Annotated in this window: 60 protein-coding genes and 2 pseudogenes (1 of these 62 running past the window's edge); 34 read left to right on the forward strand and 28 right to left on the reverse strand. The window is 66.3% G+C overall.

Annotated elements, in window-relative coordinates:
- The coding region (locus ASG77_RS21095; RefSeq protein WP_235564321.1) for an Ig-like domain-containing protein at positions 1–1749 on the reverse strand (1749 nt) is incomplete at its 3' end.
- 724 nt (positions 1750–2473) lie between these two features.
- On the opposite strand from ASG77_RS21095, the gene ASG77_RS21100 reads away from it, so the two are divergent.
- From ASG77_RS21100 to ASG77_RS22430, 3 genes and pseudogenes are all read left to right on the forward strand, one after another.
- On the forward strand, positions 2474–2765 hold a 292-nt coding region (locus ASG77_RS21100; protein WP_156380180.1), incomplete at its 3' end, for a glycosyltransferase family 2 protein.
- Between the two features lies 1 nt (position 2766).
- Positions 2767–3293, forward strand: a pseudogene (locus ASG77_RS04570) (glycosyltransferase family 2 protein); the annotation flags it as partial.
- Between the two features lie 276 nt (positions 3294–3569).
- Positions 3570–3902: pseudogene (locus ASG77_RS22430) on the forward strand (glycosyltransferase family 2 protein); the annotation flags it as partial.
- On the opposite strand, the gene ASG77_RS22435 reads toward ASG77_RS22430, so the two are convergent.
- Positions 3828–4010, reverse strand: a complete 183-nt coding sequence (locus ASG77_RS22435; RefSeq protein WP_235564336.1) for a hypothetical protein — start codon at positions 4008–4010, stop codon at positions 3828–3830. The pseudogene ASG77_RS22430 and the gene ASG77_RS22435 sit on opposite strands and share 75 nt — an antisense overlap.
- Between ASG77_RS22435 and ASG77_RS22440 the strand changes: the two genes are divergently transcribed.
- Positions 4001–4507, forward strand: coding sequence for a glycosyltransferase family 2 protein (locus ASG77_RS22440; RefSeq protein ID WP_235564337.1), 507 nt, complete (start codon positions 4001–4003; stop codon positions 4505–4507). The two genes, ASG77_RS22435 and ASG77_RS22440, sit on opposite strands and share 10 nt — an antisense overlap.
- A gap of 99 nt (positions 4508–4606) precedes the next feature.
- On the opposite strand, the gene ASG77_RS04580 is transcribed toward ASG77_RS22440, so the two are convergent.
- The 3 genes from ASG77_RS04580 to ASG77_RS04590 form a co-directional block, all read right to left on the reverse strand.
- Positions 4607–5242, reverse strand: coding sequence for a NeuD/PglB/VioB family sugar acetyltransferase (locus ASG77_RS04580; RefSeq protein ID WP_056341684.1), 636 nt, complete (start codon positions 5240–5242; stop codon positions 4607–4609).
- Positions 5239–6402 (reverse strand): DegT/DnrJ/EryC1/StrS family aminotransferase, encoded by a 1164-nt coding sequence (locus tag ASG77_RS04585; RefSeq protein ID WP_235564323.1) that lies wholly within the window; start codon positions 6400–6402, stop codon positions 5239–5241. The genes ASG77_RS04580 and ASG77_RS04585 overlap by 4 nt, the downstream gene beginning before the upstream one ends.
- Positions 6403–6644: 242 nt before the next feature.
- Positions 6645–9338 carry a LuxR family transcriptional regulator gene (locus ASG77_RS04590; RefSeq protein WP_056341687.1) on the reverse strand — a complete coding sequence of 898 codons (2694 nt, stop codon included), beginning with the start codon at positions 9336–9338 and terminating at the stop codon, positions 6645–6647.
- 425 nt (positions 9339–9763) lie between these two features.
- Between ASG77_RS04590 and rpsF the strand changes: the two genes are divergently transcribed.
- The 4 genes from rpsF to rplI all read left to right on the forward strand — a co-directional run bounded on the left by rpsF (position 9764) and on the right by rplI (position 11562).
- Positions 9764–10069, forward strand: a complete 306-nt coding sequence (gene rpsF, locus ASG77_RS04595) for a 30S ribosomal protein S6 (RefSeq protein WP_011693941.1) — start codon at positions 9764–9766, stop codon at positions 10067–10069.
- 73 nt (positions 10070–10142) lie between these two features.
- Positions 10143–10724 (forward strand): single-stranded DNA-binding protein, encoded by a 582-nt coding sequence (locus ASG77_RS04600; protein WP_056341689.1) that lies wholly within the window; start codon positions 10143–10145, stop codon positions 10722–10724.
- A 128-nt stretch (positions 10725–10852) separates the two neighbouring features.
- Positions 10853–11092, forward strand: coding sequence for a 30S ribosomal protein S18 (rpsR, locus tag ASG77_RS04605; protein ID WP_003800144.1), 240 nt, complete (start codon positions 10853–10855; stop codon positions 11090–11092).
- A gap of 17 nt (positions 11093–11109) precedes the next feature.
- Positions 11110–11562, forward strand: a complete 453-nt coding sequence (gene rplI / locus ASG77_RS04610) for a 50S ribosomal protein L9 (protein ID WP_056341694.1) — start codon at positions 11110–11112, stop codon at positions 11560–11562.
- A gap of 100 nt (positions 11563–11662) precedes the next feature.
- On the opposite strand, the gene ASG77_RS04615 is transcribed toward rplI, so the two are convergent.
- The 8 genes from ASG77_RS04615 to ASG77_RS04650 form a co-directional block, all read right to left on the reverse strand.
- Entirely contained in the window at positions 11663–12085 is a 423-nt protein-coding gene (locus tag ASG77_RS04615) for a DUF1801 domain-containing protein (RefSeq protein ID WP_056341698.1), read from the reverse strand.
- A 115-nt stretch (positions 12086–12200) separates the two neighbouring features.
- The gene (locus tag ASG77_RS04620; protein ID WP_056341702.1) at positions 12201–13253 is read right to left on the reverse strand and encodes a hypothetical protein; all 1053 of its coding nucleotides are present in this window, start codon (positions 13251–13253) and stop codon (positions 12201–12203) included.
- Positions 13250–13465, reverse strand: coding sequence for a hypothetical protein (locus ASG77_RS04625; protein WP_056341705.1), 216 nt, complete (start codon positions 13463–13465; stop codon positions 13250–13252). Before ASG77_RS04625 ends, ASG77_RS04620 begins: the two co-directional genes overlap by 4 nt.
- Positions 13462–13803 (reverse strand): hypothetical protein, encoded by a 342-nt coding sequence (locus ASG77_RS04630; protein WP_056341709.1) that lies wholly within the window; start codon positions 13801–13803, stop codon positions 13462–13464. Before ASG77_RS04630 ends, ASG77_RS04625 begins: the two co-directional genes overlap by 4 nt.
- Positions 13800–15578 carry a hypothetical protein gene (locus tag ASG77_RS04635; RefSeq protein ID WP_056342130.1) on the reverse strand — a complete coding sequence of 593 codons (1779 nt, stop codon included), beginning with the start codon at positions 15576–15578 and terminating at the stop codon, positions 13800–13802. Before ASG77_RS04635 ends, ASG77_RS04630 begins: the two co-directional genes overlap by 4 nt.
- Before the next feature lie 8 nt (positions 15579–15586).
- Complete coding sequence (locus tag ASG77_RS04640; RefSeq protein WP_056341713.1) at positions 15587–16870, reverse strand: lipopolysaccharide biosynthesis protein; 1284 nt, start codon at positions 16868–16870, stop codon at positions 15587–15589.
- On the reverse strand, positions 16860–17690 hold the full coding sequence (locus ASG77_RS04645) for a glycosyltransferase (protein WP_056341717.1): 831 nt from the start codon (positions 17688–17690) through the stop codon (positions 16860–16862). The genes ASG77_RS04640 and ASG77_RS04645 overlap by 11 nt, the downstream gene beginning before the upstream one ends.
- 1 nt (position 17691) lies before the next feature.
- Complete coding sequence (locus tag ASG77_RS04650) at positions 17692–18783, reverse strand: hypothetical protein (RefSeq protein ID WP_056341721.1); 1092 nt, start codon at positions 18781–18783, stop codon at positions 17692–17694.
- A 452-nt stretch (positions 18784–19235) separates the two neighbouring features.
- Between ASG77_RS04650 and ASG77_RS04655 the strand changes: the two genes are divergently transcribed.
- Together ASG77_RS04655 and ASG77_RS04660 are read left to right on the forward strand one after the other, a co-directional pair.
- Complete coding sequence (locus ASG77_RS04655; RefSeq protein WP_056341725.1) at positions 19236–19862, forward strand: CE1759 family FMN reductase; 627 nt, start codon at positions 19236–19238, stop codon at positions 19860–19862.
- A gap of 103 nt (positions 19863–19965) precedes the next feature.
- Positions 19966–20346: a TFIIB-type zinc ribbon-containing protein gene (locus tag ASG77_RS04660; RefSeq protein WP_056341728.1), complete on the forward strand. Its 381-nt coding sequence runs from the start codon at positions 19966–19968 to the stop codon at positions 20344–20346.
- 68 nt (positions 20347–20414) lie between these two features.
- Here the strand turns inward: ASG77_RS04660 and ASG77_RS04665 are convergent, their stop codons facing one another.
- A complete protein-coding gene (locus ASG77_RS04665; RefSeq protein ID WP_056341730.1) occupies positions 20415–20987 on the reverse strand; it encodes a hypothetical protein in 573 nt (190 codons plus the stop codon).
- A 2-nt stretch (positions 20988–20989) separates the two neighbouring features.
- Positions 20990–21445, reverse strand: coding sequence for a hypothetical protein (locus tag ASG77_RS04670; RefSeq protein WP_056341733.1), 456 nt, complete (start codon positions 21443–21445; stop codon positions 20990–20992).
- 690 nt (positions 21446–22135) lie between these two features.
- On the opposite strand from ASG77_RS04670, the gene dnaB reads away from it, so the two are divergent.
- Complete coding sequence (gene dnaB / locus ASG77_RS04675; protein ID WP_056341736.1) at positions 22136–23518, forward strand: replicative DNA helicase; 1383 nt, start codon at positions 22136–22138, stop codon at positions 23516–23518.
- 54 nt (positions 23519–23572) lie between these two features.
- Here the strand turns inward: dnaB and ASG77_RS04680 are convergent, their stop codons facing one another.
- Both ASG77_RS04680 and ASG77_RS22895 read right to left on the reverse strand, forming a co-directional pair.
- A complete protein-coding gene (locus tag ASG77_RS04680; protein WP_056341739.1) occupies positions 23573–24541 on the reverse strand; it encodes an acyl-CoA thioesterase in 969 nt (322 codons plus the stop codon).
- Between the two features lie 123 nt (positions 24542–24664).
- Positions 24665–24775, reverse strand: a complete 111-nt coding sequence (locus ASG77_RS22895; RefSeq protein ID WP_327019609.1) for a rhamnogalacturonan lyase family protein — start codon at positions 24773–24775, stop codon at positions 24665–24667.
- A 102-nt stretch (positions 24776–24877) separates the two neighbouring features.
- On the opposite strand from ASG77_RS22895, the gene aztD reads away from it, so the two are divergent.
- Positions 24878–26203 carry a zinc metallochaperone AztD gene (aztD, locus tag ASG77_RS04685; protein ID WP_235564324.1) on the forward strand — a complete coding sequence of 442 codons (1326 nt, stop codon included), beginning with the start codon at positions 24878–24880 and terminating at the stop codon, positions 26201–26203.
- 96 nt (positions 26204–26299) lie between these two features.
- Here the strand turns inward: aztD and ASG77_RS04690 are convergent, their stop codons facing one another.
- Positions 26300–26734, reverse strand: a complete 435-nt coding sequence (locus tag ASG77_RS04690; protein WP_056341743.1) for a DoxX family protein — start codon at positions 26732–26734, stop codon at positions 26300–26302.
- Positions 26735–26862: 128 nt separating this feature from the next.
- Here ASG77_RS04690 and ASG77_RS04695 point away from each other — a divergent pair, with 128 nt between their 5' ends.
- The 3 genes from ASG77_RS04695 (at position 26863) to ASG77_RS04705 (ending at position 29308) form a co-directional block, all read left to right on the forward strand.
- Entirely contained in the window at positions 26863–28215 is a 1353-nt protein-coding gene (locus tag ASG77_RS04695; RefSeq protein WP_056341747.1) for an MATE family efflux transporter, read from the forward strand.
- 25 nt (positions 28216–28240) lie between these two features.
- Complete coding sequence (locus tag ASG77_RS04700) at positions 28241–28831, forward strand: hypothetical protein (protein ID WP_056341749.1); 591 nt, start codon at positions 28241–28243, stop codon at positions 28829–28831.
- Between the two features lie 105 nt (positions 28832–28936).
- Positions 28937–29308: a hypothetical protein gene (locus tag ASG77_RS04705; RefSeq protein WP_056341752.1), complete on the forward strand. Its 372-nt coding sequence runs from the start codon at positions 28937–28939 to the stop codon at positions 29306–29308.
- Here the strand turns inward: ASG77_RS04705 and ASG77_RS04710 are convergent.
- Entirely contained in the window at positions 29305–29850 is a 546-nt protein-coding gene (locus ASG77_RS04710) for a CGNR zinc finger domain-containing protein (RefSeq protein ID WP_056341755.1), read from the reverse strand. The two genes, ASG77_RS04705 and ASG77_RS04710, sit on opposite strands and share 4 nt — an antisense overlap.
- A 71-nt stretch (positions 29851–29921) precedes the next feature.
- Here ASG77_RS04710 and ASG77_RS04715 point away from each other — a divergent pair, with 71 nt between their 5' ends.
- Complete coding sequence (locus tag ASG77_RS04715; RefSeq protein ID WP_056341757.1) at positions 29922–30926, forward strand: EamA family transporter; 1005 nt, start codon at positions 29922–29924, stop codon at positions 30924–30926.
- Between the two features lie 176 nt (positions 30927–31102).
- Here ASG77_RS04715 and ASG77_RS04720 read toward each other — a convergent pair whose 3' ends face one another.
- Positions 31103–31366, reverse strand: a complete 264-nt coding sequence (locus tag ASG77_RS04720) for a WXG100 family type VII secretion target (RefSeq protein WP_056341760.1) — start codon at positions 31364–31366, stop codon at positions 31103–31105.
- A 235-nt stretch (positions 31367–31601) separates the two neighbouring features.
- Here ASG77_RS04720 and ASG77_RS04725 point away from each other — a divergent pair, with 235 nt between their 5' ends.
- Positions 31602–31874 carry a DUF2277 domain-containing protein gene (locus ASG77_RS04725; protein ID WP_056341763.1) on the forward strand — a complete coding sequence of 91 codons (273 nt, stop codon included), beginning with the start codon at positions 31602–31604 and terminating at the stop codon, positions 31872–31874.
- 89 nt (positions 31875–31963) lie between these two features.
- On the opposite strand, the gene ASG77_RS04730 is transcribed toward ASG77_RS04725, so the two are convergent.
- From ASG77_RS04730 to ASG77_RS22110, 6 genes are all read right to left on the reverse strand, one after another.
- A complete protein-coding gene (locus ASG77_RS04730) occupies positions 31964–34378 on the reverse strand; it encodes a heavy metal translocating P-type ATPase (protein WP_056341766.1) in 2415 nt (804 codons plus the stop codon).
- Positions 34379–34402: 24 nt separating this feature from the next.
- A complete protein-coding gene (locus tag ASG77_RS04735; RefSeq protein WP_056341768.1) occupies positions 34403–34633 on the reverse strand; it encodes a heavy-metal-associated domain-containing protein in 231 nt (76 codons plus the stop codon).
- A gap of 69 nt (positions 34634–34702) precedes the next feature.
- Positions 34703–35050 carry a metal-sensitive transcriptional regulator gene (locus ASG77_RS04740; RefSeq protein WP_056341771.1) on the reverse strand — a complete coding sequence of 116 codons (348 nt, stop codon included), beginning with the start codon at positions 35048–35050 and terminating at the stop codon, positions 34703–34705.
- A 319-nt stretch (positions 35051–35369) separates the two neighbouring features.
- Positions 35370–35888, reverse strand: a complete 519-nt coding sequence (locus ASG77_RS04745) for a universal stress protein (protein WP_056341774.1) — start codon at positions 35886–35888, stop codon at positions 35370–35372.
- 58 nt (positions 35889–35946) lie between these two features.
- Positions 35947–36711 carry a class F sortase gene (locus ASG77_RS04750; RefSeq protein WP_235564326.1) on the reverse strand — a complete coding sequence of 255 codons (765 nt, stop codon included), beginning with the start codon at positions 36709–36711 and terminating at the stop codon, positions 35947–35949.
- Positions 36712–36844: 133 nt separating this feature from the next.
- Complete coding sequence (locus tag ASG77_RS22110; RefSeq protein ID WP_162254917.1) at positions 36845–37483, reverse strand: LPXTG cell wall anchor domain-containing protein; 639 nt, start codon at positions 37481–37483, stop codon at positions 36845–36847.
- A 282-nt stretch (positions 37484–37765) separates the two neighbouring features.
- Between ASG77_RS22110 and ASG77_RS04760 the strand changes: the two genes are divergently transcribed.
- From ASG77_RS04760 to ASG77_RS04770, 3 genes are all read left to right on the forward strand, one after another.
- The gene (locus ASG77_RS04760; RefSeq protein ID WP_056342139.1) at positions 37766–37966 is read left to right on the forward strand and encodes a hypothetical protein; all 201 of its coding nucleotides are present in this window, start codon (positions 37766–37768) and stop codon (positions 37964–37966) included.
- A gap of 126 nt (positions 37967–38092) precedes the next feature.
- Positions 38093–39229, forward strand: a complete 1137-nt coding sequence (locus ASG77_RS04765; RefSeq protein ID WP_200950658.1) for a WD40/YVTN/BNR-like repeat-containing protein — start codon at positions 38093–38095, stop codon at positions 39227–39229.
- On the forward strand, positions 39222–39509 hold the full coding sequence (locus ASG77_RS04770; RefSeq protein WP_056341779.1) for a MoaD/ThiS family protein: 288 nt from the start codon (positions 39222–39224) through the stop codon (positions 39507–39509). Before ASG77_RS04765 ends, ASG77_RS04770 begins: the two co-directional genes overlap by 8 nt.
- 137 nt (positions 39510–39646) lie before the next feature.
- On the opposite strand, the gene ASG77_RS04775 is transcribed toward ASG77_RS04770, so the two are convergent.
- Entirely contained in the window at positions 39647–39883 is a 237-nt protein-coding gene (locus tag ASG77_RS04775; protein ID WP_056341782.1) for a hypothetical protein, read from the reverse strand.
- A 239-nt stretch (positions 39884–40122) separates the two neighbouring features.
- On the opposite strand from ASG77_RS04775, the gene ASG77_RS04780 reads away from it, so the two are divergent.
- On the forward strand, positions 40123–41199 hold the full coding sequence (locus tag ASG77_RS04780; RefSeq protein ID WP_056341785.1) for an ATP-dependent DNA ligase: 1077 nt from the start codon (positions 40123–40125) through the stop codon (positions 41197–41199).
- 115 nt (positions 41200–41314) lie between these two features.
- Here ASG77_RS04780 and ASG77_RS04785 read toward each other — a convergent pair whose 3' ends face one another.
- The gene (locus tag ASG77_RS04785) at positions 41315–42634 is read right to left on the reverse strand and encodes an MFS transporter (protein ID WP_056341788.1); all 1320 of its coding nucleotides are present in this window, start codon (positions 42632–42634) and stop codon (positions 41315–41317) included.
- A gap of 233 nt (positions 42635–42867) precedes the next feature.
- Here ASG77_RS04785 and ASG77_RS04790 point away from each other — a divergent pair, with 233 nt between their 5' ends.
- The 13 genes from ASG77_RS04790 to ASG77_RS04850 all read left to right on the forward strand — a co-directional run.
- Entirely contained in the window at positions 42868–43683 is an 816-nt protein-coding gene (locus ASG77_RS04790) for an IclR family transcriptional regulator (RefSeq protein WP_056341790.1), read from the forward strand.
- A gap of 138 nt (positions 43684–43821) precedes the next feature.
- Positions 43822–44703 carry a shikimate dehydrogenase gene (locus tag ASG77_RS04795; protein ID WP_056341793.1) on the forward strand — a complete coding sequence of 294 codons (882 nt, stop codon included), beginning with the start codon at positions 43822–43824 and terminating at the stop codon, positions 44701–44703.
- Positions 44703–46613 (forward strand): bifunctional sugar phosphate isomerase/epimerase/4-hydroxyphenylpyruvate dioxygenase family protein, encoded by a 1911-nt coding sequence (locus tag ASG77_RS04800; RefSeq protein WP_056341798.1) that lies wholly within the window; start codon positions 44703–44705, stop codon positions 46611–46613. The genes ASG77_RS04795 and ASG77_RS04800 overlap by 1 nt, the downstream gene beginning before the upstream one ends.
- A 30-nt stretch (positions 46614–46643) precedes the next feature.
- A complete protein-coding gene (pcaH, locus tag ASG77_RS04805; protein WP_082575847.1) occupies positions 46644–47453 on the forward strand; it encodes a protocatechuate 3,4-dioxygenase subunit beta in 810 nt (269 codons plus the stop codon).
- Between the two features lies 1 nt (position 47454).
- A complete protein-coding gene (pcaG, locus tag ASG77_RS04810; protein ID WP_056341805.1) occupies positions 47455–48033 on the forward strand; it encodes a protocatechuate 3,4-dioxygenase subunit alpha in 579 nt (192 codons plus the stop codon).
- Between the two features lie 14 nt (positions 48034–48047).
- Positions 48048–49508 carry a lyase family protein gene (locus tag ASG77_RS04815; protein ID WP_056342142.1) on the forward strand — a complete coding sequence of 487 codons (1461 nt, stop codon included), beginning with the start codon at positions 48048–48050 and terminating at the stop codon, positions 49506–49508.
- Positions 49501–50319: an alpha/beta fold hydrolase gene (locus ASG77_RS04820; RefSeq protein WP_056341808.1), complete on the forward strand. Its 819-nt coding sequence runs from the start codon at positions 49501–49503 to the stop codon at positions 50317–50319. Before ASG77_RS04815 ends, ASG77_RS04820 begins: the two co-directional genes overlap by 8 nt.
- Before the next feature lie 11 nt (positions 50320–50330).
- Entirely contained in the window at positions 50331–50798 is a 468-nt protein-coding gene (pcaC, locus tag ASG77_RS04825) for a 4-carboxymuconolactone decarboxylase (protein ID WP_156380182.1), read from the forward strand.
- A 103-nt stretch (positions 50799–50901) separates the two neighbouring features.
- Positions 50902–52116, forward strand: a complete 1215-nt coding sequence (locus ASG77_RS04830) for a thiolase family protein (protein ID WP_056341812.1) — start codon at positions 50902–50904, stop codon at positions 52114–52116.
- 2 nt (positions 52117–52118) lie between these two features.
- The gene (locus tag ASG77_RS04835; protein ID WP_056341816.1) at positions 52119–52778 is read left to right on the forward strand and encodes a 3-oxoacid CoA-transferase subunit A; all 660 of its coding nucleotides are present in this window, start codon (positions 52119–52121) and stop codon (positions 52776–52778) included.
- Positions 52779–52780: 2 nt separating this feature from the next.
- Positions 52781–53473, forward strand: coding sequence for a 3-oxoacid CoA-transferase subunit B (locus ASG77_RS04840; protein ID WP_056341819.1), 693 nt, complete (start codon positions 52781–52783; stop codon positions 53471–53473).
- Between the two features lie 36 nt (positions 53474–53509).
- Positions 53510–54322, forward strand: a complete 813-nt coding sequence (locus ASG77_RS04845) for an IclR family transcriptional regulator domain-containing protein (RefSeq protein WP_056341821.1) — start codon at positions 53510–53512, stop codon at positions 54320–54322.
- A 140-nt stretch (positions 54323–54462) separates the two neighbouring features.
- Positions 54463–55394, forward strand: the 5' portion of a protein-coding gene (locus ASG77_RS04850; RefSeq protein WP_056341824.1) for a Re/Si-specific NAD(P)(+) transhydrogenase subunit alpha. 268 nt of this gene lie beyond the right edge of the window; 932 of the gene's 1200 nt are visible here — the first part of the coding sequence; it begins with the start codon at positions 54463–54465; its stop codon lies beyond the right edge, outside the window.

Raw genomic sequence — 55394 nt, forward strand, 5'->3', positions numbered from 1 at the left:
ACATGCCGGGCAGGCGGCTACCCCACTGGAGCCGCCCCTGATCGTTGCCGTGTACGTCGTACCCGGCGCCAGATCCGCACCCGGGTTCAACGTCGCAACCCTGTCCGTGCTGTTGTACGTCACGGTCGGCACCGGCGTCGTCCCCGGCGTCAATGTGAACGTGCTCGACGTGACCGTCGACGCGTTCATCGCCTCCGAGAACGTCCCCGTCACATTCGCCGTCACCGCCACAGCAGTCGCACCAGCAACCGGAGACGTAACCGTCACSGTCGGAGCCGTAGTATCACCGCCGCCCGCGGGAGCCGTGGTGAAGGTCCACGTCCTGTCCGTCGCCAGCGCGTTGCCGGCAACATCCTCTACCCCATTGGGGCCGCTCTCGATCGTCGCCGTGTACGTCGTATCCGCCGCCAGATTAGCAGTCGGGTCCAACGTCGCAATGTTGCCCGCGCTGCTGTACGTCACAGCGGCCGGCACCGTCGTCGTCCCTTCCTTCAACGTGAACGTGCTCGACGTGACCGTCGACGCGTTCATCGCCTCGGAGAACGACCCCGTCACATTCGCCGTCACCGCCACACCAGTCGCCCCATCAGTCGGAGACGTACCCGTCACCGTCGGAGCCGTCGTATCACCACCACCGCCGCTGGGGTCGTAAGAGTGCCAGTACCGGCTTGTGGCGTTCACATCGGCGAGCACCAGCAGACCGCTGTTGGCCGTGCCCCGCGCCCCACTGTTGAGGTTCTGCTTCGTTGACGTCACGTTGTGGACATACTGGTCGGCGTCCACGATACGAGCCGTCTTCGCGGTGGTGAAGCTGATGTTATTCAGCGGCGAGGACTTCTCGAAGATCGCACCCCCCGAGGTAGTGCAGACACCAGCGTTCGTCGTGCCACTCGGCTTCGGATAGGTAGCGAAGGTACGCAGTCTCTGCGAGAACTCATCAATCAGGACGATCACCCGGTTCGGGCACTCCGACACAGTCGCGATCTGGTGCGCCGACCACGTCGTACCACTCAATGCCAGAAGCTGGATCAGCGGCTGAGGCGCCGACGTGAACGACGTCTTGACGGCGGCGAAAACCCGGTCACCCGAGGAGTCCAGCCACTTCAAGTTCATATGGTCATCGCCGCTGCCCTGCCCCGACACCGCTGCCACAGGAGTGGTCCAGGCGGTGTTCGACGCTCCGTCGACGTGGTAGCTCCAGTACATGCCGTCGGTGGAGCCACTGACCTGCCGGCTCCACATCAGACCCATCTTGCCGGGTCCGAACGCGATCACAGCCGAGGTGTCGTCCACAGACACGTTGCTCAACGACGCCGGATGCGGGAACGGCGTCCCCCAGGTCTTGCCATCCGTGCCAGTGACGTTCAGATAGATCCGGTTCCCCTGCTGCCACGTGGCCCACACCCGACCCGTCGAGTCCTTATCGATGGTCAGGGTCTCAACTTTATAGTTGTTGATCTGTGTAGAACTCAGCAGCGAGTACGTCTTCGTACTCGAGTTGTAACTGTAACGCCGCATCAAAGTCGGGAAGTTCGGCTCAGCCGGCAGACCGTCGTTGACGAACTGATGGCTCGCCATATACAACGTCGTCCCGTCCCACAACACGTCATGATGGGTGTTCGCCCGCGTCTCCGTCGCCACACCCGTATTCACCCACGAGCTCGTCGCGGCATTGAACCGGAAGATATGAAAATCCGAGCTGGCAGTATCCCACAGGTTCCCCCACCAGAGCCCGTCATTAAACCACAACGCACTCTCCGCCCGCTTCGTACCCGTCGGCGTCCCCGTCCCCGAATGCGACGGACCCTCAACCCCAACATCACCCGCAGCAGCCGACGCCGCAACCGGCACCACCAGAACACCACCCAGCGCAAGCAGCAGCGCTGTCAGCAGTGCATGCAGCCGCAGATTCCGCGACCCGCGTAGACGAAGACCAGCCGAGCGACCACCTCCCCGCCTTACGCCTAGGGTGCTAAGGGCGAGTGCCTGGCTTAGCCACTTGACGGGCCTATTTATCTTCATGGCTGATCTCCTGGGTTCTTGGATGTCACGCCTGAGCTCCGCATATGCGTCGACAGAAGCGACGGCAGAAGCCCTAGGCACCCAGCGTAGGAGCGCCCAATGAGGCCGCACAATGACAGCCCTGTACCTAATAATTACTGGGTTCCCAATACCCCATACCTAAAGAATTCACCCGTTGGTAAATCCCTGTACTTACGAACAGGCAGCGGGAGTGCCCTTAAAAGCGAGTACTGACTACTCGTGATAGCTCATGGAGCGCCACGTAGGCTCTTTTCACGGCCAGAGTCAATGGCAATAAATGAGAGCTGGGCCAGAGACCAGACCCATGACCGGATGAAGCGCTAGTGCCGCGCCCGACTTCCGAGCCGAGCGCGGAGTTGACTAAATCCGCAAGCGTCATGAAGTGGTGAGGCATTTGTCTATTTCAACCCAGCTCCCAATAACATTCCCGATGCTGGCCTTCGAAGCTCCGAGGGCGTCAGTCAGTGTCGTCATYCCCACCCTGAACGAGGCSAGGAATATCCCGTGGGTTCTTCGCCGGATTCCCTCGTATGTGGACGAGGTTGTCATCGTGGACGGCCGTTCCACGGACAAYACGGTGGGAGTAGCCCGCGCTATCCGTGACAACCTTGTCATYGTCGATGAGCAGCGCAAGGGTAAGGGCGTGGCCCTCCGTTCGGGTTTTGCCGCAGCCTCAGGGGACATCATTGTCATGCTGGACGCGGATGGCAGCATGGATCCCCNGTCGATGAGCAGCGCAAGGGTAAGGGCGTGGCCCTCCGTTCGGGTTTTGCCGCAGCCTCAGGGGACATCATTGTCATGCTGGACGCGGATGGCAGCATGGATCCCCAGGAGATCGGCTGGTTCGTTGCCCCGCTTCAGCACGATTTCGACTTCGTCAAGGGCTCGCGCCATGTCACGGGCGGAGGATCCGAAGACCTGACCCGGCTGAGGAAGGCCGGCAACCGCGCTTTGACCGGATTGGCCAATGCGGTCCTGCATAGCAACTACTCTGACCTTTGCTATGGATATATTGCGTTTCGGAGGGAATGCCTGGAGATCCTTCAGCTGGAATCGGACGGYTTTGAAATTGAGACCGAGCTGATTGTCCGGGCGGCAAAGGCCGGTCTGCGCATTGCCGAAGTCCCCAGCCTGGAGCTGGACCGCATCTCCGGCGCGTCGAACCTGCAGACGTTCCGTGACGGCTGGCGGGTACTGGGAACGCTGGCACGCGAATGCACCATGTGGGAGGCGCCCACCGCAGGCGCCAGNCCATGCCCATCGGCTTCAAGAACGGGACCGACGGCGACCTCCAGGTCGCGCTCGACGCGTGCGGCGCATCTCCGGCGCGTCGAACCTGCAGACGTTCCGTGACGGCTGGCGGGTACTGGGAACGCTGGCACGCGAATGCACCATGTGGGAGGCGCCCACCGCAGGCGCCAGRCCTGAAGCCCTCCGCCGGGTGAAATATACCTACGCAAATGTCAGCGTCCCGCGAACGCCTATGGATCCCCAAACGGTTCTCTCCGCGGCTCGGGGAGGCCAGCATGTTTAGCCTTAACCCGACGCCGACGGCCTCTATTGTCATTTGTACCTACACCGCGAAGCGTTGGGACCTGCTACTGGATGTCATCGAGTCCGTCCGGGCCCAAACTGTCGCACCCCAGGAGGTCCTGGTGGTGATTGACCACAACGAGGCTCTGTATGAGCGGCTCATCGAGATCGTGGACAACGTGACAGTAGTTGAGAGCTCCGGCCCCCCGGGGCTCTCAGGCGCACGAAATACCGGGGTGGGCCTGGCAGATTCAGACGTCGTGGCTTTCCTGGACGACGATGCCGAAGCAGCCCCGGACTGGCTGGAGCGGCTGCTTGCCCTTTATGACGATCCTGATGTCCTGGCCGTCGGCGGCCGCGTGGAACCGGTGTGGGAAACGGGCCGTCCGGGCTACTTCGGTGAAGAGCTCGACTGGATCGTAGGATGCAGCCAAGGCTCGAAGTCCTCCGCCAAGTGGGCGGCTTCAATGTCTCCCTCGGCCGGCAGGGCACGAAACCGCTCGGGTGCGAGGAGACCGAAATCTGCATCCGCTCCAAGATGGGCGCGCCCGGATCGCGGATCGTCTACGAACCGGCCGCTCTGGTTCGTCACCACGTCCCTGCCGACAGGGGCACCATCCCCTACATGTTGTCGCGTTCCTGGTCCGAAGGTATCTCCAAAGCCCAGGTCAGCCAGATCGTTGGCCACAAGCGGGCACTCGGCCCTGAGCGGCGATACGTGCGCAGCGTACTGCCACGGGCCGTTTTTTCCGGGATTCGAGATTGGGGCCGGGGATCAAACCCGCAGGGCTTGGGCCGCGCCGGTGCGGTGATGGCCGTTCTGGCGTGCACTGCCGCTGGCTATCTGCGAGGGCGCCGGATCGCGCATATCGAGGGCCGCGCATCGGCCGGGACAGCGCTGGTAGGCACACCCTGGAGGGAGGTCCAGTGAGCGAACGCGTCGACGAACTTAGCCCAGTCGCGGGGCGGGCTGCACTGAAGCTGGCCCCCTCCATGGAGTGCGCCTTGCCGCCGGAGTGCTTTCCCTGCCTCATTCCTGATCGATAGGGTGGGCTGGGACGCCGACCCATGTTTCGCCGTCGGGTACGTTGCTCAACACTGCCGCCCCATTTCCAACGGTCGCGTAGGACCCCACTGAAGTCCGTGCACGTACGCTGGAATTCAGTCCCAGGTAGGCCGCCCGGCCGATCCGGACTCCGCCGCCCAGCGACACACCGGCCGCGAACGTCGCGAAGTCCGCCACGTCGTCGTCGTGCGTGAAAGTCACGGATGGCATGGCCACAACATGCGCCCCAAGCGTGACCGAAGCCGTCAGCGTCACATTCCGCAGCATGATGCTGCCCCGGCCGATCCGGCAACCCTCGGGGCACTCCACAGTGGGGTCGATCGCAGTGGCGTACCGGGCATCGCGCACGCCCTGGGCCGCCAGCCGTTCCACCACGGTTTCCCGGGATTTTCCCGAGGCCAGGCATACCAGCACCAGTGCGTGCGTGAACTTGGAGGCGTCGTCAATGGTCCCCAGCACCGGCGCGCCGTCCACGGTGACGCCTGCCATTTCCTTGTCGTCGTCGAGCAGCCCGACGACGTCGTACTGCCCGCTGGCGCGGACCATGGTCAGGACCTCCCGGGCCAGCCCGCTTGCTGCGATCAGCACGAGTTCGCTCACCGGCGTACACCGGCGGCCGCCCGTACGCTGTTCATGACCCGGTTCAGGCCCACGTTGTCCAGGCCGTGGAAAATCGGGAGAACCAGGGTCCGATCCGTCAGCCGTTCGGTGTTCTGGAGCCCTGCGTTGCCAGTTTCGCGCCACCGGTAGGCAGGCTGCCGGTGAGCCGCCATGGCGCCGCGGCGCGCCGAAATTCCGGCATCGGCCAGGCGGGCCAGGAGCCCTTCGCGGTCAATGGCGAAATCCGGGAGGACTTCGACCCAAAAGGACTGGAAGTTGGCCGTCCCGTAGGGTGGGTCGGCCACAAACCGCAGACCAGCCAGGCCGGAAAGCCCTGCCTCATACTTCGCGGCGATCTCCCGGCGGCGAGCCACTATCTCGCCCAGCCGGCCCAGCTGCACGATGCCGACGGTGGCCTGCAGATCCGTCATCTGGTAGTCGAAGCCGACCTCGACGTACACCTCTGGCGCGGCAATGCGGGATCCGCGACGGTCCGCCGTCGGCACGTTCAGGGAGTGGCCGCGGAGGCTCCGGGCCCGTGCCGCCCAGTCCGCCCGGTGGGTTGTCAGCATCCCGCCCTCGCCAGTGGTCAGCACATTGTCCTGGTGGAACGACCACACGGAAATGTCGGCCCCCGTACCCACGGGCCTGCCCTTGTATTCCGAGCCAACGGCGCAGCCGGCGTCTTCGATCACAGTGATTTCGTGACGGTCGCACAGTTCGCGGACGGGGTCCAGGTCAACGGGGACGCCGGACTGGTCCACCACGATCACGGCTCGCGTGTCCAGGGTCAATGCCGCCCGGACCGTGGCCGCAGTCACAGTCCCGGTGGCGGGGTCCACGTCGCAGAAAACCGGCCGTGCCCCGACATACGTCACCGCATTCGCCGTGGCGATGAAGGCCAGCGATGGCACCACCACGTCATCGCCGGGACCGATGCCGGCCACTATCAGCGCCAAATGCAGTGCGGTGGTACTGCTGGAGGTTGCGACGGCGTGGCGCACTTCTTGAGAGGCGCTGAACCTCGCCTCGAACTCCCTGACCTTGAGCCCTTGCGAGAGCAGACCGGAGGCCAGGACGTCCGCCACGGCTCGGGCTTCTTTGTCGCCGAGCCAGGGTTCCATGACGTTGATGCGGGCAAGGACGGTTTCCGCAGTCACCGTGCACCGGCCTTCCTGGTGGCCGTTCTCATGTCCGAGTCCTTCCCACGTGCAGCTCCGGGATGTGCATTGCCTATTGCAAAATTAGTCCGTTCCGTCCCGTTCCGGTGCGGAACGGAGACGGTACTGCGGGCGCTGACCGGGAACAATGCGGGAACTGCGGGTACCTGCAACGCCGGCGCCTCACCCGGGGGCGTTGCGGCGGGGCGCACCCCATCCGGGGGCACGCCGCCCGGCCCGTCCTAGACGGCAGGAAGGACGAACGGCTCCTTAGCCCGGGCGGCTTCCTTGCCGGCCGCAAGGGCCGTCAGCTGGGCTCGTGATTCGACTCCGAGCTTCCTGTAAATCGCAGTCAGGCGCACCTCCACGGTACGGACGGACACATAGAGGGTGGCCGCGATTTCCTTGTTCCGCATCCCGCGGGCCACCATTCGAGCCAGCACGCGTTCGTGGTCTGCAAGCATCAGCATCGCCGGATTGTCGGGCGTGCCAGCTGGTTCCACCCGCTCGTCGAGCAGCAGCGAGTCCACGTGCTGGGCCCAGGCATGGGCACCCGCTTCGTCGAACATCACTTTGGCACGAAGCAGACCGTCCCGGGCGCTCCGAAGGCGGCCGAAGGCGTTGAGGCGTTCGGAGTAGCAGAGCAGTGTCCTGGCGCGTTCCAGCAGGGATTCCTGGGCGCTCCGGCCGGCAAGTGCATCATTGAACATCTGGAGGGACTGCTCGCCGTCAGCCAGCATGGCCCGGCTCCGGGCAACCGCCATCATGAGCCAGGGCGAACGCAGGCCCACCGCCCGGCTTTCCAAGTGCCACAGTGCCTGCGCGGCTTCCCTGTGCCTGCCCAGCCTGACCAGGACTTCCACCAGATCGGCCTCACAGCGCAGCAGAGCCGGGTTGCTGAAGGCCTGGCCGATCTCCGCTGCCCGGGACAGCTGCGCGAAGGACTCGGCGAGATTTCCGCGCATGAGGGCAAAATGCCCCTGGCACGCGGCCAGTTGCGCCGTGATGGCCGGGTGGCTTTCCGCCCCGGAGAAGTGCTGTGCGTCTGTTGCGTAGGCGTGGGCGAGTTCCTCGTTTCCGAGCGCATTGGCCCGCCAGACCCGGAAGACGTGCCGCATTCCACGGTGGTATTTGGTTTCCGGTTCGGCCAGTTCAAGGTCCTCGATCAGTTTCACGGCTTTCCGGACGTTGCCGGCACGGATTTCGTTGTCCACAGCAAAGAAATCGGCGGTTTCCCGCCAATTGACGGTATTGGCCTCCAGGACGTTCCGCACCCGGGCAAAGGCCTCCTGGGCGGCAGCATGGTGTTCGGCATAGGCCAGCGCGCGGCCCTGCACCAGAAGGGCCGCCACCGTTTCGTTCCCGCCGTCGGGCTTGCGGCTGAACTGTCCGGCCTTCCCGCTGATCACCTCGATGAGTCGCCGGGCGCTCTCCGCCAGCGCCAGGCAGTCGGGGGAGGCATGGTCCAGGTACTTCTCGGCGTACTGCACCAGGCCGGTGGCATCCTCAAGCTCCCAACGGTCCGCGTAGTACAGCGCACCGGCCACGAGCAGGCGGGCTGCAAATGCCGGATCATGCTGTCCGAATTCCTTCACCAGCCGGAGCACCATGCTGGAGCGCACGGCGCCACCCTGGATGAACTGGATCTCGAAGGCGAGGCCCGTCAGTCGAAGGACCAAGGCAGGGTTCCGCGTCACCCGCTGGGCCCAGTCCAGGTAGCGCTTGGCGTAGACGAACTCACCCCTGTTCAACAGCAGTTCGGCCACCGTGGTGAGCCTGGCGGTGGTCTCCGCTTCCCAGGGGTTGATCGTCAGGGCCCGTTCAATGTACTCGACGGCGAAGGGCACCTCGCCGCTTCGGATCAGGTCAACGGCAAACCGGAGCAGGCCAAACGGAGTCTGCCGCTCCAAAGCGGTAAAACTCAGATGCCAGCGGTGGGCATAGGGATCCGCGGGCTCCGCCGCGGCCGCCATGGCACGGTGGCTGGCGGTCCGCGTTGCCGGTGTCATGGCAGCATAAACGTAGCCCCGGAGCAGTTGGTCCTGGATCCTCAGGTGTGGTCCGGACCTGTTGACCATGCCATTTGCCAGCAGCTCGTCGATCCCGCCCCACAGTTGGTCGTATGCCCGTTCCAAGGTGGCGATATCGCTGCGGCAGGACAGCGAGAGGAGGTCCAAAACCTGCCTCGCACCTGGCGAGAGCCCGCCCACGGTGGCGGCGAACTCGGCCTCGAAGCTGCCTTTGCCGGGGAGCGGGACGGGGAGTGCGTATTTTCCCTCGGCCTGGCGTTCCAGCAGGAGCCCAAAAAGCTCGACGGCGGCGAGCGGGTTCCCCTGGGTGGCCGCGGCAACGGCGTGGACCGCCGCTGTCGCGGTCTGCCGAGCCGGAATGGACTCCAACATGCGGACCGTGTCGTTGTAGCTCAGCGGCGCCAACTGGAGGGCCGGCAGGGAGGCGAAGGGGCTTTCGGCAGTCTCTTCCCGCACGCTCATAAACAGTGCCATGTCCGTCCCGGTCAGCCGGCGTGCCAGGTAGCCGATCACGGCCTGGCTGCTGGGGTCCAGCTGGTCGGCATCATCGATGACGATGACCGTCCGGGATGACGAGCGCTGGTGCAGCCCGTTGAGCAGCATGGTGGAGACAGTGGGGACGTTCATGGCGCCGCTGGAATCGCGCAGCAGTTCATCGGCGAAACGATTAAGGACGGGGTCGTCGATGCCGGTGAGGAGCGCGGTAAGGCCGGAGAGCGGCCAGTCGGACTCGGACACGCTCGCGGTGAGAAAAACGGTCCGGAAGTCGGAGAGGCGGGGAATCTCGGACAGGAGGGCGGATTTGCCCATCCCGCGCCGGCCCACCACCTTGAGGGCTGAATCTTTTGGACCCCGGATTACGGAGAGTATCCGGTCCAATTCCCTGCTTCTGCCAATTAACGACATGTGGTCCCCATCCATCGAAGAAGGAGACCGAACTGCTTGCTCTATCCAAAATCCTGGGTCCATCCAGCCGCTTGCGCGACACGCGGACCGGCTTTCCTGGCCGCGTCATTGCGTCCAGCACGGTACCCAGCCGTTCTTGCAAATATAGCCCTGTTCCGCGGCGGGCACCAGAGACTTTTGCCTCATACGCGGAGCCTGTTTCCCGGGTTATCCACATAGCCCGCCGGACGCTTCCGGCGACGCGCGCGCTACGCGTAGCCTTGAGTCAAGCGCGAATCGCCTATCCGGTCCAAATGCACTAAGATATTGAAGTCTGTGCTGCGCCCTGCCTCCGTTTTGTTGGCGGGGCATCGCACGGCATCGCAAATGAACCTCCTGTTACGGAAATGCCGTAACCGCTTAGCCCAAAGGAGGTGGGTTCACATATGCGTCCTTACGAATTGATGGTAATCATCGACCCCGAGGTCGAAGAGCGTACCGTTGAGCCGTCGCTTCAGAAGTTCCTGAACGTCATCACCAACGATGGTGGAACCATCGAAAAGGTTGACATCTGGGGCCGTCGTCGACTGGCTTACGAAATCAAGAAGAAGTCCGAAGGTATCTACGCCGTGGTGAACTTCACCGCCAAGCCGGACACCGCCAAGGAACTTGATCGCCAGCTGTCTCTTAACGAGACCATCATGCGCACCAAGATCACCCGCCCCGAAGAGCAGAAGGTTGTTGCTGAGTAATTTCAGCTCCGATTTTCATTCTTTACCCCGCAGGATCGAATTCTTCACCCAGGATCGAACAAGGAGGCAGTAGATGGCAGGCGAAACCACTATTACGGTCATCGGTAATCTCACCAGTGACCCGGAATTGCGGTTCACACCGTCAGGTTCGGCAGTCGCGAACTTCACCATCGCTTCCACCCCGCGCACCTTTGACCGCCAGTCCAATGAGTGGAAGGACGGGGAAACCCTGTTCCTCCGCGCAGCGGTTTGGCGTGAAGCAGCCGAGAACGTCGCCGAGTCCCTCACCAAGGGCATGCGTGTGATCGTTTCCGGCCGTTTGAAGAGCCGTTCCTACGAAACAAAAGAAGGCGAAAAGCGCACCGTTATCGAGCTCGAGGTCGATGAAATCGGCCCGAGCCTGCGTTACGCCAATGCCAAGGTCAACCGCACCCAGCGCTCCGGCGGTCAGGGTGGTCAGGGCGGCTTCGGCGGCGGCAACAGCGGCGGTGGCTTCGGAGGCGGCAACACTGGTGGAAACCAGGGCGGCAACTCCGGTGGAAGCTTCGGTGGCGGCAACCAGCCGGCTGCACAGGAGGATCCCTGGGCGACGCCCGGTGTCTCCAATGCAGGTGGTGGCTGGGGCAACGGCCCCGATTCCGAACCTCCCTTCTAAACCAATCATTTAGGCCCGACGCCGGGACCGCCGAAAGTGCCGCAAGGCACCTGACGTGGCTGCCGCCGTCGGACCACCACCATCCCGTGGATCAACATCCACGGGCTCCATAGAATAGGAGCTCCACGATGGCTAAGGCTGAACTCCGTAAGCCCAAACCAAAGTCCAACCCCTTGAAGGCCGCTGACATCACTGTCATCGACTACAAGGACGTAGCATTGCTGCGCAAGTTCATCTCCGACCGCGGAAAGATCCGCGCCCGTCGCGTCACTGGCGTCACGGTGCAGGAACAGCGCAAGATCGCCCAGGCAATCAAGAACGCCCGCGAAGTTGCACTGCTGCCCTACTCCGGCGCTGGCCGCGGCTAAGGAAGGGACTGACTAACATGGCAAAGCTCATTCTGACCCACGAAGTAACCGGTCTCGGTGCCGCTGGCGACGTTGTCGAGGTCAAGGACGGTTACGCACGTAACTACCTGCTGCCCCGCAACTTCGCCCTGACCTGGTCGAAGGGTGGCGAGAAGCAGGTTGAGTCCATCAAGACTGCCCGCGCCGCCCGCGAGCACGCTTCCCTGGAAGACGCTCAGAAGCAGGCCGCTGCACTCTCCGCCAAGCCGGTGAAGCTCGTCGTCAAGGCTGGCGAGACCGGACGCCTGTTCGGCACCGTCAAGCAGGCCGACGTAGCCGACGCTGTTGAGGCCGCTGGCCTTGGCAAAATCGACAAGCGCAAGGTTGAACTGCCGGCACACATCAAGTCGGTTGGTTCGTACCAGGCCAACGTCCGCCTTCACGCTGACGTTGCCGCTGTGATCGAACTCAACGTAGTCGCAGGCAAGTAGCCTTTCCGGTTACGCAGCCTCAAACTGCACAAAAACCCCCGTTGCCGTCACCGGCGGCGGGGGTTTTCTGTGCCGCGAGCTGTGCCATCTCGCGCGTCAGTCAGGGGCTGTGAAGGGCCGTGGTCACGTGCCTGTAGCCTGCCGTGATCAGCTCGGCCAGCACTGCCTGGTCCACGTCCTTGAGCCTGTTCACGTACAGGCACCCCGCACCGGTCTTGTGCTTCCCGAGCCGGGGCAGCAGTTCCGCGGCCTCGGGCCCGTACGTCAGCCCGTAGAGCGAGAGGCTTGCCTTCCGGGGTGAAAAGCCCACCGCCGCCGCATCCCCTTCCCTGCCGCTTTCGTATTTGTAGTGGTACCGCCCAAAGCCCACGATGGTCGGCCCCCACATCTCGGGCTCTTTGCCGGTGATCTCCCTCATGAGCGCCAGCAGCCGCAGGCCATCACGGTGCCTGACAGAGTCCTCGACTGCGGCCAGGAATTCGTCCACTGAGGCGCCGGTTGCCTGGGTCTTGTTTTCAGCCATGACGGAAGTCTCGCAGAGCCCAGGTCACTTGTCAGCCGCGCCGGTCCGGGTGGTAGCCAACGGCGGCGAGCCAGAATACTCCCCCCCGCACGCCGCCCGCGGCGAGATGCCGGGCTCAGCCACCGTCCGGACGCCAGTACCGCAGCCCGCCGCTGGTGGTGCCGTCGCGGGCGACGTCGACCACGGCGTACGGGAACGCCCGACGGTCCGACTGGTCAGGTCCGCGACCGCGGACGTCCGAACACCACGTGCCGGTGTTGACGTATCGGGTGGGGCACGCCTCAAGCGCCGACTCGAGGGCCCGGTGGGTGTGGCCCGAGACGTACCAGGCCACTCCGGAACCGTGCGCCTCGAGGGTACGTGCGAACCGGCCCGCTGCAGCAGGAGCCTTCTCGCCGGCGACCCTGCGCCCGGTGGCCGAGAGTACCATGCGAGTCGCGGCGACCGGGAGCGCCGACACCGTCCGGAACCGGGACAGGCGCGCCAGGTCCCGAACGGCCACCCCCTCGAGCGCGAGCCGCAGTGATTCGGTCTGCAACAGCTCGTCGTACGGGAGCTCCCGGACGCGGCGTTCCGCCCGCTCGGACGCCAGGCAGGCCCAGGCAACGGCCCCGGCACGGCTCAGGTGCGACCTCGATGGATGGGCGTTCCAGGCGGCGAGCGGGGGTAGGTTCAGTTCGTCGGTGCCGTTGACCGCCGCGCGGAGCACTTCGGGCGTCCGGTGCAGCGCGTGGTGCTGGTGCCCGTGCTCGGCCACGAGCACGTGGGGCACGTGCAGGAACCACGGGTGCACCCGGACCCGTGTTGGGTCGGCGGGTGACAGCACCGCCGACAGGCGGGCGGCAACCGAGGGCCGGGCCAACTCCACGTCGTGGTTGCCGCACACGAAGTGCAGCTGCACGCCGCGCGCCGCACACGCCTTCAGCGCCCGGAACGTGTCGAGGTGGCGGGCGAGGATGGACTCGAGCCGGGCCAGGCTCTCGTCCTCGGTGAACCCGACCAGCTCGAACGTGTCACCGACGAAGGCGACGTGCTGCTGCGGAGCTGAGGCTGCGAGCACTTCGCGGTGCAGGAACTCGGGCAGCACTCTGCCGGGGCACCGGGGGTCGTCGTCCGACACACCCAGGTGGAGGTCGCTGAGGAGCCACCACCGCGCCGCGTTGCTCACACGAGTAGTCCCAGCACTCGTGGAAGGAAGAGGAGCAGGTACATCGTCCACATGACGGCGACGACCCAGCGGCTCACAGTTCGGCCGAGGAGCCTCGGGCGTGTGGGCTGCCCGGTGTCTGGTCCGGCGCGTCGGACCTCGAGCGCGACGAGAGTGACCAGCAGGGCGGCAGCCGCGAGCAGTCCCGCCAGGTTGATAATGACGTCGATCATGACGCCGCCTCCTGCCGTGCGCGTGCCATGCACGCGAGGATGGTGATAACGCCCATCGTGACGACGCACGCCTGCCAGGACCACACAGCGAGGTAGAACATCGCCGTGGACACCGCCGTGAGCGTGGCGAGGCCGAGCGCCAGGACGAGCAGTGCGCCGAGCGCGAGGTCGGTCACCTGCATGAGTCGGGCCAGTGCCTGCCCCGGGAGCAGGATCAGGACAGCTATCGCGGCCACCGCCTGCAGCGGTGTCGGCAGCCCGACGAGGGTCACCACCGACAGCGCGACGGCCGCGAGACCGAGCGCCACGGTGAGCCGGCTGACGCCGCCGCCGCTCATGGCGTCACCCGGTACACGCGTGCGTCGACGTTGCTGAACGCGAGCTCCACGCCGTCCTGCACGCTCAGCCACTTCTCCAGCTCGGCGAAGCCGCCCGCGCTGCTGGCGCCCTGCACCACGAGACTCGCCTCCGACGAGCGCGTGAGCAACACGACGGCACCGCCAGGGCTGTGTCGTGCGTAGTCGTAAACAAGTGGGCCGCACGCCGCCGTCGACAAGTCGGACCGGCACATGTCGTCGATCGTCCGGGCCCGGTGTTCGAGGTACGCCTCGCTGCGCCATGGCGTCGGGTGGGCAGCCGAGATGATCGTCGAGCCGGGGGGCGCGAGACGCTGCACGGCGGCGACGGCGGCGATCTCATCATCGGTGAAGACGTCATACTGGGCGTTCCCGAACCGGCCCGTCACGGTCAGCACGGCCAGCAGGAAGCAGGTGAGCGCAAGGCCCCCAGCGGCGCGGGAGGAGGGGCGTGTGCTGCCCTCCGTGGGAAGCAGGACCGAGCACGCCTGCACGGCGATGAAGGGCAGCGCGAACAGCGAGACGCGGATGAGCATCTCCCCGCCGTACAACTGCGCGGGGAAGAGCAGCAGTGGGGTGGCGGCCAGGAGGACCACCCGGATGTCGAGACGTCCTCTGCGCCAGTCGCGCACCGCCCCCGCCGCGGCAAGCGCCCACAGCACTAGGGTGAGAACGATCCGGACCTGCACCACCAGCACGTGCCCAGCGGTCCCGTCGAGGCGGTCGATGACGTTCGCCTCGGTCGCGGCCTGCAGTCCTGCTTCCGCCAGGGGTGGGTTCCCGATGAGGTATGCACTCGCGGGGTAGGCGAGCCACAGCGTCAGCACGACCACGGCGATCAGGGGCAGCCGGCTCGGCCAGACACGTCCGCTCAGGGTGAGAGCGGTGATGGCGATAAGCACCATGAACGGCGTCAGCTGATGGCTCGCGCAGATGACCGTGACGAGCAATAGCGTCACCACGAGCGCGCTCACCCGGTGCCCCGACCGGGGCTCGGCGGGCGACCGCCCTCGCCACCACGCCACCAGGTCGGCGCGTCGGTAGCCGCGGATCTCGGGAGCCCGCGCGGCCAACGGGCCGACGAGCAGCGCGACCACGACGAGGTACAGGAAGAAGCCGAAGGCCTGGGGAGACAGGTAGTCCTGGTCCTGCCAGCTGCCGAGGCAGAAGACCCAGAGCACGAGCCAGCGCCGTCGCGGATCGCGGGTCAGGTAGCCGGTCAGCACGCCCAGGGCAGCGAGCCACAGACCCATGTTGAGCACCGGTGCCCACAGGGCAACGGCCACCGGGTCAAGACCGGTCGCCCGGAGCAGCGTCGCCAGGAGCGCGAAGAAACCCGGCCAGTTGAAGTATCCGTCGATGTCCGGGTCGATCCCCTGCGTGCGCGAGAGGGCGTCGGCGACGCCGAGGTGACGGAACGCGACCTCACCCCGCGGTACGTCCGTCACGAAGGCTGCGGTCCCGAAGAGCACAAGCACGAGCACCACGATGAGCCATATCATGACCGGGCGTCGCGCCGGGCCCGCGGTATCCCCCCGCAGCGCCACGACGAAGGCGACGTTCAGAAGCAGGACCCCAGCCCAGAACGGGTAGGGCAGCACGGCCACGAGCCCCAGATCGCTGTTCACGGGCACGGTCACCGTGGAGGCGGCCCCCACTGCAAGCGTCAGCGATACGACTCCCGCCAGCGCGCACCACACGTCACGGGGCTTCCAGCGTCCCTCCGTGCGGCTGGTCGCATCGAGCGTGCCGGTCATCGTGTGTCTCATCGTGCGTCCTTCCTTACGCGCCGGAGGACGGCGAGCAGCCGAAGGCCGACCGCCGCGGCACCGATGGAGAGCACCACCAGCCACGCAAGGGCCATGGCGCTGGGGCCCCTGTCGGCGGTCCACAGCGCTGCGGCGCAGAGGGCGACTCCGAGGATCACGCCGACCACGATCGCCTCCGTGTAGCGACCGAGGGCCCGGCACATGGCGTTGTAGGCCTGCAGCACCGCGTACGGCACGAGTCCGGCCGCCAACCACCGCAGAGCTCCGGCGGACGAGTCGGCGTACCGCTCCCCCAGCAGGCTGAGCAGCGGGTGGGCGAGGAGGACGAGGACGGCGGCAGCCAGGCCTCCTACGACGAGTGACCAACGGAGACTCGCCCAGGTGGTCGACACCAGGCGCGCCGGATCGCGGACACCCTCGGAGAACTGGACGATGCCCATCAGCATCGGGGCTGAGTAGGCGGCCCAGGCCATCATCCATGCGGGATACCAGTAGGCAGCTGCCTCCGGCGCCACCATGTGCGCGAGCAGGAGCGGCAGCACCAGCCCCGGAGCGCGCTCGGTGAGGGTGAGGAGCTGGTACGGAAGGCCCACCGCCAGCAGTGGACGGCCGCGCGCCGGGCGCAAGGACAATCGCGGCCGGTAGCCGACCAGTCTTCGCAGCTGGACTGCACCGACGACGCACGCCACGGTCGTCCCGAGGGTCCAGCAGGCCATCAGCACGTCGGCGGAGGCGCCATGCGCCCCCCAGGACACGAGTGCTGCAGCCCCGAGTGAGACCCCGCCGCCCAACGCGTACCTCAAGGTCGCGCTGGAACCGCGTCCCAACGCCACGAGCGCCTGGTCCAGCACGATGACCAGGGTGCCGGTGACGGCAGCCACGAGGAACGTGAGCCAGAAGAGAACCGATAGCGAGGCCGTGTCCGGCGTCACGGCCGACTGCAGCACGAGGTAGCCGAGGGCCAGCACGGTGCCGGCGACCCCCACGATGGCGAACGCCGCGTCCAGCACCCGCGCGGGCGGCTCCCCTCGCCCCACCGCGACGATCACGGCCGACCCGGCGCCCAGCACCGCGAGCTGCGTGCAGATCATCACCGCCGCGACGGCGGCCATGGTGAGCCCGACCTCACGGTCGGACGTCGCGCGCGCGGCCACGACCCAGAAGGCGAAACCCGCGCCCGTCTGGGCGGCTTTGCCCACGATGAGGCCGAGCGAGCTGCGCAAGGCGGAGTGCCGGACGGTCGAGCCGTCCCTGACAGTGGTCCCCCGCTCAGCGCTCACGCCGCAACCCCTTCGCCAGGCCGGCGTAGTTATACCAGCAGAAGGCGAAGTAGTAGCGCAGCCACCGAGGCTGGCCCGCGGCGAGGCTCAAGGCGCTGCCCCGGACTGCTGCGGCGAAGGGCAGCAGCGCCAACCTCGCACCGCGCCAGCCGTGCTTGCGGACCATCCGTCCCAGTCCCGTTCCGTCCATGAGGAACTGGTCGAGCGCGAAGTCGAAGTCGTCTGCGGCGAAACGATGTTCGACGACGACCCGGCGTGACACCGCCGTTCGCAGCCCTGACTCCCGCATCCGCCAACGCAGCTCGATGTCTTCTCCCGACTTGAACGAGTCGTCGAAACCCACGCCCAGCATCAGGTCCCGGTCCACGACCGTCGCCACGAGCCCGAACCAGTTGCGGCTGCGGCCGGTGCGATGGTGATGTGCCAGCGCCTGCCCCCAGTAGCCCGGTCCAGCAACACTCTCCAGACCGGCCTGGAGGGCGTCGTGGCCGCCTTCGACCAGCTCCGTGAGCAGGTCGGCAACCCCCGTGGGCCCGAACACGACGTCGGCGTCGACGAGCAGGACCCAACGGGTGCTGCTGCTCTGCACACCGAGCGTTCGAGCCCATGGCAGGCCGCGCCCCTCGTCACTCAGGACCCGGGCGCCGGCCGCGAGGGCGAGGTCGACGGTGCGGTCGGTGGAGCATCCGTCCACCACGATGATCTCGGCTACACCTGACTGACGCAGGGCCCCCAGACAGCGCGGGAGCAGGTGCTCCGCGTTGCGGGCCGGAACGACCGCGGTGACCTCGGCAGGGCTGTGACCCTCTGTGTCCCGCACCTCAGGCCTCCTGGTCGAGGACCGACGGCAGCAGCTCCTCGAGATACCGGACGATGTCGTCCGACGCTTCGTCCGCCGTGTACGCGGAGGGCACCTGCAGCAGGTGGCAGGGACGTCCGTCGAGTGCCTTGCTCAGCACGACCCCCTTCGCCGCGAAGTGCTCGCGCCACGGGAGGACGGACGTGGCCGCCAGGCCAGTCACGACCCGCTGCGAGAAGCCCGCCATCTCGATGTGGAAATTGCCGATCATGCGGTCGACCATCCACTCGGTTGTCCGTTCGACGATCCGAGACCGGGCGCCCTCGAAGCGCTCGATGTAGATGGCGGCCGCGAGCGGAGCCGAGGTCGTCACTTCTCGCCCCGGGAACGCGGTCCCCGCCTCGACCATGCGGTGCTCCGGCGACCATCGCCGGGAGAAGTCCGCGAGGCGCGGATAACGGATGACGTACGGATGCACCACCGTAGTGAGACGGCCGACGCTCCCCGAGAGCCGTGACGGGACGAGGGGCTTCCGGACACCTTCGAACAGGTGCGGGTAGATGTCCCGGTGGTGCGGCTTGATGAACATCGGCTTCGCGTAGCCGAGCAGCGTGGCGTCCTCGGCCAGGAAGGCCCAGTCGTCACCCATGAACGACCACCCCTCGCGCCGCATCAGCTTGGCGGCGGTGCTCGTTTTACCGGTCCCTCCGGCGGCGGGAAGCGCAATCGCGTGACCCCGGTACGCCATGGTTGCCGCGTGGATCATGCCGGCTCCTCGACCGACCATGGCGACATCGAGAACAGGGACCACGGAGGTCAACAGCTCGCCCGGCCCGTGAATGCGCCACTGCTCTGCGTCTCTCACGATCTGGACCCGATCGGCTTGGAAGCGCACGCTGTTCCCCGTGTACGCGAGCTCGTGCTCGAGCAGACCCGCATCCGGCATAGGCTCCGGCCCGGCATCGACGACGATGTCGGCCGGCCTTTCGGTGTCGGTGGCGAAACACGCCAACATGCTCTGGAGCTGGGTCGCTGACGGCGCCTTTGCGTCAACGCGGATCGTGATGCGGCCGTGGATGTCGAAGTGCAGTGCCTTGCTCTGCCAGGTGCGCATGGTCATCTCCTGTCTGGGTGGTCTCGGTCGGATGGTGTCTCGGCCCCGGCGACTAATCCAGCCAGTGCCTCTAGAGGAATTCGAAACCCCCGGCCGAGTGACTCTGCCCGTAAATTGAGCATATGACCAGCCCGGCCAGGTAAACACCAGTACTGAGTACTCGCTTTTTGTATCGCGTCCTACATAGGGAATTTCGTGCTCCCGCCAGAGCTAGGTGTGGAGGGGCAACGCCGAGTGATCTGTTAGGTGCATTGGGGACATATCCCGCAAGCGCCTTAGGTAGAAGGGGTGCCCGTCCCGCGCATCCCGGAAAACGCAAATGCTCGTTTCATTCCGCCCGGAGTGCAACCGCTGGTGACCTGGCACCGCTGGAATAAACGCGGACAGGCATCGGTTATCTCGATACATGCAAACACATGTAGCATAGGCTGTATCGAACCTCAGGAGTCCAAGTGGAAACCCGCCGCATCACCGTACTGTCCGCCGGCCTGGGCGTGCCGTCCTCTAGCCGGCTGCTCGCCGACCAGCTCGCCGCTGCAGCAGAGCACCGCCTCGCCGATGCGGGTTTTGAGGTGAAGGTTGAGGTCGTTGAACTCCGGGACCTCGCGGTGGACATCGCCAACAACTTTGTCACAGGCTATGCGGCCCCTCGCCTGGCGGATGTCATTGCCGGCGTGGAGGCAACCGACGGCATCATTGCCGTCAGCCCGGTGTTCAGCGCCTCCTACAGCGGCCTGTTCAAGTCCTTCATTGACGTCCTGGACCCCAAGTCCCTGGACGGGAAGGCTGTCCTCCTGGGTGCCACTGGAGGCACTGACCGCCACCAGATGGTTCTCGAGTACGCGATGCGCCCGCTGTTCAGCTACCTGCGCACCAGGATGGCCGCTACGGCCGTTTTCGCCGGCCCCCAGGACTGGGGAAACACGGACGACGGCGGCTCGCCCCTCTCGTCGCGGATCGACCGTGCGGCGGCTGAGTTTGCCGCCCTCCTCGCGGAGGATCAGCCCGGCCGCAAGCCGGCGGCACTGGAGTCCCTGCCGTTCGCGCAGCTCCTGGCAGGCATTTCCGGCGGACGCTAAGGCGTGCCGGTCCGCAAAGTCCGCGCCCCTCCGCAAAGCTCCCCGTCAGCGCCCGGGATCCCGGCTGCTGAACTATTCGGTCTCCCCGGTCGTTGACCGGAACATGAAGTGTCCTGTGGATTCAATTGACCTGATCATGAGCGAACGCAGCGGCGTCGAGATCGACTACTGCCCGCAGTGCCGCGGCGTCTGGCTGGACCGCGGTGAGCTGGACAAGATCATCGACCGCGCCAACGACGCTATGAACGGCCGCGCTCCTACGCCGGCGCGCCCGGCGGCCGCGGCGCCTGTCGCTGCTCCGGTTCCGCCCCCGCTGTATCCGAACTTTGAACCCCGCCGCGAGCAGCCGCGGTACGAGCAGCCCCGTTTCGACCAGCCGCGCTACGACGACCGGAAGTACGACAAGCCGGGGTATGACCGCGACCACGACCGCCGGCGGCCCAAAAAGAAGGAAGGCTGGCTGGGAGACATCTTCGACTTCTGACAAGCGGACGGCGCACTGTGCCGCGGCTGAGAGCCCTGGGCGTCCAGGAGCGTAGTCGCCCAGGAGCCCTAGTCGTCCAGGAGGGCGATGAACTCGCGTGCCTGCTTCATGGAGATGTCCGAGTGCTTGGTCAGGGCAGTGGCGGCGCCTTCGGTGTCGCCACTGCGCGCCAGCGTGCGGATACGGCCGTAGATCTCGTCGTTGAGCATATTGCTGCTGACCTCACGCGTCACATCGCCCTTGCTGGCAATGGCGCGGTAGCGGTAGGGGAACCGCTGGGGCGTGTCGTCATCGTCGGGCTCTGCCTCCGCCGCTTCAACGGCAGGGCTGCGGTAGGCCTGGGGGTGGGCGGCCAACGCCCCCACCGCGTCCCGGGATGCCCGCAGTCCTTCTCCTGTGGCCTCGTAGTACAGCTTGATGGCCGCCATCGCCTGTCCTTGGGCGATTAGCGCGTACAACCTGCGGTGCTGGTCCTCAGAGAGCTTGGCGGCGGCCCGGCGGGCCACCTCAACCGGATCCGGCGCAGGGGCCGTGCCGGCCTGCTTGACGGCCGCCTGCCGCCTGCTGACCGCCCGGGCAGCCAGTGCGACACCGGCGGCTACGACCGCGAGGATGATAACGGGGATCACGAGCGATTCCATTTCTAAAGCCGATCTACATACTTTTTGGCTGTCGCCAGGTCCGTTTGGGTTGCCTGGCGGAGGAGTTTGATGGCCTGGATCTTGTGCCCGTCGTGCGCCATTGTCTGCAACTGCATGGCCAGCTGAGGGTCCAGAATCCCGCCGGGGAGCGCCGCATAGCCATACTGGCCGGCACCCGCTCCGGACTGCCCGCGCCGTGCTGCCCGGGCATGGTCTTCCTGCTGCGATTGCTGCTGTTCGTTCTGGCTGGGCCGGGTGTTGGCTTCCAGGCGGGCACGCACGGCTGTTGCCACGCGTACCTGCTCGGCATAGTGCTCCGCGGAGCGCCGCGCCAGGTCCTGCTGGTACTTCTCGGCGTCGGAGGTCCCGGAATTACGGGGTCTGAGGGCCGTCGTAAATGCCCAGATTATTGCTGCCAACACGCCGGCCGGCAGAAACACCATCAGTACATCGCCCATAGTCAGAGCTTATGTCAGATGCCCGTTATCCACAGCACATTCCTGCCGTTGCATACAGCCGATTCGCTGTGGCGTCAAAAGATGCCTGGCGGTGTGCCGCGCATCACCAAGCGGGCATGAATCGCCGGTGGAGACACTCGGAAAGCCCGATCTTTCAACAGCGCCGCGCCGCAAGCTGTGGATGAAGGTTGGGAAAAAAAGAATTTAGTCCACATCCTCGACGAACGTTTTCGCAGGTCAGGCGCCTATATACGGCAAAAGTTTTTTTGTTTCCACAGGTTCACCCACAGGCTGTGCACAAGCTATGCCCCTTAGTGCACAGGTTATCCACAGTCCTCCGGGTTGGTGGGCTTGGACGCTGGGGCGGTGGCGGCTACCGTTGCGGGATACCTGCTTTAGGGGCGCTATGACGCCGTCGCGGACATGTGCTGTCGTAGCAGTGGGGGACTTCGGTCCGGCTGCTGCGGCGCTTTCTGTGGATAACTTGCGGAACATGGGGATAACTCCCGCACGCGTTGCGCAGACTCAACGTTGCGGAAGCTTCAATCGGGCCCGCCGGGCTTCATTGTCGGAGGCCGCTGATAGACCTGAACGTATGCCGTCCCGTGGAGGTCCCGCAGGAGGGCGCCCCGGCAGGTAAATGACTTACTCGCCGCATCAAGTCGCGGCACACTATGGAGGACGGCAGCTTTGTCAGTAACGCACCTGGACTCGATCGAGGGTACCCGCGGACCAGAAGGCAGCCGTAAGCCACCACAGGACATTCCAGCCGAGCAGTCCGTCCTCGGCGGCATGATGCTGTCCAAGGACGCCATCGCGGACGTTGTGGAAATCCTCCGCGGCCAGGACTTCTACCGGCCTGCGCACGAGACCATCTACGAGGCGATCATCGACCTCTACGGCCGCGGCGAGCCGGCGGATGCGGTTACCGTCTCGGACGAACTGACCAAGCGCGCAGAGATCAACCGGATCGGCGGACCCGCCTACCTGCACGAGCTCATCCAGACTGTCCCCACGGCCGCCAATGCCGGCTACTACGCCGAAATTGTGGCAGAGCGCGCCGTTCTGCGCCGGCTCGTCAATGCAGGCACCAAGATCGTCCAGCTGGGATACGGCTCCGACGGCGAGGTGGAGGACCTGGTCAACCAGGCGCAGGCCGAGGTTTACGCGGTGGCGGAACGGCGCACAGCCGAGGACTACGTGGTCCTCAAGGACGTCATGGAAGCAACGGTGGACGAGATCGAAGCGTCCGGACACCGCGGGGAAGGCATGACCGGTGTGCCCACGGGGTTCTACGAACTCGATGAACTCACCCATGGACTGCACCCGGGGCAGATGATCGTTATTGCAGCCCGTCCGGCAGTGGGTAAGTCAACGTTTGCCCTGGACTTCGCCCGCTCTGCGGCCATCAAGAACAACCTGGCCACGGTCATGTTCTCTCTCGAAATGGGCCGGAACGAAATCGCCATGCGCCTGTTGTCCGCCGAGGCAACCATCGGCCTGCAGGACCTTCGCAAGGGCACCATCAAGGACGAGCAATGGTCCAAGATCGCCACCACCATGGGCCGGATGAATGATGCCCCGCTCTTCATCGATGACAGCCCGAACATGTCGCTGATGGAAATCAGGGCCAAATGCCGACGCCTCAAGCAGCAGCATGACCTGAAGCTCGTGATCCTGGATTACCTGCAGCTCATGAGCTCCGGCAAGAAAGTGGAGTCACGCCAGCAGGAAGTCTCCGAGTTCTCCCGTGCGCTGAAGCTGCTGGCCAAGGAACTCCAGGTTCCGGTCATCGCCCTGTCGCAGCTCAACCGTGGCTCCGAGCAGCGCCAGGACAAGCGGCCCATGGTCTCTGACCTCCGCGAATCCGGCTCCATCGAGCAGGATGCGGACATGGTCATCCTGCTGCACCGTGAGGACGTCTATGACAAGGAATCCCCGCGCGCAGGCGAGGCGGACATCCTGATCGCCAAGCACCGTAACGGCCCCACCAAGGACATTGTGGTGGCATTCCAGGGTCACTACTCGCGGTTCGCCAACATGGCGGCCGATGCCGGAGGCAGCGGCTTCTAGGGTCGTTCCCGCCCGGCTGGCTGAGCCCTGCCCCAGCAGGTGGATTCCTTTGTCTTAGCTCTGCCCCAGCAAGTGGTTGGGCAGCCGGTTCCCCGGGGCGGTTCCACGAATTTCGAGCAGTTCGCGGGCGTGGGCATGCAGCCGCGTATCCTCAGCCGAGACCGGCACCCAGCCGGGGACGGGCACCGAGTTGCCGTCGGCGTCGCGCGCCACCATCACTGTGAGGCAATACGTGGTGAGGTTCAGTTCCTTGCCCTTCGGATCTCCGGAACGCACATGTACGGCGATGTGCATGCCTTTGGTCCCGGTGTAGACCAGCCTGGCCTCGACCTCCACCACATGGCCGATCAGCAGGGGCCGGTAGAAGCGCACGCCACCGGAGAATACCGCCACGGTGTCCATGCCGCAGTAGCGGGACGCGCAGACGTAGGCGGCTTCGTCGATCCACTTCATCACAATTCCGCCGTGCACTTTCCCGCCCCAGTTAACGTCCGTGGGGGCGGCAACGAACCGCAGCGTCACGCGTTCGGCGGTCCCGGCGTCGGTATATTCCTGGGCGTTCATGGCTTCGACAATGCGTTCACGGACCTTGATCCGCGCCAGGGCGTGGTCCCGCTGTTCGATTTCCGCTGCGGTGGCCGGTTCGAACTGTTTGACCGGTACCGGCTTGCCGTCGTCGCCGACCGCCACAAAGATCACCATGCACTGGCTGCGCATCGTGGCAGGCCCGCCCTTGGGATCGCTTGACGAGACGACGGTCCGGATGTGCATGGAGGAGCGTCCCGTGTAGACGATGGTGGCTTCCACTTCCACCATGTCGCCGCTGTTCACCGGGTCCGCGAAGTGGATGTTGCCCACGTAGGCGGTGACGCAGTAGGACTTGGCCCAGCCCACGGCGGCAGCGTACGCAGCCTTGTCCACCCATTCGAGGACGGTCCCCGCATCCACCGAGCCGCTGTGGCCCACATCCGTGGGGGCAGCCAGGAAGCGGAGGGTTACGGAATTGGCCGCGGTCTCAGTCATGCTGCGATCTTACTGAGGCGCGGTGTTACCGGAGGGTCGGGGCCGACACATACCCGCAACGGGAACTGCCCCGCCCGACCTTTTGGGGCGGACAGGGCAGTTCTGTCTGTGGACTACTGGAGGCTACCTTGCGCCGGTGTAGGTGATATCCGACGACGGCCACGCAATTTCCTCACGCCAGTCACCGAGCAGATCGGCCTGGATGGCCGGGGTTTCCGGGAGCTTTGATGTCAAGTGTGTTGTCTTGGGTGAAAGGCGTCGCCTTGAGCGTCCCGCCATGACGGAGCCGAGGTCATCCAATTTGCGTCACTATTGATAATGACTATCGTTAGCAATATGACAAAAGCTCACACACATCCCGGCCTCATGCGCTCTTACCCGCAGGCCCTCCCGGCACTTCTGGCGGTTTCGGCACTGCTCCTCACAGCGTGCGGGGCTGCTCCGGGCGCGGGCTCAGGACCGTCGCCGAGCGGAGGCGCTGACTCAGCCGGCACGTCCACCTCTGCCGCGGCGGGGCAGGCGAAGGAAAGCCTGGCCCCGTCCCCTCGCCTGGTCCTGACTCACGACGCGGGCATTACGGTTCTTGACGCGAAAACGCTGAAGCCGGTGGGGGACACGCCCCTGGCGGGATTCAACCGCCTCAGCCCGGCGGGCGACGGCCGCCACGTCTTGGTGGCCACGGGAGATTCCTTCCGCGTCTACGATGCCGGCGTATGGACTGAGGCGCACGGCGACCATGGGCACTCCTATGCCGCCGCACCCCGGCTGACGGACCGGGCCTTCAGTGCCACCAAGGCCGGTCACGTGGTCAACCACGCCGGGAAGACGGCGCTGTTCAACGACGGTTCGGGGAAGGTGGAGGTCCTTGATCCGGCCGCGCTGACTGATGGACTCAAAACCGGCCTGCCAGCCACCAGCACCTACACCGCACCGGACGCTCACCACGGCGTCGCCATTACGCTGGAGGATGGGAAGCTGTTGGTCACCCTTGGGAACGAGGAAAGCCGCAACGGCCTCGCGCTGCTGAGTGCGCCGGCCGGCGATGGCGGGCAGGGGCGCACTGAACTGCTCCGCAACGAGGAGTGCCCCGGCGTGCATGGCGAAGCCGTGGCAGGAAAAGAAACCGTGGTGGTGGGCTGTGAAGACGGCATGCTGGTTTACCGCGGCGGCGCCTTCACCAAGGTTGCCAGCCCCGACCCGTATGGCCGCATGGGCAACCAGGCTGGAAGCCCCGCGTCACCGGTGATCCTTGGCGACTACAAGGTCGACCGGAACGCCGAGCTGGAGCGGCCCACCCGGATCTCGCTGGTCAACACCGACACCGGGACGCTGCAGCAGGTGGACCTGGGCACCAGCTACTCCTTCCGTTCCCTGGGCCGCGGTCCGGGCGGGGAGGCTCTGGTGCTGGGCACGGATGGCGCGCTTCATGTGATTGATCCGACGACCGGCGAGGTCACCGCCGCCATTTCCGTGGTTGGCGCCTGGACGGAGCCGGATGCCTGGCAGGATCCCCGCCCTACCCTGTTTGTCCAGGGTTCAACCGCCTACGTCACGGAGCCGGCGGCTTCCAGGATCCATGCCGTGGATCTCAAATCCGGGAAGATCATCAGCAGCACGGACCTGGACCACGTGCCCAACGAACTGACCGGAGTCACGGGCTGACGATCGGACGGCTAGGGACGTTAACGCCCGACGGCGGACCGGCACCTGGGTGCCTGTCCGCCGTCGGGCGTTGCGTTTCCTTTGTGGGAGTCTGCCTTACGCGAGGACTGCCAGCTTGTTGTTCATGCGGCCGAACACTGCGCGGTCCACGGACAGCCGGCCGGCGCCGGTGAGTGCGAGTGCCAGGGCCGCGGTGCCAAGGAGCAGTACGAGTTCGTACCCGCCCTTGTCGGCGAAAACTCCTGCCGAGGCATGCACCAGGAAGAGGGCGCCGATCATATTGACGGCCAGCAGGGCTGCCACCACGCGGGTGAGCACACCCAGGATGAGGGCAATGCCGCCGGCCAATTCGAGGCCTGCGACGAAGGGCGCTGACACGTTGGCTGCCGGAACGCCCATCTGGGTGAACGCGGCCTGGGTGCCGGCGATGGTCCATTCGGTGAACTTCTGCCAGCCGTGGGCGGCGAAGAGGAAGCCGAGGGCGACGCGCAGGACGGTGATGGCAGTGGTGGTGAGGCGTGACTGGTTCATGCTTCAAGTGTTCTGCACTATTGGTTGAAGTGTCAACTAATTCCGTTGGGTTGTGTTCGTTGTCACGACTTCCGGCGTCACGGAAGCGGCGCCGCCAAGTCGTCGGGGCTGGCCGTTAGGCTGAAACCGTGCCCAACCAATCCGCCCCCGCTGCCGTCCAGCGTCCCGCCAGCCATGCCCGGGATATCCTGCGGCTTGCCGTCCCGGCGTTCGGCGCACTGATCGCCGAACCGCTGTTCCTGCTCGCGGATTCGGCCATTGTGGGCCATCTTGGCGTGGCCCAGCTGGCCGGCGTGGGACTTGCTTCCGCCGTGCTGCACACCGCCGTCGGCCTGATGGTGTTCCTCGCCTACTCCACCACCCCGGCGGTGGCCCGCGCGATGGGACACGGCCAGCTGGGCAAGGCACTCGCCGCAGGGCGCGACGGCGTCTGGCTGGCACTTCTGTTGGGCATAGTCCTGGCGGTGGCCGGATTCTGGGCGGCTGAACCGCTGGTCACCCTGATGGGCGCTGAGGGTGACGTGCGTTCCTTCGCTGTTGACTACCTGCGCTGGTCCATGCCCGGCCTGGTGGCCATGCTGCTCATCTTTGCGGGCACGGGCGTCCTGCGCGGATTGCAGGACACCAGGACGCCGCTGCTCGTGGCCACCGCAGGATTTGCCCTGAATATTGTCCTTAACCTGTGGCTGGTCTACGGGCTGGGCTGGTCCGTTGCAGGCTCGGCGGCAGGCACCAGCGTGGCGCAATGGGCCATGGCGGCCGTCTACCTGGTGATGGTCCAGCGCAATGCTGCCCGGCACGGCATCAGCCTCTGGCCCGACTGGAGCGGCATCCGCGCGATGACCCGGGTCGGTTCGTGGCTCATGCTCCGCACGCTGAGCCTGCGCATTGCCATCCTGGCCACGGTTTTTGTGGTCACGGGGCAAGGTGCCGTCAACCTGGCGGCGCACCAGCTGGCCATGACCATCTTCTCGTTCCTCGCCTTTGCCCTCGATGCCCTTGCAATCGCCGCCCAGGCCCTGATCGGCAAGGAACTGGGCGCGTCCAACCCCGTCACGGCGCGGCACCTGACCCGGACCATGATCCGCTGGGGTGTCGGATTCGGCGTGGTCACGGGAGCCCTGCTGGCCGTCGCGGCGCCGTGGGCGGGAGCGCTGTTCACGTCCGACGCCGGCGTGCAGTCCGTGCTGACCTACGCACTGTGGATCCTGGCCGCCGGCCAGCCCCTTGCCGGATATGTTTTTGTCCTGGACGGCGTGCTGATCGGCGCCGGTGACGCCAAGTACCTGGCGCTGGCTGGCGTGGTCAACCTCGCTGTGTACGTCCCCATGCTCGTGGCCGTAGCTGTCTCCGGCATGTCCGCCGCTGCAGGCCTCGTGTGGCTGTGGGCCGCCTTTGCGCTGGGCTATATGGCCGCCCGGGCGCTGACGCTGGGCCTGCGCGCCCGGTCGGACCGCTGGATGGTGCTGGGTTCGCCGTAGGGCCGGCGGCCACTAAACTGGACCGGTGAACCAACCACTGACACCCATCGATGCTCCCGCAGGCACCGCCCAGCAGGCAGACCTGTGGAAGCCGGTACTCCTCCGGGCCGTGGCCGCACTGGTGTTCGGCGCCGTGACCATTTTCTGGGCCGGACCATCGGTCCAGGTCATGGGTTGGGCGGGCGGCCTGTATCTGCTGGTCACGGGCCTGCTGCTGCTCTGGGCCATCCCGAAGACCGGCTACGCGCGTGACGGCATGCCCGGCAAGATCCTCTCCGCTGCAGGGGCCGCCCTGGCAGGCGCCGGTGTTGCCTTGGCGCTGCTTCACGGGGACCGCGTCTTCGGCGTCGTTGCGGCAGTGGGACTTGGCCTGGCCGGAGCCGTGGAGCTGTACTGCGGCCTCAAGTATCGCGGCCGGCACGTGCTGGGCCGCGACTGGCTGGCCTCGGGCATCATCGGGCTTGGCACCGCGGCGATCCTGCCCTTCTTCATCAGCCTCGGAGCCCATGCCCTGCTGGGCGTCGCCGGCGGCGGAGCCATCATCTCCGGTGTGCTCTGGGTCCTGTCGGGGCTGACTCTAAGGCACGATTCCCGGCCCGCCTCCGCGAAGCCGTAAACTAGAAGCGAAAGGTTCTACCCGGCGTAGAAAACGCGCCCGGAACAACCCCGCACACATTCGAACCAGCACGCCCTTCGGCATGGCTGTAGGAGAGGAACTACCTTGGCAGACCAGAAACCAGGAAAACCGCGCAAGCTGCGGACCTCGGTGAAGGGGCCGCTGATGTTTTCTGCGTTCTGGGCCGTCCTCGCCTTCGTTACGGTGCTGATCTTCGCCTCCGGCGGCAGCTCGAAGACCCCGCGGTTCGACCTCGCCTTCACGGGCGCCGGCATCGCGTTCATCGTCACGCTGGTGATCGCGGCCATGCTGGCCATGAGCCACAAGGAGAACTCCGAACACCTGGGCAAGGGATCCGGCGTCAACCTGAGTTCAGCCCGGAAACCGTCGCACGGATTCGGGGGACACGGCCCCAGCCAGGCCGGCGGCGCCCCTGAGACTCCGGACGCTGACAGTACCGGCTCCAGTCCTTCCTAGCGAACAGTAGCCTGCCGCGCTCGGTACGCTGCCACATGCGCGCGGTTGGCGCAGTTCCCGGTGTCGCAGTACCGTTTCGACCGGTTGCGGCTGAGGTCCAGGACCACGGCATCGCAGTCCTCGGCCTCGCACACGAGCATGCGGTCCATCTCCTTGCTCCGGATGACGTCCGCCAGGGCCATCGCGGCTTCGGTGCCCATTCGCTCTGCCAGCGGCGCGTCCCTGGCAGTGGCGTGCAGATGCCAGTCCCACTCATCGTGCTTCATCAGCTGGGGGAGTGCGTTGGCCTCGCGCAACAGGCCGTTGACGCCCGCCACAGCAGAGTCTTCGTCTGCAGTCCATAGGGCGGCAAGCCGCCCCCGCAGTTCGTGGACACTCGACAGCTCCGCCGCATCGCCGGCGCGGGCTCCACTGAACCCCTCGGACTGAAGGAAATGATCCAGGTCCGCCACCGTGGCGAGTGATTCGCGTCCGTTGGCGGCGGTGTTGATCAGGTTGACGACGGCGCGCAGGGCTATTTCGGTGTCAGGGGCAAAGACCATCTTGACTCCTTACTGAGGTGGGGCGTAATGTCAGGACCATTACCCCACTTTACTCCTGACAGGAGGCGTCGGTGACTGCCGCCCCAAACCCCGCAGCCGCGGGCGGATTCCTTGGCTCCGGCCTTGGAATCGCGTTGTTCTCTTCTGCCGTCTTCGGGCTCTCCGGCTCCTTCGCCAAAGCGCTCCTGGAAACCGGCTGGTCCCCGGGCGCTGCCGTGACGGCCCGCCTGACCGGTGCCGCGCTGATCCTCGCCGTTCCTGCCGTTCTGGCTTTGCGCGGACGGTGGTACCAGCTGCGCGACAACTGGGTCACCATCGGTCTTTTCGGCCTGATCGGCGTGGCCGCGTGCCAGCTGTTTTACTTCAACGCGGTGGCCCGCCTGTCCGTGGGTGTAGCGCTGTTGCTTGAATACCTGGCTCCCGTCCTCATCGTCCTTTGGCTATGGGGAGCCAGCAAGAAGCGGCCACGGGCGCTGACCTTCGGCGGAACAGTGCTGTCGCTCGGCGGCCTGGTCCTCGTCCTGGACCTCACCGGAACGGTCAAGATCGACATCATCGGGGTCCTGTGGGGGGTGGCCGCTGCCGTATGCCTTGCCATCTACTTCTTCATCACGGCCAAGGAGAATGATTCCCTGCCGCCCATCGTCCTGGCGTCCGCCGGGCTGCTGGTGGGGGCAGCCGTTATGTGGCTGGCGGCCGCCACGGGGCTGCTTCCCATGGCCTTCAGCACCGCGGATACCAGGCTCGGCCCCTGGATCACGCCCTGGTGGGTCTCCCTGGGCGGCCTGGTCATCCTGGCAACAGTCCTCGCGTACGTTTCCGGCATTGTCGCTGCCCGCGCCCTTGGCTCCAAGGTTGCATCCTTCGTCTCGCTGACCGAAGTGCTGTTCGCCGTGACCTGGGCCTGGCTGCTTCTGGGTGAGCTGCCCGGCGCCATCCAGCTCCTGGGCGGCGTCCTCATTGTCGGCGGGGTGGTTCTGGTCCGGCTGGACGAGCTGCGCTCCGGCATAGCCGCTGCAACTGTCGGTGCGCCAGCCCCGCTGGACCACGCGAACGACGTCGAGCCGGTGCCCTGAGTGCCGGCTGCCTTGCCCTGAAGGACTTGCCCTGAAGGACTTGCCCTAAAGGGCAGGTGCCACAGGCCGGGGCCCCGCCGTCGCCCCGCCGTCGCCCCGCCGTCGCCCCGCCGTTAAAAGCCGTGAGGGCCCGGACACTGTGTTGTGTCCGGGCCCTCACAGTACGGCTTCTGCGGTTAGCGTGAAGCCTGGTCCTGCTCGTTGGCGTTCTTGGTGGCCTTCTGGCCGGCATCCTTCAGCGCCTGGATGACCTGGTTCAGCGCCGCGGTGTGGGTGCCTGACCATTCGCCGCGGAAGTGGTCGGCGTCCGGGCCCTTCCAGTTGGTGCTGTCCAGCACGCGGGAGAGGTTGGACCTCTGCTGCTCGATCTCGCCGGCACCGGCCTGCAGCTTGCTGCCAAGAGTCCTGAGCTGTTCTACATCTGCGCCCCACATAGCCATCAGTTTTCTCCTCGTTAGTCTTGGATCCGATCCAGATCGGCATCCCCAGCGGCCCCCGGCTGATCCGGAAGATCCATACCTCGAACCTATCCCGGCCCCAAAATGCTGTCGATGGGCACCGCTGCCCATGCACCACTCCCCATGGGCCACAGCACCCGGTGGTTGAATCTCAACAAGCTCGATCACCGCACGGTTGGGGGTCGATCCGAGGCGTTCCAGAGCCTAGCATGGGCGTATGTGCCGGAATATTCGAACCCTCCACAATTACGAACCCCATGCCACGTCTGAGGAAGTCCATGCCGCCGCGCTGCAGTATGTGCGCAAGGTCAGCGGCAGCACCAAGCCGTCCAAGGCCAACGAGGACGCCTTCGAAGCGGCGGTGCATGAGATCGCCCACATCACCCAACACCTGCTGGATTCGCTGGTCACTCACGCTCCCGCCAAGCACCGGGACGAAGAGGCCGCCAAGGCCAGGGCCCGCGCGGCCGTGCGCTTCGGCACCGCCTGAGCGGCGCTTCCCCTCAAGTAAGTAGCGCCAACAGTCGTTTTGAGCGTCCATAACGACAGTTAGCGCTACCTGGTTGGAGTGGGCGCTGCCTACTTTCCGAAGCTGCGCAGCCGGAGCGAGTTTGCCACCACCAGGACGGAACTCGCCGCCATCGCGGCACCGGCAATCATCGGGTTCAAGAGGCCAAGGGCGGCCACGGGAATGCCGACGGCGTTATAGAAGAACGCCCAGAACAGGTTGGTCTTGATGGTGGCCAGCGTACGCCGGGACAATTCGATGGCCTGTGCCACCTGTCCCAGATCGTTTCCCATGACGGTAAGGTCCGCCGCCTCGATGGCCACATCCGTACCGGATCCCATGGCGATGCCCAGGTCAGCCTGCGCCAGCGCGGCGGCGTCATTCACGCCGTCGCCGGCCATGGCCACAATGGCCCCGCCCGCCTGGAGCCGACGGACGGCGTCCACCTTCCCGGCAGGCAGGACACCCGCATAAACATCGTCAGGGGAAATGCCGACGGCGGCAGCGACCTGCGCGGCCACCGCGGCGTTGTCCCCGGTCAGCAGGATGGGGCGCAGCCCCAGCCTCTTCAGCTTTGCCACAGCCTCCGCGGATCCTGGCTTCACGGTGTCACGGAGGCTGATGATGCCGGCAGGGCTACCGTCCACCGTTACCCAGATGGCCGTGGCACCGGTGGCTTCCGCGGCGGCCAGCGCCTCCAGTTGCGCGCCGGAAGGGCGGACGCCGTTCTCCGTGAGCCAGCCGGTCCGGCCAGCCAGGACCACGCGCCCATCAACGGTTCCCACCACTCCACCGCCGGGTGCCGAACGGAAGTGTTCGACGGCGGGAAGCCGCCCGCCGTCGTCGTTCCCGGTTTGCGCCTCAACGGCCGCGGCCGCGATGGCGTGTGCGATCGGGTGCTCCGATGCCGCCTCCACGGCGCCGGCTAGCCGCAGCACGTCGGTGCCCTGGTAACCGTCAAACGTGAGAGTGCTGCCCACGGCGAGTCTTCCGGTGGTGACGGTGCCGGTTTTGTCGAGCAGGATGGTGTCCACTGTGCGGGTGTCTTCGAGGACCTGCGGGCCCTTGATCAGGATGCCCAGCTGGGCACCCCGGCCGGTTCCGGTGAGCAGTCCCACCGGAGTGGCGAGGCCCAGGGCGCACGGGCACGCGATGACCAGGACGGTGACCGCGGCGGTAAAGGCGGCCCTGAGCTCGGCAGGCTCAATCACCGGGCCGCTGAACGCGAGCCACAGCCCAAACGTGAGCACAGCGATGGCCAGCACAATCGGGACAAACACCGCGCTGATCCGGTCGGCGAGGCGGGCGATGGGGGCTTTGCCGGTCTGTGCCTGCGAGACCAGGCGGGCCATCTGCGCCAGCGTGGTTTCGGCACCCACGCGGGTGGCCCGGACCAGCAGCCGGCCGGAAGTGTTGATGGTGGCACCGGTGACCTTGCTGCCGGGTTCCACCTCCACCGGGACGGATTCGCCGGTCAGCAGCGAGGCGTCCACGGCTGAAACGCCGTCGATCACCTCACCGTCGGTGGCGATCTTTTCGCCGGGGCGGACCACCACGATGTCTCCCACGCGGAGCTGATCGGCGGGGACTTTATGTTCGGATCCGTGGTGCAGGATGGTGGCGTCCTTGGCGCCGAGGTTCAGCAACGCTTTGAGGGCGTCACCCGCCTTCTGCTTGGCGCTGGCTTCGAGGAACCGGCCCAGGAGCAGGAAAGTGGTGACCACGGCGGCCACTTCGAAGTAGAGGCCGGCGGACTCCATCCCCTCCATGGCCAGGTGCTCGGTCATCCGGGGATCCAGGACCAGTTGCCAGAGGCTGAACAGGTAGGCGGCAGCGACGCCGATCGAGACCAGCGTGTCCATGGTGGACGCCAGATGGCGCGCATTGACGGCCGCCGCGCGGTGGAAGGGCCAGGCCGCCCAGCTGACCACCGGAAGCGCCAAGGTCCCGGCTACCCAGCCCCAGTTGGGAAACTGCAGGGCCGGAACCATCGAAATCGCGAGGACCGGGAGCGTCAGTATCGCGGCCACGATCAGGCGCGGGCGTAGCTTGGCGGCGGCCGGGCCGTGTTGCATGTGGTCGGTGCGGTCGTCTGACGCGGCGCCATGAGACGCATGCTCGGCGTGCTCGCTCGTGCCTCGCTTGGACGCACGCTGCCGCATGTCTCTCATGTCGCCGCTGTGGTCGTGTTCCGTTTCGTGATCGGTGGCGTGGTGCTCGTGGGCGTCGGTACTTTGGCTCGGGTAGCGCGTGGGGCGGACCGTTGCTTTGTAACCGGTGGCGTTGACTGTGTCCACTATTTGCTGGTCCGTGATGCCGGCCGGGACTGTGACGTGGGCGGATTCCAGCGGCAGGTTGACGGAGGCTTCGACGCCGTCGAGCTTGCCCAGCTTCTTTTCCACGCGGTTCACGCAGGAGGCACAGGTCATGCCCTCAATATCCAGTTCAACCACCCGGCTTTGGGGCTGGTGATGGTCTGTACTCATGTGGGATCCCCCGATCGGACGGCGTTACGCGTCGTTGGCTACAACCAGGTAGCCGGCTTCGGCTACCGCTTCGCCAATCTCGGACGGCGACAGTTCCTGGCTTGAGGTGATGGTGACGGTGGAAATGCCGCCGGCGTTGAGTTCGACGTCGACCGTTTCAACCCCGGCGAGGGATTCAAGTTCCTCGCTGACGGACGAAGCGCAGTGGCCGCAGGTCATGCCGGACACGTTGACGGTGGTGGAGGTGGTGCTCATAGCTGGCTCCTTTAACGGGGCCGGCGGTGGCCGGCCGTGAATGGGTGGCAGGTGGTCAGTGGTAGTTGGTCAGCGCAGGAGGCGGCCGATGGCCTCTGTAGCTTCTTTGACTTTGGCGTCTATGGCCTCAGCGCGAAGGGCAGGATCGGGTTCCCCGGCGGCGCCTACGACGCAGTGGCCGATGTGCTCTTCCACAAGTCCCAGGCTCACGGCGTGCAGGGCCTTGGTGGCCGCGGCGACCTGGGTCAGGATGTCGATGCAGTATTTGTCCTCATCCACCATCCGGGCGATCCCGCGGACCTGGCCCTCGATGCGTTTGAGCCTGCGTAGGTATGCCTCTTTGTTGGCGGTATAGCCATGCGGAGGCGCCGGGTCGGCGTCGGCGTGTGTGGTCAAGGTTTCCTGCAGAGGTTCCATGCTGCCAACATATACCCTATGGGGGTATAGAGCAAGTACCCCTTGGGGGTATCAAATTCGGGGATGAGCGCCACGGGCTTGGGTGGGTGCCGATGTGGGAGCGCACAAAAAAGCTCCGGAGTGCGTTATTGGGGGATACGCACTCCGGAGCAGCTTTTGGGCAGATCCACCCGGCCGCTACAGCCGGATCCTTCTGCTTGAATTAGCTTACTTGCCAGTACAGCTGTCCGCTACCACCTCGAATAACTACTTTCGCTTTATTATTTCGGTCACCCGAAAACCGCCCGAGTGGGGCGAGGCAGCCGGCTCAGGTAACGGCTTAGGCATCGTCCTGATGCGCCGGCCTCCGATAGGGAACCACCAGCACCGGCCGGCTTTGATGGTGCGTCAGCCAGAGTCCCACTGATCCGTTGAGCATCTCGGAGATCCGGTGGGTCAGGCCGCGCTCCGACGTTCCCACAATGATCATGGGGGAGTTGCTTTCCGCGGCGAGCCTGGCGAGGGCGCGGCCCGGATCCCCCGCCAGGGTCCGCAGCGTCCAGTCCACGGGAGGGGCCGGCGTCGCGGCGTCGGCCACGGCTTCCGCGATCACGCCCCTGAGTTCCGTGGTGACCGAGCGGATGTCGTCGTCGTCCTTGTCCGGGTGCAGCGACAGCCGGTGTGCGGATCTGGTGGGATCCCATTCCACCAGGTAGCTGGCCTCGTCGACATAGGCACACATCAACGGCACGGCCAGTTTGGCCGCCAGAAAGGTGGCGGTCTTCAGCACTTCCGGGTGCTGATGGGGCAACACGCCCACCAGCAACGGAGACGGACCACTGAATCGTTCGGGACTCATAGGACCATTCTGTGCCTGCGCGGAGCCACTTGAACAGGGCCGACGGCGCGTGGACGTGTCAGGCGGCAGCGGGCGACGCCGAGACAACCACGTTCTTGCCCCACGGGTCTTCCGTGTAGCAGCTGATCAGGACCACACGGCTGGGCACCATGTCCCAGATGGGGCTGTCCTTGAGGCTGTCCTTGAGGTACGTGGTGACGCTGTCCACGCGGTAAGGGATGGTGCCGGTCGCGGTGACGACGTCGAAGGTGTCGCCGACGACGGCAGCGGAGCTGAGGTGGTTGAACGGGGCGTCCCGGCCCTCCCAGCTGTGTCCGATGATGTACGTGGTGTTGCCCGACCCGTTGCCGGGAGTCCCGAACGGTGTCAGCCAATACCCGTCCATGGTGGTGGGCGGCTCCACAGTACGGGTGGCGACGGCCGAGGCGTCCGGTTCAAGGGGATGGACGGCCGTGTCGATTGCCGCAGCGGGATAGAGGATACGCAGGGGTGCAGAGGCTTCCGGCAAGGCCGGGCCGGGGGCGGTGGCGTCTGGGCCCGGGGCTGTTGCCGTCCTTGGAGCTGCCCCCGGAGCTTCGCCCGTGCCGGACAGCGGCCAAGGAGCGGACGACGGCGTGGCCCGGAACGGTGCCGACAGTTCCGCTGTGGGGACGGCGGCTTCCCCGTGCTTGAGCAGGGGTGCACCGAAGGTGAGGGACAGGAAACCCAGGACTCCGCACAGCAGGATCGCCAGATCTCCACGGTTCCATCCCCGGACGCGCAGTACTTCCAGGACACGCAGAACGCCACGGCGGACGACGCGGGTGCTGGAGTGCTTGGACATGATGTTCCTTTGCGTTCAGACGCCTTGCGTTCAGCAGGTGGAGGGTGCGCCCGCTTTGAAATTGCGCCGAGGGCGTCCCGCCGGGTTTTGGCGGGACGCCCTCGGTAACAGACCCCGGAGGCTCTGGCGGGCGTCAGCCCGCCGTCGGCGATTCCGTCCGGGACTTGCGGCGCACTGCGACCACAGCGCCCGCACCTAGCAGGACGCCCAGACCGGCCAGCCAGGTAGTACTTTCATCTGATCCGCCGATGGCGGTTTGCGCGTTGAAGCCCTCGTTGGTGCCCTGGCTGACAGCGGCTGCTGCTGCGGCGGGCGCCTTTGCGGCGGCTGCCTTCGGTGCGGGTGTCTGCGCAGCCGGTGTGACCGCGCCGGCGGTCCCAGCCACCACTGCCGGTGGGTCCACGACAACGGGCGGAACAACAACCGGCGGATCCACAACAACCGGTGGATCCACGACGACGGGCGGAACAACAACCGGTGGGACCACCACAACCGGCGGAACAACAACCGGCAGCGTCGCGGCCTCGCAGTCATTGTCAAAGTCCGCCATCCCTTGTTCGTCCCAGTTCAATCCGCCAGGCAGCAGCGGGTTGGGCGGGATGATGTCCCTTGAGTGACCGCTATGGGCACCCAGGCCGTTCACCCCGCTAAGGTCAATGCTGATGGTGTGGCCGTTGTGGCAGAGTTCGAAGTTGTCTGCCGCGCTGGCCGGGGCCGTGACGCTGAGCATTGCCAGCCCCACCACTCCCAAAGTTGCGAATGTTCGTTTCATGGTTTTTCGTCTCCCCAGGGTTTTCCGAAAGGACCATGGCGGCGGGGGAGAAGCGGCGGTTCTGAATGCCCCCAGCAGCATGATCAGTTTTGCTTGTGGCTTCAGGCTAGGGGCGCCGCCTGGGCGCCGTCGCCAGTAGCGGGTACTCGTCTTTTTCCGCCTTTGACCTGCGGAGTTACCTGCATGTACCCGGAAATGGGAGCCCGCTACTGGAGTTTTCCACCCTTGAACGTGGACAGGGCGGCGCCTAACGTTGGAGCATACGAAAGGTGCGTGACCGGCATGGAAATCTACATGTGGTGGCTGGATCTGGACCTGCAAACCAAGGAATGGCTGAGAGAAAACCTACGTGCGGCGGAACTGCCGCTGCCGGTGCTGCAGGGCATCGCCGAAGCCGGGGGGCCGCATCCGGATACCCCGGTGGCTGTCCTCACCGAAGCCGACTGGGATTTCATCGAGACCCAGTCCGAATTCGTCGACTGACCGGACGCCCCTGGCGCCGCCGGCACGGCCACGCCGGACCAGTACACCCGGAACAGTCCCCTCGGACCAGTCCACATAGCGAAGAAAAGCGTTGCAGCCCTCCGGCCGGGGTGGTTGCATGGGTGCATGGCAACCGCAGAGAACTTTGTCTTAGCGATCGGGACCAAAAAAGGCCTCTGGCTGGCCACCAGCCAGGACCGGAAGCAATGGTCCTTCTCCGGCCCGCATTTCCTGATGAGCGAAATCCCCAGCATCGGGATCGACACACGGGACGGCCGTACCCGGATCATGGTGGGCGTCAGGTCCGAGCACTGGGGCCCCACTGTGGCCCATTCCGATGACCTCGGCGCCACCTGGACCGAACCTGAACAGGGCGCCATCACGTTTCCGGAAGACACCGGCGCGGCCGTGGAGCGCATCTGGCAGATCTACCCGGACGCAGAGTCGCGGCCAGGGGTGGTATGGGCAGGTGCCGAACCGATTTCGGTCTGGAAATCCACCGATGGCGGCGAGCATTTCGAACTCAACCGCGGGCTCTGGGACCACCCTCACCGCAGCGACTGGGGTGCGGGCTACGGCGGCGCCGCCGCCCATTCCATCGTGGTGAATCCGGCCGGGGACAACGTCCACGTCGCCATGAGCACCGGCGGTGTGTACCGCTCGCTCGACGGCGGTGAGTCCTGGGAGCCCCGCAACAAGGGTATTTCGGCCTACTTCATGCCGGACCCCAATCCTGAGTTCGGCCAGTGCGTCCACAAGATCGCGTCGGATGCTTCGGTGGAAGGACGGCTTTACGCGCAGAACCATCATGGCGTCTACCGCACGGATGACAACGGCGAAAACTGGAACTCCATCGCAGAGGGCCTTCCTGCCGACTTTGGTTTTGTGATGCTGACTCACCCGCGGCGGGAAGGAACCGCCTGGGTTGTCCCGCTCAAGGCCGACGGCGAGCGGATCCCGCCGGACGGGAAGCTTGCGGTGCACCGAACGGACGATGCCGGGGCCACCTGGAAGCGCCTGGATACGGGCCTGCCCGAGCGCGAATACAACAGTGTGCTCCGTGACGCCGCGGGCGTGGATTCATCCGAGCCGGCCGGCGTCTACTTTGGAACCCGTGGCGGCACGGTCTACGCCAGCGCGGATGAAGGGGAGACGTTTGCTGAGGTTGTCAGCCATCTCCCCGACGTACTGTGTGTCCGCGCCGCCGTAGTCTCTACGGCTGGATTGCCGGTTCCGGAAACGGCAGCGGCCCGCGGTGCCTGACATCAGCGTGGTACTACCCAGCATTCTCCAGCCGCTGGCCGGCGGGCAGTCCATCCTGACTGCGCCCGCCGACGCGACGGTGACTGTGGGAAGCCTGCTGGATACGGTGACCGGGGGTTACCCGGTGCTGGCCAGGCGGCTGCGGGACGAAATCGGGGCGCTTCGCCGTTACGTGAATATTTACGTTGCCGGTGACGAGGTGCGCCGGCTCCAGGGCCTGGAAACCGAGGTGTCGCCCGGCCAGGAGGTACTGGTCATCCAGTCGGTGGCCGGAGGTTAGGGCCGAAGTATCTCTTGGGCGGTCCGGCGGGCAGTCCTGACTGACTGCGCCCGCCGTCGTCATGCAAGACTCCGGAGTACAAGATTCAAGGGTGCAAGATTCCGCAAGTGGTGCTGCGCCAGCGGCCCAAAACGCGGTCAGGCAATCCGCCAGACGCTGCATTCGTCCGTATTGATCGCTTTCCGCGAACCGGTGTGATGGTCCATGATCCAGACAACGCCGATTCCCGGTGCTGTCTCCTGGACACGGCCACGGCGGATGACCACGTCGTCGTAGCTGGGGCCTACGGAGAGGCGGGCCTCGATTTCATCGCCGCGGTGGAGCTGGTCCAGGGCGCGGACTCTTGTTACATGGGCTTTGGCTTCCTTCAACATGGGGGCCTCCTGGCTGGAGCTGGTGCCTGCGCTTGCCGGCACTTCCAGTGTGGCTGGGCAATGTTGCGCTCTGGTTTCCTCAACGTTAGGAGCCGGTTAGTTCTCCGCGATCGATTCGTTTCCGCCGGGACCACGGGCTGCGGTGAATGCCACGCGTCAAACCACTCACGGACCTTCAGTTGGGCATCGTGCCAGTTCAGGCCTATCGCCAGCGGGCCTCCCGGGCAAGAATGGGCACTATGCAACTGCCCGTGATGCCTCCCGTCCCACCCATGCTCGCCAAGGCCGTCAGCGGAATGCCCGACGGGGCCCTCAGCTATGAGCCCAAGTGGGACGGGTTCCGGTCCATCATTTTCCGCGACGGCGATGAGCTGGAGATTGGCAGCCGCAACGAAAAGCCCATGACCAGGTATTTTCCTGAGCTCGTGGAAGCCCTAAAGGAAAACCTGCCGCCCCGCTGTGTGTTGGACGGCGAGATTGTCCTGGTGGGGGCATCCGGTGACCGGCTGGATTTCGATGCCCTGCAGCAGCGCATCCATCCTGCCGCCAGCCGCGTCAAGCTCCTCGCCGAACAGACCCCCGCCAAGTTTGTGGCCTTTGACCTGCTGGCCCTGGGCGACGACGACTACACCGGCCGGCCCTTCGCCGAACGGCGGGCAGCGCTGGAAAAGGCGCTTGCGGGCAGCAAGGCTCCCGTCCACCTCACGGCGGCGACCCAGGACAAGGCCACCGCCGAGCAATGGTTCCAGCAGTTCGAAGGTGCAGGCCTGGACGGGATTGTGGCCAAGCCGCTGGACGGGAGCTACCAGCCGGACAAACGTGTGATGTTTAAGGTCAAGCACGAACGTACGGCCGATTGTGTGGTGGCCGGCTACCGCGTGCACAAGAGCGGACCGGACGCGATCGGCTCGTTGCTGCTGGGCCTGTACAAAGACGACGGCGGCCTGGCGAGCGTGGGCGTGATCGGCGCCTTTCCCATGAAGCGCCGGCAGGAGCTGTTCGAGGAACTCCAGACGCTGGTCACGGACTTCGACGGTCACCCCTGGGCCTGGGCTAAGCAGGCGGACGGCGACCGGACGCCGCGCAACGCGGAGGGCAGCCGGTGGAGCGCCGGCAAGGACCTGTCTTTTGTTCCGCTGAAGCCAGAGCTGGTGGTGGAGGTCAGGTACGACCACATGGAGGGCGACCGGTTCCGGCACACGGCCCAGTTCAACCGCTGGCGGCCGGACCGGGATCCCGAATCCTGCACTTACGCCCAGCTGGAGGAGCCGGTGAACTTCGACCTGGCGTCGGTGCTGGAAACCGGCCGGCCGTAGGCGCCCAGCCGTCCGCCGTCGTACTTTTGCTGCCGGAACAGCCCACTTTTCAACGGGGAAAGCCCGCCATTTGGTGCAATGGCGGGCTTTCCGGTCTCAAAACCGGGCTGGTGCGTTACTTCAGGCCGAGCTGCTTGGTGGGGACGTTGAAGGTCTCCTTGGCCGTCAGGGCGGAGATGGCCGAGATGCCGCAGATGATGGCGGTGAAGACGCTGATCTGGACCCAGCCGCCGGGCTTGATGCCGCCCATCGCCGCCACGATGGCCGGGGCGAAGCCTGCCATCAGGAAGCCCAGCTGGGTGCCGATCGCCAGGCCGGAGAAGCGGACCTTGGTGCTGAACATCTCGGCGTAGAAGGACGGCCAGACCGCGTTGGAGGCCGCGTAGCCGCAGGAGAAGAAGCCGATGGCCGCGAGGAACATCAGCGGGATGCTGCCGGATTCCAGGCTGAGCAGGAACGCCGGAGTCAGGATGGCGCTGGCCACGGCACCGTAGATGAAGACCGGCTTGCGGCCGATCTTGTCGGCGAGCTTGCCGAACAGCGGCTGGGTGCCCAGGGCGACCAGGTTGGCGCCGACCACCAGCCACAGCGTGGTGGTGCCGTCAACACCGGCGACGGTCTTGGCGTAGCTGATGGCGAGCGTGCCGAACACAGTGGAGACGGCGGCGATGAAGGCGCAGCAGACCACGCGCAGCACGTCGCGCCAGTGGTCCTTGAGGAGGTCGGCGACCGGCAGCTTGGAGATCTGGGCGGACTTCTGGGCTTCCTCGAAGGCCGGCGGTTCGTGCAGGGTGCGGCGGATGAAGAACGCAACAAGAACGACGACGGCGCTGAGCCAGAACGGGACGCGCCAGCCGATGCCGTACTTGATGTCGTCCGGAAGGGCGAGGACGGGGATGAAGACGAGGGCGGCGAGGATCTGGCCGCCCTGGGTGCCGGTGAGGGTCCAGGAGGTGAAGAAGGAGCGGCGGTTGTCCGGCGCGTGTTCCAGCGTCATGGATGATGCGCCGGCCTGCTCGCCCGCTGCGGAGAGGCCCTGGCAAAGCCGCGCCAGCACCAGCAGGGCCGGAGCCCACCAGCCCACGGTGTTGAAGTCGGGCAGGCAGCCGATCAGGAACGTTGAGGCACCCATCAGCAGCAGCGTGAACATCAGGACCTTTCGCCGGCCCACCCGGTCACCGAAGTGGCCCAGGATGACTGCGCCCACCGGCCGTGCCACGTAGGCGAAGCCGAAGGTGGCGAAGGACATCACGGCCGCGTTGGCCCCTGCGTCCGGGAAGAACACCGTGGGGAAGATCAGGGCGGCGGCGGAACCGAAGATGAAGAAGTCGTAGTATTCGACGGCGCTGCCCAGGAAGCTGGCGAGGGCTGCTTTCTTTGGCGTCCCGGCCGGGGCAACGGTGCCCGGCCCGGCGGACGGAAGTGTCTGGCTCATGGAGTTCCTTAGGTGTGACGACGTTGTCGCGGATGGATCTGGAGGGGCGCAGCCGCAGCTGCCTGTGTGGAGGCCTGGTGCGGTGCGGCTGGAGTCCGTTGAAAGACCCGGACTAGTAGCCACATGGTGGGAGCTACTTGTGCGATACAGCAATGATGGCTGTGAGCGCAGTCACTTGTCAAGAAAATAATCACCATCTAGAAATAGTTTCCACTATGTGGCAACATCGACGTATGAGTGTGAATCAAACCACAGTGCCCGACGACCTCGCCACTGAGCCCAAGACGCCCAAAGCTGACCGTACGGACATGGTGGGCAAGGCTCTGGGCCTGCTGGTCCTCCTGGGCGACGAGCCGCGCGGCGCCAGCGCCGCAGAGATCTCGCGGCGCGCCGACCTCCCCTTCAGCACCACCTACCGCCTGCTGGGATCCCTGACGCGGGACGGGTTTGTGGACTATGAGCCGGACGGCCGCCGCTACCACCTGGGCCTTCGAATCTTCCAGCTCGGCCAGCGCGTCTCCAACCATCACGGATTTGCCGGCACGGCACTGCCGGTCCTGCGCCGCGTGACCGAGCTGACGGGGGAGGCCACCATCCTCAGTGTCCGCGACGGCCACCACCACCTCACGGTCAATAAGGTGGACGGCCCGCAGACCTTCCGGGTCACCAGCGATCCCGGGCATCTGGGCGCCCTGCACGCGACAGCGGTGGGCAAGGCGCTGGTGGCTTTTGCTGAGGATTCGGAGCGTGCGGCGCTGCTTGAGGAGCTCGAGCTGGAACCCCTCACCGAACACACCATCACGGACCGTGCCGCGTTCCGGTCGGAGATCGAGAAGGTCCACCGGCAGGGATATGCCGTGATGGACGAGGAGAACGAGAACGGCATGCGCGCCGTGGCTGTGCCGCTGCTTAATTCACAGGGCCACGCGTTCGCCTCTCTGGCCACTGCCGTTCCCGTGTTCCGCCTCAGCATGGAAGCCCTGCTGGCCCATGTGCCCCTGCTGCAGGAAGCCGCGGCAGAGCTTGCTGCGCGCTTGCCGCAACGGTAAATAGCCCCAAAAATGTTCGTATGTAGAACATACGTGCGAGAAGTGAACAATTGTTGTACTGTAATCCCTATCGCCCGATCCGCCGCGGACGCCCCGAGCGCCGCCGCCCCCGGGTGTCGTATCAAAGGAGCTGCCCGGATGAGCAATCGAACTGAGTCCTACCTTGTGGGACTGGTCGGCGACGGCGTGATGCCGTCCCTCACTCCCCCCATGCACGAACGCGAAGGCGATGTGCAGGGCCTGCGCTACCTCTACCGCCCCATCGACCTGCTGGAGCTCGGACTCTCCGGCGACGCCGTGGGGGACCTGCTCAAGAGTGCCCGCAGCCTGGGCTTCAACGGCCTGAATATCACCCATCCGTGCAAGCAGCTTGTCCTGGCGCACCTGGACGAGGTCTCGCCGGATGCCCGCAGGCTCGGCGCCGTCAACACAGTGGTCATCGAGGACGGCCGGTTCATCGGCCACAACACCGACTTTTCGGGCTTCGCTGCCGCCCTCGCCTCCGGCCTCCCGGGCGCGCGGCTGGACCGCGTTGTCCAGCTTGGCGCAGGAGGTGCCGGTTCCGCCGTCGCCTATGCCCTGCTCACCGCCGGCGTGAAGGCGTTGGACCTGGTGGACGTGGACCCCGCCCGCTGCGCGGCACGCGCAGCAGAGCTGGCAGGCTTCTTCCCGGGCAGCACCGTCACAGCGCGGACGACGGCGGAGCTGACGCAGCTGATGCCCCTGGCCGACGGTCTGGTGCACTGCACCCCCGTCGGCATGGCCGCCCACCCGGGCGTCCCGCTGGACCTGGACCTGCTGGAATCCCGGCACTGGGTGGCGGACATCGTCTACCGCCCCATCGATACCGAACTCGTCCGCGGCGCCCGCGCCAAGGGCTGTGAGGTCCTGGACGGCGGCCGCATGGCCGTGGGCCAGGCCGCGGACTCGTTCCGGATTTTCACCGGGCTGGAAGCCAACGCGGACCGCATGCGCAGCCATTTCCTGGAGCTCGTGGCCAAGGAAGAGGTGGCTGCCTGATGCGCACCGGAATCGCCACGGTCTGCCTCTCCGGCACCCTGAAGGAAAAGATGCAGGCCTGCGCCATCGCGGGCTTTGACGGCATTGAAATCTTTGAACAGGACCTGGTCACATCGCCGCTGACGCCCGAGGACGTCCGCAAGATGGCGGCTGACCTTGGCCTTACCCTGGATCTCTACCAGCCGTTCCGCGACTTCGACAGCGTGTCCGGGGACCTCGTAGCCGCCAACCTCCGGCGCGCCGAAGCCAAATTCAAACTCATGGCGCGGCTGGGCATGGACACCATCCTGGTCTGCTCCAACGTGGCCACCGCCAGCATCGACAGCGACGACCTCCGGGTTGAACAGCTCGGCCAACTGGCTGCGCTGGCGGGGGACCACGGCGTCAAGGTTGCCTACGAGGCCCTGGCCTGGGGCAAGTACGTCAGCGACTACGAGCACGCCCACAAGCTGGTGGAAGCCGTGGACCACCCCAACCTGGGCACCTGCCTGGACTCCTTCCACATCCTGTCCCGCAACTGGGACACGGCCCCCATCGAGGCCTTCAACCCGGACAAGATCTTCTTCGTCCAGGTGGCGGACGCCCCCAAGCTCTCCATGGATGTCCTCTCCTGGAGCCGGCATTACCGTGTGTTCCCGGGCGAGGGCCAGTTCGAGCTTGCCAAGTTCATGGGACACGTGGTCCGGGCGGGGTACAGCGGCCCGGTGTCGCTGGAGATTTTCAACGACGTCTTCCGTCAGTCGGATGTGGAGCGCACCGCTGTCGACGCGATGCGCTCGCTCATCTGGCTGGAGGAACAGAGCGCCAAGTGGCTGGATGCTGCTTCCGACGGCGGGACCGGCGCCGGAATCAACGCCGGCGGTGGCACCCAAGCCGCGTCCCGCCGTCGTTATCCCATGGAACTGGCCACGCTCCCGCAGGTGGCCGAACCGGCGGGCTACAACTTCGCCGAAGTCAGGGCCGCGGACACCAAAGGACTGGAAACGGTGCTGGGCCAGCTGGGCTTCGAGTTCAACGGCCGGCACCGCACCAAGGACGTGCAGCTCTGGAGCCTGGGCCACGCCCGGATGATCATCAACGAGGCCGCACCAGCAGACGATTCAACAGCGGATGCAACGCACTCCACCGCTCCTGCCATTGCTGCCCTTGGCTTTGACGTCGCCTCCCCTGTGATTGCCGCCGCCCGCGCCCAGCAGCTGAAGGCCCCCGCGGTCCCGCGCAAGAGCCAGGCCAACGAGGAGGTCTTCCAGGGCTTCGCCGCCCCGGACTCCACCGAGATCTTCCTGTGCCAGGGCACCTCCGACGGCACCGCGGCCTGGACCAGTGAGTTCGGGGAGGGGCTGGAAAAGCCGGCCGCCGGCCCGACTGCCGTCATCGACCACGTCAACCTGGCCCAGCCGTGGCAGCATTTCGACGAGGCCGTCCTCTTCTACACGAGCGCCCTCGCGCTGGAGCCGCAGCCGTTCGCGGAAGTGCCCAGCCCCACCGGCCTGGTCCGCTCGCAGGTCATGGCCACCGGGGACCGCGCCGTGCGGCTGGTGCTGAACCTGGCGCCGCTGAACCAGCAGCGCAAGACGTACCAGGAACACATCGCCTTCGCCGTGGATGACCTGGTGGCCACCGCCAGGGACTGCAAGGCCCGCGGCCTGGAATTCCTGCAGATCCCGGCCAACTATTACGAGGACCTGGACGCACGCTTCGGGCTGGCGCCGGGCTTCCTGGCCACGCTGCAGGAACTGAACCTGCTGTACGACCGGGATGCGGACGGCGAATTCCTCCACTTCTACACAGCCACAGTGGGCAGTGTGTTCTTTGAAATGGTGGAACGCCGCGGCGCCTACGACGGCTACGGCGCCCCCAACGCCCCCGTGCGGCACGCAGTCCAGTACGACCACCTGCAGCACCGGTAAGACAACACCACTCAGTACCACCCATCCGCAATACCAACCAGAGAAAAGGAGGCCGCAGTGGAGACACAGCAGGATCTCAGTGCAGAGATCACCGCCATGGGCGACGCCTACGCGCGTGCGCTCAAGGACGGCGCCCCGGCGGAAACCCAGCCCCGGCTGGACTACGCGCCCTACCGCAGCAGCATCCTGCGGCACCCCACCAAAAGCCTGCACCACGCGGACCCGGAAACCATCGAGCTCTACTCGCCGGCGTTCGGCCACCAGGACGTGCACGCGCTGGAAGCGGACCTGACCATCCAGCACAACGGCGAACCCCAGAGCGAGCGGATCATCGTGGCCGGCAAGGTCCTGGACGGTGACGGCCGCCCCGTTGCCGGGCAGCTCGTGGAAATCTGGCAGGCCAATGCGTCCGGCCGCTACATCCACAAGCGTGACCAGCACCCGGCCCCGCTGGACCCCAACTTCACCGGAGTGGGCCGCTGCATCACCGGCCCGGACGGCTCGTACCGGTTCACCACCATCAAGCCCGGCGCCTACCCGTGGAAGAACCACGTCAACGCCTGGCGCCCGGCCCACATCCACTTCTCCATGTTCGGCACGGAGTTCACCCAGCGGATCGTCACCCAGATGTACTTCCCGGGCGATCAGCTGTTCCCGCTGGACCCCATCTACCAGTCCATCGTGGACCAGGACGCCCGCGACCGGCTCGTGGCCAGCTATGACCACAACCTGACCGAGCCCGAGTGGGCGCTGGGCTACAACTGGGACATCGTCCTGACCGGCTCCAAGCGGACCTGGACCGAAAACGAGGCGCTCGGCGCAGCAGGAGACGAGGAATAACGTGAGCACACCCACCAAGCTGGTTCCCACCCCCGGCCAGACCGTCGGCCCGTTCTACGGCTACGCCCTGCCGTTCGAGAAGGACAACGAACTCCTGGCACCCGGCTCGCCCGGCTCCCTCCGCCTCCAGGGCACCGTGTACGACGGCGCCGGGGAAACCATCCCGGACGCCATCCTGGAAATCTGGCAGCCCGACGCCGATGGCAAAATCGTGCAGCAGACCGGGTCCCTGGTCCGCGACGGCTACACCTTCACCGGCTGGGGCCGCGCTTCCGTGGGCCACTCCGGCGTGTACACCTTCACCACGGTTAACCCGGGCCCCACAGGGCAGGTCCCTGGAAAACCAGCGGCCGCGCCTTTTATTTCTGTGGCCGTGTTTGCCCGCGGCCTGATGAACCGCCTGTTCACCCGCGTGTACCTGCCCGAGAACAAGGAAGCCCTCGCCACGGACCCGCTGCTCAGCTCCCTGGACCCTGAGCGCCGCAAGACGCTTATTGCCCGCCGCGATCCCGACGGCGGACTCACGTGGGACGTCCGCCTGCAGGGCGAGGGCGAAACAGTCTTCCTGGACTTCCAGTGACGGACGCCGCCGGCATGGGAGGTACCGTCCACTTCGGAACCGCCGCGGACGGCGACGTCGGCCTGCTCAGTCCTGTCTCGGCGTCGCCCCTGGTGACGGCGCTGACCGGCGACCGCGCCGTGCTGGCGGCGATCCTCGCCGTCGAGTCCGGCTGGGCCGCAGTGCTGGAGAAGGCAGGCCTGGCGCCTGCCGGTTCCGGCGCCGTCGTGGCCTCCGCCGCCGAGGCGGGACGCTACGACGCAGCAGACATCGCGTTCCGGGCCCAGGGCGGCGGCAACCCCGTCATCCCGCTGCTGGCAGACCTGCGTAAGCACGTCACGGCGCTGGACACCGCCGGGATCGGCGCAGGAAAAGCCGTCCACACCTCGCTGACCAGCCAGGACGTGCTGGATACGGCCCTGATGCTGCTCGCCCGCAACACCGTCGAGGCGTTGCTGGCAGACCTGAAATGCACGACGGCGGCGCTCGCCTCCTTGGCGGAGCAGAATGCGGACACGCTGGGCGTGGGCAGAAGCCTGACCCAGCACTCGCTTCCGTTCACTTTTGGGCTGCGGGCGGCGCAGTGGTTCCACGGACTCGCCGCCGCAGGCGGGCAGCTGGGCAGCGTGCAGTTCCCGGTGCAGTTCGGCGGGGCGGCGGGAACCTTGGCCGCAGGAACCGTGCTGACCGCAGGCTCGGCCACCAACCCCTTTGACCTGGCCGATTCCCTGGCAGCACAGCTGGGCCTGGCTTCAGCCCCGGCGCCCTGGCACACCAACCGGTTGGCCGTCACCGCGCTCGGCAATTCGCTGGCCTCGGTGCTGGACGCCGCCGGCAAGATCGCCACGGACGTCCTGTTCCTGAGCCGGCCCGAGGTGGCCGAACTCGCCGAACCGCGCGCCGCCGGACGCGGCGTCTCCTCGGCCATGCCCCAGAAGCAGAATCCGGTGTTGTCGGTCCTCATCCGCAGCGCTGCACTCCAGGCGCCGCAGCTGGTGGCCCAGCTGCATCTGGCCGCCGCGAACTTCAACGACGAACGCCCCGACGCCGCCTGGCACACGGAATGGCCGGCCCTGCGCCAGCTTCTCCGCCTGGCACTCGGCGCGGCCGGGCATCTCCGGGAGCTCGCCGAAGGCCTGCAGGTTTACCCCGACGCCATGCGCCGCAACCTCGAGCTCGCCGGCCCGTTGCTGCTGGCCGAAGGCGTGGGCGCCGCAGTTGCCCCGCTGCTGGCCGAACAGGAAGGCCGCAGCGGGAAGGAGCGGCTGCAGGCCGTGGTGGACCGGGCGCTCCAGGCGCCCGCCGCCGAGCAGGGCGCCACCTACCGCCGGCTGCTCCGCGAGGCTATCCCGGCGGGCGTGCTCACCGATCTGCGGCTCGACGAACTCCTGGATCCCGCCAGCTACCTGGGCCAGGCAGCCGAAATCTCGCGCCGGATCCTGGCCGCGTACCCCGACTTTGCAACACCTACCCAGAACGGAGCCAACCGTGGCTAAACCGACCCTGAAGGCAGTTCTGCTTTCGCCCCAACGGGCCCTCGGCGAACGTCCCCTGCTGGTGGTTGGGCCCTCCCTGGGCACGTCCTCCATCCTGTGGAGCGGGACGGCCGCCCTGCTGGCCAACGACTACGATGTGGTGGCCTGGGACCTGCCCGGCCACGGCGTCTCGCCGGCCGCCACCGAGACGTTCGACGTCGCGGGCCTGGCGGATTCGGTGGTGGACCTTGTGGACTCGATCGCCCCGGGCGAAGCCTTCCACTACGCCGGGGTTTCGCTGGGCGGCGCCACCGGCCTGCAGCTGGGCATCAAGCACGGCGAACGCCTCAAGAGCCTGTCCGTCCAGTGCTCCGGTGCCAAGATCGGCACGCCCGAAGGGTGGCTGGACCGCGCTGAACTGGTGCGCACCCAGGGCACTCCCGTGATGATCCAGGGTTCCGCGGAGCGCTGGTTCGCGCCGGGCTTTATGGACCGCGAGCCGGAGCTGGGCAGCCGGCTGCTGCACTCCCTCCGCGATGCCGACCGCTTCAGCTACGCGTTCTGCTGCGAGGCGCTGGCCGGCTACGACGTCCGCGCCGAACTCGGCAGCATCACCGTCCCCACCCAGGCAGTGGCCGGTGCGGAGGATACTGTTGTGCCGCCGTCGTTCGCGGAAGAAGTCGTTGCCGGCATCACCGCCGGGGGCGGCACCGCGAACGCCGTGACGCTCGGGGGAGTGGCCCACCTGGCTCCGGCCGAGGCGCCCGCCCACGTTGCTGACCTGCTGCGGAGCCTCATCACCTGGAGCGAATCGCGCAGGGCAGCCAAGTGAGCGCGCCGGATATCAGCGGTGCTGAACGGAACGGCGTCGTCCAGCCGGGTGCCACCAGCAAGGAGATTTACGACGGCGGCATGGTGGTCCGCCGCGAGGTGCTGGGCGCCGCGCATGTGGACCGGGCCAACGCCAACAAGGACGCGTTCACCGAGGATTTCCAGGACATGATCACGCGGATCGCGTGGGGTGGCATCTGGACCCGGCCTGGCATCTCGCGGCAGATGCGCTCGGCCGTGACCATCACCGCGATGGTGGCGCACGGGCACTGGGAAGAGCTGGCCATGCATATCCGCGCGGCCATCACCAACGGCCTGAGCAGGGACGAAATCAAGGAAATCCTGCTTCAGACCGCCATTTACTGCGGCGTTCCGTCCGCCAACACGGCCTTCAAGACCGCCCAGCAGGTCTTCCGCGATATGGACGCCGCAGCCATGGACGCACCCACCCCGGACGACGCCCCCGCCCCACCCAACTAGCCCAATCACCCAACTAGGTAGCACTAACTGTCGTTATGAGCCCTCAAAACGACACTTACTGCTACCTAGTTGGAACCCCACGCACAGAATTTAGAGGAGCATTATGAACCAGGCATTTGTGTACGACGCCGTGCGCACCCCGTTCGGCAAGTTCGGCTCCGGCCTTGCCGCCGTCCGCCCGGATGACCTGGCCGCCCATGTGATCAAGGAATCCATGAAGCGGGCCCCCGGGCTGGACCCTGAGCGGATTGATGAAGTGGTGTTCGGCAACGCCAACGGCGCCGGCGAGGAGAACCGCAACATCGCCCGGATGGGCACCCTGCTCGCGGGCCTGCCGGTTTCCATTCCCGGCACCACGGTGAATCGCCTCTGCGGCTCCTCGCTGGACGCGGCGATCATCGCCTCGCGCCAGATCAACGCCGGGGACGCCGAGCTGATGCTGGTGGGCGGCGCCGAGTCGATGTCCCGGGCCCCCTGGGTCCTGCCCAAGACGGACAAGCCCTACCCGGCCGGGGACATGACCCTCGCATCCACCACGCTGGGCTGGCGACTGGTGAACAAGGCCATGCCGACGGAGTGGACCATCTCCCTGGGGGAGGCCACCGAGCGGCTGCGCGAGAAGTACGGCGTGACCCGCAAGGCCCAGGACGAGTTCGCCGCGAACTCGCACAACCTCTCCGCCGCGGCCTGGGACGAGGGCTTCTACGACAACCTGGTCACCCCGGTCCCGGGCACCGACCTCGTCCGGGATGAGGGGATCCGCGCCGGGTCCTCGGCGGAGAAGCTCGCGGGGCTCAAGACCGTGTTCCGGACCGAGAACGGCACCGTGACCGCCGGAAACGCGTCCCCGCTGTCCGACGGCGCCTCCGCGGCCTGGATCGGCTCCGAGGCCGCCGCCGGGCTGCTCGGGCTGGAACCGCTGGCCCGCATCGCCGGCCGCGGCGCGCACGGCAACGATCCGCAGTTCTTCGGCTACGCCCCGGTGGAGGCGGCGAACAAGGCCCTCGCGAAGGCGGGCATCGGCTGGGACCAGGTGGGCGCCGTCGAGCTTAACGAAGCGTTCGCCGCGCAGTCCCTGGCCTGCATCAACGCCTGGGGCATCGACCCGGGAATCGTGAACCGCCACGGCGGCGCGCTCGCGATGGGCCACCCACTGGGCGCGTCCGGCACCCGGATCCTTGGCACCCTCGCCCGGTCCCTGCAGGCCTCCGGTGAACGGTGGGGTGTCGCGGCTATCTGCATCGGCGTCGGGCAGGGCCTCGCCGTCGTCCTCGAAAACGTTACGGCCGGTGCCGGCACCAGCACAGGAAAGGCATAACCATGCTGACATTTGTTGACTCCGTGAACGAGGCCGTCTCCGGCATCAAGGACGGCTCCACCGTGATGATCGGCGGGTTCGGCAACGCCGGCCAGCCGTTCGAACTGATCGACGCGCTGATGGCCTGCGGCGCCAAGGACCTGACCGTGGTGAACAACAATGCCGGACAGGGTGACCAGGGCCTGGCGCTGCTGATCAAGGAGGGCCGGGTGAAGAAGATGATCTGCTCCTTCCCGCGGCAGTCCGATTCGTGGCACTTCGACGCCAAGTTCCACGCCGGCGAGATCGAGCTGGAGCTGGTCCCGCAGGGCAACCTGGCCGAGCGGATCCGCGCCGCCGGTGCCGGGATCGGCGGGTTTTTCACGCCCACCGGCTATGGCACCATGCTGGCCGAGGGCAAGGAAACCCGCATCATCGACGGCCGTGGCCAGGTGTTCGAGATGCCCATCCACGCCGACGTGGCGCTGATCAAGGCGCTGAAGGCCGACGGCGTGGGGAACCTTGTGTACCGCAAGACCGCGCGGAACTTCGGCCCCATTATGGCCGCCGCCGCGAAGCATACGGTGGTCCAGGTGTCCGAGATCGTCCCCACCGGCGGGCTCGACCCCGAAAACATCGTGACCCCCGGAATCTACGTCAACAGCATCGTGAAGGTGGCCTGACCATGAGCGCACAGACCAACAGCCAGGCCAGCATCCAGACGTCCGACAAGCCCCTGGGCCGCGAGCAGCTCGCCGAACTCGTGGCCCGCGACATCGCGCCTGGCTCATTCGTGAACCTCGGCATCGGCCAGCCCACCCTCGTTTCCAACTACCTCAAGCCGGAGCAGAACATCACGCTCCACACGGAGAACGGCATGCTGGGCATGGGCCCGGAAGCCGAGGGCGACGACATCGACGGCGACCTGATCAACGCCGGCAAGATCCCGGTCACCGAGCTGCCCGGGGCCTCCTACTTCCACCACGCGGACTCGTTCGCGATCATGCGCGGCGGCCATCTGGACATCTGCGTGCTCGGCGCGTTCCAGGTCTCGGCCACCGGCGACCTCGCCAACTGGCACACCGGCGCCCCTGACGCCATCCCCGCAGTGGGCGGTGCGATGGACCTGGCTACCGGCGCCAAGGACGTGTTTGTGATGATGACGCTCCTGACCCGCGACGGCGCCTCGAAGATCGTGGAAGCGTGCACCTACCCGCTCACCGGAGTTGGCTGCGTGACCCGCGTGTACACGGACAAGGCCGTCTTCCTGACCGGACCCGACGGCGTCACTGTCCGTGAGACGTTCGGCTGCACCTTCGAGGAGCTCCAGGAACTGGTGCCCGTCCCGCTCAAGGCAGCCGCCGCCGTCGTTGGTTGAGCCTGCCGAACCCACCGCCGAATAGGATTGGTAACCATGACCAACGCGCCAGCAGACTCACGGACCGCCCCGCAGGCGAGCGACCAGTACGTGCAGTCGCTGGCGCGCGGGCTGGCCGTGATCCGCGCCTTTGATACCGACCACCCGGTCATGACCCTCACCGAGGTGGCGGCCCGGACCGACCTGACCAGAGCCACGGCCCGGCGTTTCCTCCACACCCTCGTTGAGCTGGACTACGTACGGACCGACGGCAAGACGTTTGCGCTCACGGCCAAGGTCCTGCAGCTCGGCTACGCCTACCTCAGCGGGCTGTCCCTGCCGCAGCTGGCCCAGCCACATCTGGAGGAACTGTCCCTCAAGCTGGGCGAATCCACGTCCGCGGCGGTGCTGGACGGCACGGACATCGCCTACATCGCCCGGGTGACCACCCGCCGCATCATGAACGTGGGAATCACCGTGGGCACGCGCTTCCCGGCCTACGCCACGTCCATGGGCAGGGTGCTGCTCGCGGCCCTGCCGCCCGCCGAACTTAAGGAATACCTGGCGGCGGCGGACATCAAACCCCTGACGCCGCGCGCGTTGGGCACTGTCCCCGAGCTGCTGGCGGTGTTGGACACCGTCCGCGCCCAGGGCTGGTGCCTGCTGGACCAGGAGCTTGAGATCGGGCTGATGTCCGTTGCCGCTCCCGTGTACGACGGGCCGACCAAGGTGGTGGCCGCGGTGAACGTGTCACTTCAGGCACAGTCGGTGGCGGCCCAGCCGGACCCGGATGCGTACCTCGCCGCCGTGGCCCGCGAAATCGTGGCTACCGCGAAGCTTGTCTCGGCGGACCTGACCGCGCGGCGCTGACCGCGCAGACTGACCGCCCGGCAGTGACGCCGCGCACGGGCAGCAAATGCCCCCAAAACGCGAATCTGGGGGAATTAGCTGCCAGTTCGCGCAAGGAGCCATAGACTCGAGCCAACTACGTCCGTAAGGGAGTTGGCGGTTTGAAACTGGGCATACCGCGGGAACGTCATGAGGGTGAGCGGCGCGTGGCTGCCACGCCGGAAACGGTCAAGCAGCTGGCGGGGCTTGGCCTGGACGTCCTGATCGAAGCAGGAGCAGGGGCCGCCGCCGGCCACTCAGACCACGATTACGCCGACGCCGGCGCCCGCGTCGTCCAGGACCTGGATCCCGGCGAGCTGAACGTCCTGGTCCACGTCCGCCCGCTGGAACCCCCGACGGCGGCAGCCCTGAAGAGGGGCACGGTCACCGTTGGCCTTGCCTCGCCGTCGTCCGAGCTCGCCACCGTGCAGGCGCTCGTGGAGGCCGGCGTCACCGCCTTCGCCCTGGAACTGGTGCCCCGGATCTCGCGTGCCCAGTCCATGGACGCGCTCAGCTCCCAGGCCCTGGTGGCCGGCTACCGCTGCGTGCTCGAAGCCGCAATCCGGCTCCCGCGCTTTTTCCCGCTGTACATGACCGCCGCCGGCACCGTCCCGCCGGCCCGCGTGCTGGTGCTCGGCGCCGGGGTTGCGGGGCTGCAGGCCATTGGCACAGCTAAGCGGCTGGGGGCCCGGGTCTCCGCCAACGACATCCGGCCCGCCTCCGCTGATGAGGTCGCGTCGATGGGCGGCACGTTCATCAAGCTGGATCTGGAAACGGCGGAGGCATCGGGTGGCTACGCCCGCGAACTCAGCGCCGACCGCGGCGCCCTGCAGCGTGAACTTCTCGCCCCGCACGTCGCTGTGGCGGATGTCCTGATTACGACGGCGGCCGTCCCGGGCAGGCGCGCACCGCTCCTCGTGAGCCGCCAAATGGTGCAGGGCATGCGCCCCGGTTCCGTCGTCGTCGACCTCGCTGCGGAATCCGGCGGCAACGTGGAGGGCGCCGTTCCCGGCGAGGACATCCTGGTGCCCACCGCGGACGGACAGGGCTATGT

Source organism: Arthrobacter sp. Soil762, from assembly GCF_001428335.1.
Taxonomy (GTDB): Bacteria; Actinomycetota; Actinomycetes; order Actinomycetales; family Micrococcaceae; genus Arthrobacter.

Coding starts and splice junctions, on each gene's coding strand:
- ASG77_RS04845 (WP_056341821.1), top strand. CDS start 53,510: ATGACCAACGCGCCAGCAGACTCACGGACCGCCCCGCAGGCGAGCGAC.
- ASG77_RS04690 (WP_056341743.1), bottom strand. CDS start 26,734: ATGAACCAGTCACGCCTCACCACCACTGCCATCACCGTCCTGCGCGTC.
- ASG77_RS04745 (WP_056341774.1), bottom strand. CDS start 35,888: ATGAGTCCCGAACGATTCAGTGGTCCGTCTCCGTTGCTGGTGGGCGTG.
- ASG77_RS04590 (WP_056341687.1), bottom strand. CDS start 9,338: ATGTCGTTAATTGGCAGAAGCAGGGAATTGGACCGGATACTCTCCGTA.
- ASG77_RS04735 (WP_056341768.1), bottom strand. CDS start 34,633: ATGAGCACCACCTCCACCACCGTCAACGTGTCCGGCATGACCTGCGGC.
- ASG77_RS04790 (WP_056341790.1), top strand. CDS start 42,868: ATGAGTGTGAATCAAACCACAGTGCCCGACGACCTCGCCACTGAGCCC.
- ASG77_RS04665 (WP_056341730.1), bottom strand. CDS start 20,987: ATGGAATCGCTCGTGATCCCCGTTATCATCCTCGCGGTCGTAGCCGCC.
- ASG77_RS04780 (WP_056341785.1), top strand. CDS start 40,123: ATGCAACTGCCCGTGATGCCTCCCGTCCCACCCATGCTCGCCAAGGCC.
- ASG77_RS04730 (WP_056341766.1), bottom strand. CDS start 34,378: ATGAGTACAGACCATCACCAGCCCCAAAGCCGGGTGGTTGAACTGGAT.
- ASG77_RS04785 (WP_056341788.1), bottom strand. CDS start 42,634: ATGAGCCAGACACTTCCGTCCGCCGGGCCGGGCACCGTTGCCCCGGCC.
- aztD (WP_235564324.1), top strand. CDS start 24,878: ATGACAAAAGCTCACACACATCCCGGCCTCATGCGCTCTTACCCGCAG.
- ASG77_RS04740 (WP_056341771.1), bottom strand. CDS start 35,050: ATGGAACCTCTGCAGGAAACCTTGACCACACACGCCGACGCCGACCCG.
- ASG77_RS04630 (WP_056341709.1), bottom strand. CDS start 13,803: ATGAGCGGCGGCGGCGTCAGCCGGCTCACCGTGGCGCTCGGTCTCGCG.
- ASG77_RS04725 (WP_056341763.1), top strand. CDS start 31,602: ATGTGCCGGAATATTCGAACCCTCCACAATTACGAACCCCATGCCACG.
- ASG77_RS04840 (WP_056341819.1), top strand. CDS start 52,781: ATGAGCGCACAGACCAACAGCCAGGCCAGCATCCAGACGTCCGACAAG.
- rpsF (WP_011693941.1), top strand. CDS start 9,764: ATGCGTCCTTACGAATTGATGGTAATCATCGACCCCGAGGTCGAAGAG.
- ASG77_RS04765 (WP_200950658.1), top strand. CDS start 38,093: ATGGCAACCGCAGAGAACTTTGTCTTAGCGATCGGGACCAAAAAAGGC.
- ASG77_RS04800 (WP_056341798.1), top strand. CDS start 44,703: ATGCGCACCGGAATCGCCACGGTCTGCCTCTCCGGCACCCTGAAGGAA.
- ASG77_RS04650 (WP_056341721.1), bottom strand. CDS start 18,783: ATGCGCACCTGGCAGAGCAAGGCACTGCACTTCGACATCCACGGCCGC.
- ASG77_RS22110 (WP_162254917.1), bottom strand. CDS start 37,483: ATGAAACGAACATTCGCAACTTTGGGAGTGGTGGGGCTGGCAATGCTC.
- ASG77_RS04750 (WP_235564326.1), bottom strand. CDS start 36,711: ATGTCCAAGCACTCCAGCACCCGCGTCGTCCGCCGTGGCGTTCTGCGT.
- rplI (WP_056341694.1), top strand. CDS start 11,110: ATGGCAAAGCTCATTCTGACCCACGAAGTAACCGGTCTCGGTGCCGCT.
- ASG77_RS22440 (WP_235564337.1), top strand. CDS start 4,001: ATGCAGCCAAGGCTCGAAGTCCTCCGCCAAGTGGGCGGCTTCAATGTC.
- ASG77_RS04680 (WP_056341739.1), bottom strand. CDS start 24,541: ATGACTGAGACCGCGGCCAATTCCGTAACCCTCCGCTTCCTGGCTGCC.
- ASG77_RS04625 (WP_056341705.1), bottom strand. CDS start 13,465: ATGATCGACGTCATTATCAACCTGGCGGGACTGCTCGCGGCTGCCGCC.
- ASG77_RS04815 (WP_056342142.1), top strand. CDS start 48,048: ATGGGAGGTACCGTCCACTTCGGAACCGCCGCGGACGGCGACGTCGGC.
- ASG77_RS04775 (WP_056341782.1), bottom strand. CDS start 39,883: ATGTTGAAGGAAGCCAAAGCCCATGTAACAAGAGTCCGCGCCCTGGAC.
- ASG77_RS04670 (WP_056341733.1), bottom strand. CDS start 21,445: ATGGGCGATGTACTGATGGTGTTTCTGCCGGCCGGCGTGTTGGCAGCA.
- ASG77_RS04600 (WP_056341689.1), top strand. CDS start 10,143: ATGGCAGGCGAAACCACTATTACGGTCATCGGTAATCTCACCAGTGAC.
- rpsR (WP_003800144.1), top strand. CDS start 10,853: ATGGCTAAGGCTGAACTCCGTAAGCCCAAACCAAAGTCCAACCCCTTG.
- ASG77_RS04660 (WP_056341728.1), top strand. CDS start 19,966: ATGAAGTGTCCTGTGGATTCAATTGACCTGATCATGAGCGAACGCAGC.
- ASG77_RS04615 (WP_056341698.1), bottom strand. CDS start 12,085: ATGGCTGAAAACAAGACCCAGGCAACCGGCGCCTCAGTGGACGAATTC.
- ASG77_RS04830 (WP_056341812.1), top strand. CDS start 50,902: ATGAACCAGGCATTTGTGTACGACGCCGTGCGCACCCCGTTCGGCAAG.
- ASG77_RS04760 (WP_056342139.1), top strand. CDS start 37,766: ATGGAAATCTACATGTGGTGGCTGGATCTGGACCTGCAAACCAAGGAA.
- ASG77_RS04835 (WP_056341816.1), top strand. CDS start 52,119: ATGCTGACATTTGTTGACTCCGTGAACGAGGCCGTCTCCGGCATCAAG.
- ASG77_RS04795 (WP_056341793.1), top strand. CDS start 43,822: ATGAGCAATCGAACTGAGTCCTACCTTGTGGGACTGGTCGGCGACGGC.
- ASG77_RS04635 (WP_056342130.1), bottom strand. CDS start 15,578: ATGACCGGCACGCTCGATGCGACCAGCCGCACGGAGGGACGCTGGAAG.
- ASG77_RS04710 (WP_056341755.1), bottom strand. CDS start 29,850: ATGGTCTTTGCCCCTGACACCGAAATAGCCCTGCGCGCCGTCGTCAAC.
- ASG77_RS04720 (WP_056341760.1), bottom strand. CDS start 31,366: ATGGCTATGTGGGGCGCAGATGTAGAACAGCTCAGGACTCTTGGCAGC.